Genomic DNA, 57,671 nt, shown 5'->3' on the forward strand with positions numbered 1-57,671 from the left:
GAAGATTTGCGATCCGCGGTAGGATTGAATGGTGGAAATCCCCATTTTGGAGAGCACCTTTACGACGCCCTTGGTCGCTGCCTTGATGAAATTCTTCACAGCTTTATCATGCGTAACGCCGCGCAGCATGCCTTGGCGGATCATATCGTCAAGCGTCTCGAAAGCCAGATACGGATTGACCGCACTGACGCCGTAGCCGAGCAGCAGGGCAAAATGATGCACCTCGCGCGGTTCGCCGGATTCGAGCAGGATGCAGACCTTGGTCCGCGATCCTTCGCGGATCAGATGATGATGCAGCGCCGATACCGCAAGCAGAGCCGGAATGGCTGCATTCTCGCGGTCTACTCCGCGGTCGGACAAGATCAGGATATTATGCCCTTTGCTGATTACGCGGTCAGCCGCTTCGCACATTTGGGTCAAAGCGCTGCGCAGACCCTCTTCGCCATTAGCCGCCTGGTACAGAATAGGCAGTGTAATCGACTTGAATCCGGGACGGCGCACATGGCGCAGCTTGGCAAACTCTTCGTTGGACAGAACAGGCGAAGCCAGTCTGATATGACGGCAGCTTTCAGGTTCCGGTTGAAGCAGGTTGCGCTCAGGTCCGAGAGTCGTTCCTGTCGCTGTAATAATCTCCTCACGAATGGCATCAATCGGCGGATTCGTGACTTGAGCGAACAATTGCTTGAAATAATTGTAAAGACGCTGCGGACGCTCCGACAGCACGGCCAGAGGAGCATCGTAGCCCATGGATGCAATCGGTTCCACGCCGCTGCCAGCCATCGGCTCCAGCACTTTGCGCAGATCTTCGAATGTGTAGCCAAAAGCCTGCTGGCGCTGCTGCACGGTTGCATGATCCGGTTCAGGCAGCTCCGGCGCATCGGGCAGATCATCCAGACCGACGAGATGCTCGTCGAGCCATTCACGGTAAGGATGCTCCTTCACGATTTGCGCTTTGACTTCTTCATCGGTAATGATGCGGCCTTCCTTGGTATCCACCAGCAGCATCCGTCCCGGGCGAAGACGATCCTTGTACAATATATTGTCCGGCTCAACCGGTACGGTGCCCGCTTCCGAACCCAGAATGATAACGTCATCCTTCGTCACGTAGTAACGCGCAGGACGAAGCCCATTGCGGTCGAGCAGAGCGACGATCTGGGTACCGTCTGTGAACCCCATTGCCGCAGGCCCGTCCCATGGCTCCATAAGCGTGCTGTGATATTCGTAGAATGCCTTCTTGTCGTCATCCATGCCCTCATGGTTCGACCACGGCTCGGGAACCATCATCATTGCGACATGCGGAAGAGACCGGCCGGACAGATACATGAATTCCAGCGTGTTATCGAACATCGCGGTATCGGAACCGTCCGGATCGATAACCGGCTTGATTTTATCCATATCGGAACCGAACAGCTCGGTTTCGAACAGGGTCTGGCGCGCATGCATCCAGTTGACATTGCCGCGCAGCGTATTGATCTCGCCGTTATGAATCATATAACGGTAAGGATGCGCCCGCTCCCAGCTCGGGAACGTGTTCGTGGAGAAACGGGAGTGTACCAGCGCGATTGCCGTTTCCACCGCTTCATCGTTCAATTCCAGATAGAATGAACGAACCTGCTCGGTTGTAAGCATTCCTTTATAAACGATTTTCTTGCTCGACATGCTCGGGATATAGTACGTGTCCGCACCTTCGGCACCGGAGTAGCGGATAGCATGCTCCGAACGCTTGCGGATGACATAAATTTTGCGTTCAAAGGCAAGCTCATCCTGGATATCGGCGCTGCGGCCGATAAACACCTGGCGGACAAACGGCTTTACGCTCTTGGCGGATTCGCCAAGCTTCCCATCATTCGTCGGAACCGTGCGCCAGCCGATCAGAGTCTGGCCTTCTTCGCGAATAATGGATTCAAGCTCACGCTCGTGCGTGCTGCGCAGCGCTTCATCCTGCGACAAGAACAGCATGCCTACCGCATACTCTCCGTTTGCCGGCAGCTCAATGCCTTGCCCTTTCAATTCCCGAGCGAAAAAAGCATGCGGAATCTGCAGCATGATGCCCGCTCCGTCTCCCGTGTTGGGCTCGCTCCCTTGGCCGCCGCGGTGTTCCATATTCTCAAGCACCGTCAGCGCTTGCTGAATAATGGTATGTGATTTTTTCCCTTTGATGTTAGCCACAAAGCCCATACCGCAAGCGTCTTTCTCTAATTGCGGATCGTACAGGCCTTGCTTCGGCGGCAACCCATAACGATTCTCTTTCATGTCGTGCAACCTCTCTATGAGAAAATTTGTGGATAAACGGTGGTTACAAAAGATCCGTCTTCATTTTCGCCCTGCTTTGGTTTAGAATGAAGGAATGCGTAAGCATACAGCATACCAAACCAGCGAAAAATGAACAAGTTAAAAGACGCTGTTGTACGCTCGCAAGCAAGCTGTAATCATCAGCATCTTCCGATAAATCTGCGTCAAAACGTTATTATTTTATTTTAACATCACCCCATAATGATATCAATTTAATATTTTTTATGGTTCTGATAAGAGATCTTTTACGGTGCGCAGGTTTTAACAGTCAAGAAGAAACAGCTCCACCCTCCTTTGGCGGCTCACAACAAGTTTCTTCATCTTAGAAATACAAGCAATTCGAACCGAATACTTTTACATTTTATCAAAAGGACGTGGAGAGATTGAATAGCAACTTCAGGAAAATGAATTTCGCCGCCTGCATACTCGCAGCCTCGCTGCTGGCAGGACCTGCCGCCTATGCGGCGGAAACATCATCGCTTATGCCGGCTGCAGGCACTTCTTCAATCGGAACGACCGGCTATCAGGGAATGCAGCCGAACGCTGCCGTCCTGCAGCAGACTTATGCGGCGCTGGCCGCAGCCGCGGAAACAAACGCTCCGCTGCGTATTGCCGCAGTGGGCGACTCCCTCACAGCGGGCTATGAGAATGGAATGACGGAAAGCACCGTTCCGTATGGCTATGCAGACCGCGTTTATGAGCAGGCTCTGTATCATGGAGCGGCGGAGCTCCAGAACTTCGGCGTGCTCGGCCTGAAATCCGACGGGCTCCGCCAATGGCTGGAGGCCGCGCAGAACGGAACAAGCGTGACCGCCGACGGCATTCAGCCCGGTCTTTCGAAGTACCGTCTCGCGCCTGAGACCATTGCCAAGTCCGCTGAGCTTCGCACGGTACTGGAGCAGGCCAATCTGATCGTCATGACGATTGGCGGCAATGACTTCCTGCCCTTATTCGATGAAATGAAGCAGCATGTGATGAGTCCAAGCGATATCCAGACCTGGATCGACACGATGCTGGCAAGCTATCAGACTTCCCTCGAAGCGTCGCTAACCGCCGCGCTCGCCATCAATCCCAAGGCTGAAATTGTATTTGCCGACCAGTATCTTCCTGTACCAAAGCCCTCCCCAATCAACAAGGCGGTAACCGAGGAGCAGTATGCCGTCCTGCAGGGCGCCGTGAAGCAGCTTCGCGAGCTTGACGAATCCGTAGCGTCACGTTTCCTCGAACAAGGCTATCGGGTGAAAACCGTGGACGTATCCGAGCCGTTCATAGGCAAAGAGCTGGCCTATACCAGTATTCTTCAAGGGGACATCCATCCCAAGCAGGCCGGTTACGAGCAAATGGCCATGGCGTTCGCCAAAGGCATCTGGGGCGAATACCGCAAGCCCGCTCCGCTTCCGGCGGGGGTGCCGCTGGATATCGTCATCAATGGCAGCGTGCTTGGCGGCAAAAACAAACCGATTCTCAAAAACGACACGACCTTCCTTCCGATGCGCGACATCGCGGATGCCTTAAACGCTCAGCTGACGTGGGACGGCAAAACCAAAACAGCCACAATCAGCGCAAACAATAAGGTCGTCTCCTTCACGATTGGAGCCAAAACGATGAAGGTCGACGGAACGGCGGTTCCCTTGGAGACGCCGGCTTATCTGCAGCAGGCAAACGGAGGTTCGTTCACCTACCTGCCGCTGGCGGCCCTTTCCAGAGGGCTCGGCTACCAGGTCGTTTACCGCAAGTCCCTTCAAACCGCATTCATTAATTCTTAAGCTTCTTGGTTCTTTTCCTATTGACTGAGAAGAACCAACTGTTAAATGAAAAAAGCCGTATTCCCCGCAGATATTAATGAGGGAATACGGCTTTATTTTTGGCTGCACACCGGTTAACTGCTTAGATAACTGCCGGCTTATACACTCAGCATTCTGCTTTCCGGCACATCCGCTCTGCGGCGGTTTTTGCGGAATAGAAACAGGAAGAAAGCCAGAGTCAATCCCGCGAAGACAATACCGAACAAGGCGATATGGAGGGATTGGTTCCCTGTTTGGCCAAGCGATTCTCCCGTAATGATGGACCTGAAGGCCGAGATCGAATACGTCATCGGCAGCCAGTCGCCGATGCTCCTCAGCCAGGCCGGAACCAGTTCGCGCGGATAGGTGCCGGCACTGCCGGTCAGCTGCAGGATAAGCAGAATGACCGCGACGAATCGTCCGGGCTGATCCATTGTCGTAACGAGGAACTGGATAATCATCATAAAGGTAATGCTTGTCAGCACCGAGAGGCCGACGAAGGGCCACAGATGATTCACATGCACGCCGATCCCGTAGACAAGGATGGCATCGGCAATCAGCGCCTGAATCATACCGACGCTCAGGAACAAGAGCGCCTTGCTGGCGAACCAGCTCCAGCCGGAGCGGGGAAGCTCGCCGGTCTCCCGCATGGGCATGACCATCGATGACAGCAATGCTCCTACAAACAGGCCAAGCGAAAGGAAATAGGGCGTGAAGCCCGTGCCGTAGTTCGGCACCTCGCTGAGCTTGCGCTCCTCGACATGGACCGGCTTCGCGAACATGTCATACAGGGCGTCGGTTCCCTGGACGCCGCTTGTTTGGGCTGCGGCTGCGCCGAGCTTGCCGGCCAGCTCTGCCGTGCCTCCGGCGAGCCGCTGCGCGCCGCTGGCAAGCGCGGCGGAGCCGCTCTGAAGCTTGCCGGTGCCAGCGGCAAGCTCGGCCGCTCCGCGGCCTACTGCGGCTGCGCCGTCCGCGACCTGCGCGGCGCCGCCGGCCGTTTCCCTGGCGCCCGCGGCCAGCCGGGCGCCGCTCTTCATCGCGTCTGCGAGCTTCGCGTGCAGCGCGTCCATGCCCTGCAGCAGGGCGCTCTGCCCCTGCTGCAGCTGCGCCGCCCCGGCAGCCAGCTTCGCGCTGCTGCCGGCAAGCCCGCCCGCGCCCGCCGCCAGCTTGCGGGCGGCGGCGAGCAGCTCCTGCAGCGCGGGGTCCTGCGCTGCATCGCCTCTGGCGGCGGCGTACGCTTCAAGCGCCGCCGACAGCTTCGCCGAGCTGTCCGCGAGCTGCCCGCTGCCCGTCTTCGCCGCCACAAGCCCGCCAGCAAGCTGCTTGCCCGCCTGCAGGGCATCTCCGGCACCCCCGCTGAGCTGTCCGGCGGCAGCCTCAAGCTTGCCGAGCCCGTCTGACAAGGCCGCCGCGCCGGAGCTCAGAGCAGCCGTGCCTTCCGCTACGCTGCCCGCTCCCTTGCCAAGCTTATCGGCGCCGCTTTTCAGTTCCAGCGTTCCGCTGGCCAGCTTGCCCGCGTTCTCGAGCAGCAGCGAAGCGCCGTTCGCCGCGTCCGCAGCCCCGTCCCTCAGCTTGGCGGCTCCCGCGCTGGCATCCGCAATGCCGTTGGCAGCATCGCCGATTTGATGGAACCCCGCTTGGGCATAGGCTTTGGTAACCTCCTGCGACAGCTCCGCCTGAAGCTGATCCATCGCCGTATGGCCGATTTTCGCAGCCAGATAATTATCGCTGTCATTGGAGATATAATTCAGCGAAGCGGGCTGCGGATTCTCGTCCAGCAGCGTGGTTGCCTGCTTGGAGAAGACGGACGGGATTTCAATGGCATAGTAATAATCCCCGGACTCAAGGCCCTTCTCCGCAGCTTCCCGATCGACAAAGGCCCAGCGGAATTGCTTGTTTTCCTTCAGGCTCGCGACCAGATCCGAGCCTACCGTCAGCGTTTCACCCTCAAATGACGCTCCCTGGTCCTCATTAACGACAGCTACCGGCAGCTCGCCAAGCTTCCCGTAAGGATCCAAGAAGGCGCCGACCAGCATGCCGCTGTACATAATCGGAATGAACAGAACACCGATGATCGGGATCAACAGCTTGGGACTGCGGACAATACGTGCAAGCTCTCTGCCAAACAAGGTAAAACCCATCATAACCGCCTCCGAATGAATAATGAACATATGACCGATTTGGTTATTTGGTCACTTTGATTCAAAAAAATAAGCAGCGTGTGCCGCTTCTCAAACCGTCAACAACAGCTTCGTTATATTAGTGCAGCCTTCAAGCCCCCACTCCGCTTTTGAGCAGGGAAGCAAAATACCCGGCGATTTCCTCGCGCGCAAGAGGTTCATGCTCTTTGCTCCAGTCTACGGCAAGCGATATGTACAGTCTGAGCATGATGAAAGCCGTCAGCTCCGGATCGACGCTGCGCACCTCGCCTTTCTCGACTGCCAGTGCAACTTCATTTTGTATACATGTGACGATAGCCCGCTCCAGCTTGGCAATCCCCTCCTTGGCCATGGGAGTGCCCAAATCGCGGACTTCCTGGGACAGCTTGACGATCAGCTCATGCTTCTCGCGAAAGCGGAGCAGTTCATACAACACAATCGTCAGATTTTCGAAGAAGGGCGTTTCGCGATTAATCGTGCGATCGGCAAGCGAGCGCAGCTCGCCGGTCAGCTGTCCGATTATTTCATCGAACAATTCTTCCTTGGTGGCGAAGAAGGTGTAGATGGTGCCCTTGCCGACTGCTGCGATTTTGGCCACAAGCTCCATTGTCGTTGCTTTATAGCCGAACATGGCGAACGATTGGGCAGCCGCTTCGACAACCTGCAGCCGGCGGTCAACCGGAAGCTTTCTGATATCCATTTGCCGAAGCCTCCTTCTCGCGGATTTGCCACTTAAAATCTGTTATTGACCAAAATCCCAAATCGGTCATCTGGTCGATAAGCAAATAATACCACCTTTTGCCGCACCAGGCAACCCTTATTGTTCAAATCCCTTTAACCCATTCGCTGCACGGCCTCCGCCCTCCGGACTACTGCCGCTGTCCCAGCTCATTCAGTTCTTCCATTGTAAAAAGCGCATGCAGCCGCAGGTTTATTTCCTCCAGCCTTTTGCGTCCTTGCGGACTCCTCAGGATGACGCAGATGACGTTATCCACGATAGCTCCCGCTTCACGCAGCGCATTGACACTCATGACAACCTGCCCTCCCGAGGTTATAACATCCTCGACGACACATACCTTTTTGCCCGCCACATCGATTCCTTCGGCAATTTTGCAGGTTCCATGATCCTTCGCTTTCTTCCTGACAAATGCGGAAGGGATGCCCGTCTCCAGCGAAAGTGCCGTTGTCAGCGGAATCGCTCCCATCTCGATGCCAGCCAGAGCCTGGGTTCCAATCGGAATATAGGCTGACATTTCCGAGGCGATGACCCCCAGCAGTCTGGGGTCGGATTCGAACAAGTATTTATCAAAATATTCATTGGAAATTTGACCTGAACGCAGTACAAATTCTCCGGTTAAATGGGATACCGCATAAATCTCCTTGGCCAGCCATTCCTTCCCCATCTTGAGCGCGCCTCCTTAAATTTTATATTCCCGCTGCAGCTGCGCAAGCTGCTCCAGGCCGCGCTCAGCCCACCGCTTCAACCGGTCGAGCGCTGCCAGCTCATTCTCCAGGGCTTCTTTGAGCGAATCCGGATAAGACGGGACCTCACCCTTGTAGGGCACGAGATCGCCATAGGGAATATTGGCCTTCTCCGTATAGCTGAGCGCTCTGCGCTCATGAAACATCGGCACGTCCGGATTTTGCGGATTATGGAGATCGCCCTGCTCCGGATGCTTGAGCACAGCCAGTACTTTTACCAGTGCGCGCGGACTGCCGCCCGCAGCTTCCATCACTTCACCAATATACTCTCCTGTCTTGTAGCGGACCGCTACCAAAGAACCGATTTCCGGAATAAATTTATGTTGCTGCTGCATCTTTTTTATCCTCCTGCTCGTCTATAAATTCAAGCTGATTATTTAAGAATAAGGCGCCTGTCCTTCGTTTACCTAATTTTTAGGATAAATTACTGAGGATTCCTCCGCAAGTCTCAATTCCTAACTTGTTTTGAACGGACTTGCAAAGTAATATAGGGTAGAGGGGATTTTTTGAAAAATAAGAAAGTATTAATCTTCATCATACTTTGCTTATATTTCTCCGGAATGAAACGCACCCCGCCTCCAAAGGACGGCGATAGCCGTTTCACCTTGCGTGTTGTTATCGCCGATAGGAAAGACATCCTGGGGACATTTTTTCCTATGTGGTCAGAAAAGTAGGTGAGAAGTTGCGTAAAAAAAGAGTGCTGCTGCTCTCTGAAGGATTCGGTTCAGGTCATACTCAAGCCGCCTATGCGCTGGCTGTCGGGCTGCGTGCGCTCAATCCGGGTATTTCCACCCGCGTCATTGAGCTTGGCAAATTTTTAAATCCCGTGCTTGGTCCGTTAATTGTTTCCGCCTATCGCAAAACAGTCAGCAAACAGCCGAAGCTAGTCGGCATCGTATATCGAAGACAATACAAGAAATCTTTAAACAGGTTCACCCAGCTTGCGCTTCACCGGATATTTTATACGCATACCTCTCAAGTTATTTCCCAGCTGAAGCCGGATTTGATCGTATGCACCCACCCTGTTCCCAACGCGGTGGTCTCCCGCTTGAAGCGTCTTGGTCTCAATGTTCCATTATACACGCTTATTACCGATTATGACGCTCATGGCACGTGGACCAGCTCCGAGGTCAACAAGTATTTGGTCTCCACCGAGCTTGTGAAGAAGAAGCTTACCGACCGGGGCATCCCTGCAAGCAGAATTGAAGTGACGGGCATTCCGGTTCATCCGAACTTCTGGGAAACGCACGATAAAGCGGAGCTCCAGGCTCAATTCGATTTGAAGCCCATGCCCACTGTCCTTATTATGGGAGGCGGCTGGGGGATTATGTACAGCGACAATCTTCTGGAGTATATGACACGCTGGCGGGACCGCATTCAGATTATCTACTGTGTGGGGAATAACGACAAGGCCAGAGAAAAAATGCTGGCTGATCCGCATTTCCAGCATCCCAACATCAAGGTGCTGGGCTTTACCAAAGAGATCAGCAAGCTGATGGACGTATCCGATCTGCTGATTACCAAACCCGGCGGCATGACCTGTACCGAGGGTCTCAGCAAGAGCATTCCGATGCTGTTCTATGAGCCGATTCCCGGACAGGAAGAGGTCAACTGCGAATATTTTGTTGAGAGCGGCTTCGGCGAAATGCTTATAGACACAGAGACGATAGATAAATGGTTTGAAATGATTCAGGAGCCTTACAGCGCTGTCCAGCATCGGCGTGATCTGATGACCAAACGCAATCAGCATTATAACCCGATGCAATGCTCCCGTGCCGTCCTGCAGCTGATGCAGTGACGGCTTCTTTTTTCAGAGCGTTTTTATCTTGAGTCCCGTCCTGAAGGATTAGTGTAGAGTTTGCGCCGCTTTTGCATATCCTGCCTCTTTTGAGGGTAAATAAACGAAAGTACATGTGTTCATTCACAATCAGGGAGGCTATTAAGAATGAGGAATGTGCCGCTGGATGGGAAAACCGTTATTTTACGGATTGAGCTGGATACGCAAAAGGTCTTTTTTGGCGCCGCTGCCACGGCGATTGAGCGGGCAGGCGGCGATATTATCGCCATTGACGTCATACAGACCGGACGCGACCGCACGGTGCGCGATCTGACCGTCAAGGTGAGTGAAGCGGCGACCAATGAACGAATTGCCAAGGCGCTCGAAGAACTGCCCGGCATCCGCCTGATCAATATTTCGGACCGGACCTTCCTGCTGCATCTTGGCGGCAAAATCTCCGTTCAGCCAAAAACGCCAATTCAAAACCGCGATGATCTGTCGCGCGTCTACACGCCCGAGGTTGCCCGCGTCTGCAATGCAATCTTCGAGGATCCCTCCAAAGCCTATACCCTGACGATCAAACGGAATACAGTCGCAGTTGTTTCCGATGGAACGGCCGTGCTCGGTCTTGGGGATATCGGTCCCTACGCGGCTATGCCTGTAATGGAAGGAAAAGCGATGCTGTTCAAGCAGTTCGCCGATGTAGACGCTTTTCCTATCTGCCTGGATACCCATGATACCGAAGGCATCATTGCCGCGGTCAAGGCCATTGCTCCCGGCTTCGGAGGCATCAATCTGGAGGATATTTCCTCGCCGCGCTGCTTTGAAATTGAACAGCGGCTGCGGGATGAGCTTGATATTCCCGTCTTTCATGATGACCAGCACGGGACTGCCGTCGTATTGTATGCCGGACTGCTGAATGCCCTGAAGCTGACCGGAAGGAATATTGCCGATGCGCGGATTGTCGTTTGCGGCATTGGCGCGGCAGGAACGGCATGCACGAAAATGCTGCTTGCCGGCGGAGCGCAGCATGTTGTCGGCGTCGACCGCGAAGGCATCATATGCCGCGACCATCATTATCCGAACGGCATGTGGCAGTGGTATGCCGAGCACACCAATGATGAGCGGATGAACGGCGGCCTGGCTGAAGCGCTCAAGGACGCCGATGTGTTCATCGGCTTATCTGCCGGAGGCATTCTGAAGCGGGAGCTGGTCATGAGCATGGCCCCGGATCCGATCGTATTCGCGATGGCCAACCCCGAGCCGGAAATCCGCCCGGAAACGGCAGAGGATATCGTCGCTGTCATCGCAACGGGACGATCCGATTATCCGAACCAGATCAATAATGTACTGTGCTTCCCCGGCATTTTCCGCGGTGCCCTGGACTGCCGAGCGAGCTGCATCAACGAGCCGATGAAGCTGGCTGCCGCCGAGGCGATCGCCTCGGTCATCAGTCCTGACGAGTTGAGTCCGCTGTATATCATACCAAGCGTATTCAACCAGCGCGTGGTAGAAGAAGTGCGAAGACGGGTCGTGCAAGCCGCCATCGACAGCGGTGTCGCCAGACGCACGCCGCGGGAGTAAATGACGTTTTATGCGTTTTATGCAGGCTGCTTATTCATACAGCAGCCTGCGCTGCCCGGTAATGGTCTCCTTCAGCCTTTCTGTTGCATAGGCTCCGGGCGAGAGCACAGCGGGTTTGATATAATAAGCCACCCGGAATGAGGAGCCGTCCTTAAGCAGTACGCGCAGATGATAGCTTCCTCCGCTTAAGCTTTTGGTTTCTTTATTCAGTTTCGTCCGGTCAACCAGCTCGAGCTTGATGTACTCCTCCTTGAACACCTTTGCTGCCTCCGCTGTAAAGGCCTTCATCGGGGAGCCGTCAATGCCGCTTTCGAAACGGACTCCCGCTATTTCCCCCTCGATATCATAAAGCTCGCCAACGGTCCTGGCAGAAGGATTCTCCGCGACTTCATACAACTGGTCTCCGGCAAGAAGACGATAGCCTGTCTTATAACCCTACACCGCTTATAGCGGAGTCCCTGCCTGCAGCAGGGTTGCATCGCCGTCCTTCATCTGATAGCCCAGACAGGCGTCGTCAGCCATCCTGTAGCCGATCTCTCCGACCTTCTTCCCGGGCTTCAGTCCGGAAGAGTCGCTATCCCGGTTCTCGATATACATACGGCCGTCGAATTTGATTGCCGCAAAATAATCTATGGTGGCATTTCCGCAATTTTTCGGAGCTTCCTTCATGTTTTGAGCCTTCGTATTTTTAACAGTCTCCGCTTGCACGGCTGCTGGCCTGGATAATGAAACAGTTGAACAGCCTGCCAGCGTAGTTGCTGCTGCTATCATAATCCACGCCCAAATCTTTATCTTATTTCCGTATATGGAAGTCACCCCCACTATGCATATCCTTCATGACGCTACACGGGGCAGCAAGGTTGCAACCAGGCACCCAAATAGAAATCCGGGGCGGTTCTCCCCGGATTTCGCTGATGATTATGGCTGATTTAATGCACCTGGTAACCTGCTGCCGTTGCTCATTCTTTTGCGCCGCTCCGCTATTAACACAATTCCCGCAGCGGCGAAAATAATCAGCAGGCTCACAAGAGGATAACCGTAGCGTCCAAAGGTTATAAAAGGCAGATGGATAAACCAATAATAGAGGAAGGGGAGCAGAACCGGGAGCATCTGCTTCATTCTCTTGAGGGCCAGAAGCAGTACAAGGCCGACGAAGCCCGCTAATACATAGAGCCAATGAAGCACATTAATCGCAGGTCTTGGAAGACCCGGCACCGGCCTTGAATAGAAAGGAGCCGAGAACAAATAATAGGTTTTGCCCGCCGTAAACCAGTAGGTATAAGCAATCGGCGTATGCTTGAAGCTATACGCGATGATACGCTGTGCCGCGATCTTCTGCGCCGTATCGTTGGGCCCAAACAGCTTATTGTCCTTGTATTCGGGATACTGCTCGAAGAAGCCCTTGGGCGGCATGCCCCGTTTGACCAGTGCGCCGAGCAGCATGGGGTTTCCGGTTGATTTGGTGAACGGAATAAATTCATGAAACTGCACATAGTTGCGGATCCACCAGGGCGAGAGCAGCGCCATGCTGCAAACGCCGACGATAGCCGTATATTTGACAATATCCTTCCAGCTGTAACGGTGGACAAGCCAAAGTATAAGCAGGCATATGGGAAACAAGGCGCTTTGCGGCTTTACATAACAGGCTAAACCCAGCATGATGCCAACCCATACATAAGCGGCGGCCGTTTTTCTGCGAATGGCAAATATTGTGCTGCAAAGCAGCAACAAAAGCAGCACTTTAAACGTCGATTCAGTTAGAATCGCTCCCGAAGCGAACAGATCCGGAATATAGCAGGCAGCCAATATAATAGCCGCAAGGCCGACACGGCTGTTGAACACCGATCTGGCCAGAATGAAAAGCAGATAGATAGAGAACGATTGCATCAGACATTGCAGCAGCCGAAAAGCCATAACTCCAGCATCCCGGTCCAATATGGCGATAAACCCGCTTAGCATGACCGGTATGGTGGGCATAATGAAATTAGTAGGCAGGTCGCCGCTGTTATAGACAAGCGTATGGTCCTGCAGCAGAACCTGTGCGGCATAAACATATTTGACATCGTCATTATCGCGCTTCTCATAAGATCCCAGGAGGAAATGATCGCCAAGCACAAGCACGGACGTCGCATGCACAAGCAGGACAAGCGCCATCACGGTATAAACCCATCTTCTTATCACAGGCGTCTCAGATTTCAAAGAAAACAATCCTACATCTCCTTCTTTTACAAATATTTGGTATCGCTTGTCCAACGTTTTCCATTATACTATACAGGCCCTGTATAAAAGCAAATGATTTGAAATGAGAAGGATGGATCGGAAATGGAGCACAAACGAGCCAGTGATATACTAGTGATCATTCCCGCCTATAATGAGGAAGCGACGCTCGCACGGACCGTGCATGAGCTCAAACGCCATACCATTTATGATTTTGTCGTCATTGACGACGGCTCCAGGGACCGAACGGCGGAAATCATCCGCAAAGAGGGATTCCCCTCCTTACGCCATGCGGTTAATCTCGGAATTGGCGGCTCCATGCAGAGCGGTTACCGGTACGCCGACAGCAATGGCTATCTCTACGCCATTCAGCTGGATGCGGACGGACAGCACCGCCCCGAAGATATCGCCAAGCTCGTGGAGCATATTCAGTCCAGCGGCTGCGATATGGTCATCGGTTCCCGTTTTGTCCGTCACAGCGGCTACAAAGGCAGTCTTCTGCGGCGATTCGGGATCTTCTATTTTCACTTTCTGGTGAGAGTGCTCACCGGCGTTTCCATCTATGACCCTACTTCCGGCTTCCGCATTGTGAACCGCTCGACCATCGAGCAGTTTTCACGAGCCTATCCAACGGATTATCCGGAGGTCGAGGTGCTTGTCAGTCTGTGCAAGCAGGGCCGTAAAATAACAGAAATCAGCGTCGAGATGAGAAACCGCCAAGGCGGGGTCTCTTCGATTAACCTGTCCAAATCGGTTTACTATATGATGAAGGTCACCATGATCTCACTCATCCGCAAAAGCTTCTCCTAGAAGCCTTGTAAAGCCTGTGCTTCTTAGTAAAGCCTGCAGCGATTCCTGAAAAGCATGCGCCCTGGAAAGGATCATTTATCATGAATCAAATCGTTTCTCTCATTATTACGCTGCTGTTTCTTGTTATCATTGTTTGTCTGACGGTGACGCACCGGCTGAGGGACCGCTATGCGTTTCTGTGGCTTATAACAGCCATCGCCGGCGTCGTCGCGGCGCTGTGCATCCCGCTGCTCAACCGGTTCGCCTTGTGGATCGGCATCTATTACATGCCGACTTTTGTCTTTATGATGACGATCCTGTTCATCCTCGGACTGCTGGTTAGACAGACAATGAGCTTGTCCAATCAGTCGGACCGCATGAAGACCTTGACGCAGGAGCTTGCCGTGATGGAGAAGAAAATGCTGGAGCTGCAGCAGGCAGTCGAAGGACGTGAAAAGCATTGAATCTGGTTCAATTTGTACTCATTCTGGTCAACACGCTCATGCTCGTAACCGGTCAATTTATATGGAAGTATGGCCTCATGCAGAAATCCAGGCCGTTCGAAAGCTTCCGCACCATTCTGGAATTAGTGTTCTCCCCTTATATTCTGGGCGGATTGTTCATCTACGGCTGCGCTACGATACTTTGGCTGTATATCGTCTCCAAGGTGGATCTAAGTCTTGCGTACCCTATCCAAAGCCTGGCCTATGTCATATCGATCATAGGCGCTTACTACATATTTGACGAATCGCTCTCCGCTTTGAAAATCGCCGGCTGCCTGCTCATTCTCGCCGGTGTCGCCTGCATCGGTCTCTCTGCCAAATATGCATAGACGGATACAAAAAAAAGCCTTCCGCATGAGGATCACTCCTCAGTGGAAGGCTTGGCTTGTTCTAGCGCAGAATATCCTCAATCTGTGAAAGCTCTTCTTTGGAGAAGTCCAGATTGCTGAGCGCGGCTACATTATCCTCGATCTGACTGACCCTGCTTGCCCCGATCAGCGCCGATGTTACGCGTCCGCCGCGCAGCACCCAGGCCAGCGCAAGCTGTGCCAGAGACTGGCCGCGTTCGGCTGCAATTGCATTAAGCTTCTGCAGTCTGGCCACACGCTCAGGCGTTACCGCGCTTTCCTGCAGAGCGCCGGTCCGGCTGGCAGCACGCGAATCTTCAGGAATACCGCCGAGATATTTGTTCGTGAGCAGCCCCTGGGCGAGCGGGCAGAAGGCGATGCTGCCTACGCCGTTCTCCTCCAGCACATCCTGCAGGCCATTCTCGATCCAGCGGTCAAACATATTGTAGCTGGGCTGATGAATAACAAGCGGTGTGCCAAGACGCTTCATGATGGCAATCGCCTCTGCGGATTGTTCCGCGCTATAGCTGCTGATACCGACATACAACGCTTTGCCCGAGCGGACGATATGGTCAAGCGCACCCATCGTTTCTTCAAGCGGCGTTTCCGGATCCGGACGGTGGGAGTAGAAAATATCGACGTAATCGACGCCCATCCGCTTCAGGCTTTGATCAAGTGAAGCGATTAAATATTTGCGTGAGCCCCACTCCCCGTAAGGGCCTGGCCACATATAGTATCCTGCTTTGGAAGAAATAATCAGTTCGTCCCGGTACGGCTTGAAATCGTTCGCCATAATACGCCCGAACATTTCTTCTGCCGAGCCCGCCGGAGGGCCGTAGTTATTGGCCAGGTCAAAATGCGTTATTCCCAGGTCAAATGCCCGGTGAAGCATGGCGCGGCCATTCTCAAATGTATCAACGCCGCCAAAATTATGCCAAAGACCAAGTGAAATGGCTGGAAGCTTAAGGCCTGTCCGTCCAACACGGTTATACGTCATGGACGAATACCGCTCTTTATTTGCCGAATATACCACGTTATCGCTCCTTCTTCATTCGATTTAATCGAAAGAATAACTTGCCTCCCCTATCTTACACTACTGCACTACCGTACTCAAGTCTCTTGAAACAGCCTGCGCCATGATAGATTACACATTTGATATAAATGCAAGAACAAACAGCAGTCACCGTACTTTGGCGGCACAGGAAGCTTCTTCCCTAAAAAAAGACTATCCCACGCTCACGCTGTGGAATAGTCCAAGCTTGCTGTATGCCGGAGTGAGGATGGCATTCTCCCCACAGTCCGTTCTACATCGTTCCCGTACGCTGCTTGGCTGAAACCAGCCTTTGGATGAATGGCTTCGCCGCCGCACCATCCTCCTTGCCGCCGCCGCTGTAGATCACAATAAGCAGCGATTGTGCTTCCAGGGACAATATGCCTTCTGACAGATAGAGCTCCAGATCGAACGGCAGCAGTTCGATAACAGCGTGCTTATGCAGCTCCTTCTCCCCGAGGCCCAGCGTAGCGAATGCCTCCGAGACGTCCTGCGGTTCTTTCGCCAGCTGCTGCATCCAGCCGTTCCAGGCGGATTTGTCCATCGTGAAATCCCACCACACCTTGCGCGGCTTATACTTGTGATTCAGATAATAATCCAGCTTCATGAGCCCAAGCGCAACCTCGGGCTGCCAGTGCTTGCCCGCTTCTGCCGTGCGGAGAATATGCACCTCGGACAGGAACGTCCACAGCCGGGAGAAAAGGTCCTCCAGCTGATGGCCGATTTTCTGCCAGCCGCGTCCCTCCCAATAATCGCCGAACTGCTGGAAGAAATCGAAGGCCGAATCAAATGCCTGCCTGATTAGATAGTACAGCGCATGGTCCATCCGGTGCGCATTCCAATATTTCTCCAGCACATCCTCCACCCGCTTGATCCGCACGATATCCGAGAACGGCATAATATCGTTGCCAAGAATCTCGTAAGGCGCCCGGTCCATATAGATGTATCCGTGCTTGTCCGCATCGCGGCGCATGCCGGTGCCCCGCAGCATCTTGAGGAAGCCAAGCTGCAGCTCCTCCGGCCCCAGCGCGAAGACATCGTTGAAGGTTTTGCGGAACGTATCGTAATTCTCCAGCGGCAGACCGGCGATCAAATCAAGATGCTGATCGATCTTACCGCTCTCCTTCACCTTGGTAACGGTGCGGCTCAGCTTCGCAAAATTCTGCCTGCGCTGCACCTCCGCGTTCGTTGGATCATTGGTTGACTGCACACCGATCTCGAAGCGGAAAATCCCCGGCGGCGCATGCTCGGCTAAATAATCAAGCACCTCGGGACGCATGATATCCGCAGTGATTTCAAACTGGAACACGCAGCCTCCATGATTTTCAATGAGGAAATGAAAAATCTCCAGCGCATAGTCGCGTTTGATATTAAAGGTGCGGTCCACAAACTTGATCAGCTTCGCGCCGGACTGGATCAAATAAAGCAGATCCGCTTTGGTCCGTTCCATATCAAAATAGCGGACCCCTACCTCAATGCTCGACAAGCAGAACTGGCAGCTGAACGGGCAGCCGCGGCTGGTCTCGAAATAAGTGACACGGCTTTGCAGACCGGCGATATCCTCCGGAAAACGGTACGGTGACGGAAGCTTGGCCAATTCCAGCTTCGGACGCGGCGGATTGACGATGATTTCTATCGTACCGTCCTTGCGCTCTTTGCGGTAAGCGACGCCAAACACCATATGCAGCTTCTGCGTATCCCGCAGCTCCGTGAGCAGATGATGAAAGGTTTCTTCGCCTTCGCCAACCACAATATAATCGACCTGCGTCAGACGCTCCATCCAGAAGGCCGTGTCATAGCTGACCTCGGGGCCGCCCAGTACTATACGCAGCTCAGGCATGATTTTGCGCAGCATATCGATGACCGTAATCGTCTCTTCGATATTCCAGATATAGCAGGAGAAGCCGATTACACTCGGTTTCTTCGCGTAGATGTCGGCGACAATGTTCATCACCGGATCTTTGATCGTATATTCCGCAATTTCGATGTCGAACTCATGCTCGCTGAAGGCTTTCAGGCAGCGCAGCGCGAGTGAGGTATGAATAAATTTGGCATTCAAGGTTGCCAGTACGACTTTCATATTGTTTAATTCCCTCTTTATCGTTATGGCTTACAAGCAACTCTATTGTACCGAATATGGCACAAAAAAAGAAGGGCAGCCCCCGCTCCAGCAGCATAATGCCGCAAGAGAGAAAAACCGCCCCGCTTCTATTAACGTTCAAAGAGGTCAGGTGCGGACCTGAACGATCATCTTCTCTTTGCCTTGCAATTGAACAACGGGATAACGGACAAGCCATTTGCCATCTGCAGCCGCCGTCACTTCTGCCGCGTTCAAATTCCGGGGCTCGAAGCTGAACTCCTGCTCATAATAGACGGCAAGCTGAATGGTGTCGTCCGGCAGCAGCTTATGCAGCTTGGTGCCCGCATCGAGCGCCCAGAAGCGCAGATCATCATTAGCCATATTCCCGTACAGCATATAAAATGCAGGATCAATTACGGCCGAAACAACCAGCCAGCCCTTGTCATCGCGCTTGACCTCAATGCGCTGCAGCTTCGTTCCGCCCTGCGAGGTACTGATTTCCCCGAACTCCTTGTCGACCAGATCGCGGATATCATCGTCAGTTGCACCCACAAGGGTATCCGGCAACGTTGAGGGCAGGAAATCAATCTTCTCGTTGGCTTTGTTGTCTTCAATATTATAGAGAAGGATACTGACATTGAGCACGGATACCGCAAAATTCAAATCCGCTTGCGTGGACTCGATTCCCGATGACGTGATCCCTATAAGCTCGCCGTAATCGTCGAACAGCCCGCCGCCCGAGCTGCCGTGATCAATCGGGGCGCTGATCTGATAGGTCTGAACGCCATCCGCCTGCTGCAAATTGCTGATAATGCCATCGGAGACTGTGTTCTGGAGTCCCAGCGGACTGCCTATGGCAATGACATGCGCGCCTTTGCCCACGCCGTATCCGATCGTGGCAGGCTCTACTCCCAGGGGCTTTGTCGTCTGAATGACCGCCAAATCCGATTTCTCATCATAGCCGACAATGCCTTCCACCTCGAAGGTATCGCCGCTGCGCAGCAGAACAGTTGCCTTCCCGGCTTCCTGCATCACATGAAGGTTGGTAACAATCCGGTTCGGTCCAATAATTACCCCGCTGCCCTGCGCCGAATCCGTCGTAATCATGACGACCTTATCGTCGTTCATCTCCACAACTTCTTCGGTCGAAAACGTATCATACTCCCCATAGCCGGAATCAGGATCATCGGCTTCCGCCTCATCCTCATAGGCTTGCGCTTGCAGCGCCTCAAAGGAAGTGATGCGGATCACGCGGGCGGCTGAATCGAGCTTAACCTCGGCGCCAAGCGCTTCCGCTACAAAACGAAGCGGCACCATTGTCGCTCCTTTAATCATCTGCGGCGGTACTGCCAGGGTCACGTTCTTCCCGTTCTTGACGGCCTTGCTTGACCCAAGCTGCAGCGTAATGGTCGTACGGTCCTTGACAACAATAATAGTCTTGGTCGCGGGCTCCCAGGTTACGCTGGCCTTCAATGCATTGAAAATAGTGCGCATCGGCACGATGGTCGTTCCTTTAATCGTAACGGGCGATGGTGTTAAAGCCAGCTTCGTTCCATCCACAAATACCGGTATAACATCAGCTTGTGCAGCGGTCTTTGAGGCCGCAGCAGCAGCGCTGTGATCCGCCAAACCCGGGAGCGGTACGAATACCAATCCGGCCGCAAGGACAGATAACAATACACTTCGTTTCCAGACAAGCTTCAATTTCACTTTTGAATTTCCTCCAGTTATCTGCCAATTTCCCACGTGGCTATCGTATCACCCCGTCCTCTCTTTTGTCTATGAAATTGAAATGAAAGATTTATAGATTTCAAGCCATCAGCCAGCTATTAAATTTCATGCTCCTGCTGCTTGAATTCCGTTGGGGTCAGCCCTGTTTCATCCTTGAAATTCCGCGAAAAATAATGGATGCTGGCATACCCCAGACGCTCTGCAATCCGTTCCATCTTCTCTCCCTGGAGCAGATGGTATTTGGCCTTGCGGATCCGCTCGGAAATCAGGTACTGCTTGGGCGTCACGCCTGTGCATTTCTTGAACAGCGAAGAGAAATAAATCGCATGATAGCCGCATAAGCCGGCCAGCTCCGTTACGGACCAGTTCGCCTCGGGATGCTGGCCGATCGCGGCAAGCGCCGGTTCGATTTTGATCCGCTCCGCCGATGGAGGCTGACGGTTCAGCAGATGCCGGACTAGAGCCGTAACCAGCTCTGTCATTAAGGCGCGCAAATAAACCGCATACCCGGGCTGTTCATTGCTGTATTCCTGTACGATGCGCAGCAGGTACGGCTCCAGGGCCGGCATCGTAATGAAGGCTGGCAGGCCGAGTCTGTCATGGCCTGGAACTTCAATCGTAAAGCCGCTGTCTGCAGAGTGGAGCATCTCCTCTTCCGAGCAGTTCTGCAGGGCATAAGCCGGGTGGACCGGCTCGGGTGAGTCATGCCGCAAGTGAAAATGGAGGCTAATATATTCAGTCCTGTTCAAGGTCCTCAGCCGGTGAGGATGCAAAGAACCATAGATGACGCAATCTCCGCCTGCAAGCAAATACCGCTGCCCCCCGATCAGGGCCTCCGCTTCTCCCGACAAGATATAGAACAGCTGAAAGTCGGGATTTTTGCGTGGGCCCCAAACCGTATTCGCATGCGCCTCCGCGCGGGCGGCAAAGTTCACGGTTGGCGCAAGCTCATGAATCGATCCCAGATCAGTTGATTTCAAAAACGCCCCTCCCTCCCCTTCGCGAGCCATTATGATTCGTATTGGAAAAGTGCAAATCCCTCTTCAGTATTTGTAAAGACAGCGTTACCATTCTCCACTATGCTTAGCTTATCAACGAAATACAGCCAACACATCCGGGAGGAATATACTATGTTAAGTCAAGCACAAATTGAGGAATTTGAAAACAACGGTTTTTTGAAAGGCGGCATTGTCTTGAGCGATGCCGAGGTTGAGGCGCTTCGCGATGAGCTGGATCTGGTCATGAACGGGCAATCCGTGAAAAAACCGGTGCTCTCGCACAATATGCTGGCGAAGGGTTATGACGATATGAAAATGACGGTCAGCGAGTCCGTCGTGCAGATCGTCAACATCTGGATGGCCAGCGATGTTTATTTCCAGCATACGGCTAACAAGACGATCTGCGAGGAAATCGCCCAGCTGACGCGGACCGATGAAGTCCGTATCTGGCATGATCAAATTCAATATAAACCTCCTGTTACCGGCGGACCGACCAAATGGCATCAGGATCACCCGCTGTGGCCGATCATTACCCCTTCCGATCTCGTCAGCGCCTGGGTTGCCCTGGATGATGCCACAATCGAGAACGGCTGTATGTGGATGGTGCCGGGCAGCCACAAATGGGGGAATCATCAGCAGTATCTGGAAAGCAATGCGGAATTTAAACCGGTCCACAAGCAGCCTGAGCTGCTTCCGGAGGGAGCGGATACTGCGCCGGTGCCGTTTGAAATTAAAAAGGGCCAGGTCGGCTACCACCACTGCCTGACCTGGCATGGCAGCCCGAACAACCGCTCGCAACACAAGCGCCGCGCAATCGCCGTTCACTATATGCCTGGCCACACACGTTATGCGCCAACGGCCGGGCACCCCATGCTGCCTTTTGTCTCGGTTGAACCGGGCGAGCTGCTGACCGGAGATCATTTCCCGCTCGTCTATCAACGATAAGAATAAAAGCCAACCAAAGTCCTGTTTGACGGCTAAAAAAAACCAGTTTTGCACGAAAACGTGCAAAACTGGTTTTTTTCACAATACAATCTCTTCATTATAACCTCACACCCTAAAAAAACTAACGGGATATGGCTACCCGTTGAGCCGATTGACAATCTTGAGAACGGCATCTCTTGTTAATTTGCTGCCGCCGGCAGCGAGAATGTTCACCGTAGCCTGAGCGAGCGCAAGCGGAATTTTGCAGAACTTCCGGGCCGGTCCCGGCTTTAATTCGGCAATATACTCATCAGCCAGCTTCAGATTGCGCTGTGTATATATGAGCATTTCCTTGAAGTCCCATCCATTCGGATAAAAGTCCACGCCCCGTTTGAGATCTTCTTTGCGGTTTCGCAGGATATTGACCGCCTGCAGCCCTCTGCCGAAAGCAACAGCCTTCTCTCTATCAGATTGGGTATCATCATGCCATAACCACAACTCAGAGAGCATTTCTCCGACCATACCCGCTACGCTGTAGGTATAACCGTCCAGATCCTCTTCGGTTTGAATATTCCATTTCGCCTGGGCCCACTCTCCCATTTGCTTGGCCATCTTTGCATTATAGTGAATAACCGTGTCCGCAATGGAAGGTGGACAAAGAAGCATCCAATCGCGCAGTCTCATGGTTACTTCCGGCAGGACGTCGCGATAAGGCATCAGGACTTCATTAGTTGCATGAATGATATCGGAGCTTTGGGATGCTTCATAAACTCCTCGCAGCAGATCAATCTTCAGTTGACCCGGGATCTCCTCATGATCTTCGATTTCATCGATTGCCCGCATACATAAATAGCCAGAGGTTACGGCTTCCTTCAAGCCCATATCCAGGCCGTTGATCGGAATGTAAAAGGTACGGCTCGTCTTCTGAAGCATGATCAAGGCGTCATTCAAAATAGCGTTCGTAATGGGGAGTCCCTCCAAAGTAGCTTTACTAATCGTACTGTGTTCAAACTTATTATACTTTTCTATCATAATACCATACCTCTCCCTTGGAGCACCAATCCACGGACTATTCGTTACCGTCTGACGGCCATTTTCTCAATTTCATTTATTTTCCCCATAAAAGTGTAGCGAAAAATGTATTGGCGCCGTCTATAGGGTACGGAGGTGGTTACATGCCAAGGCCGGCCGGCCCCAATGACAAATCAAGCTTCCCTGAAAATCCCTCCTCAGCGCTTGAAGGCTTAATGGCGGAATATGGCTCTGCCGTGCTTCGCACTGCTTATTTCTATCTGGCCGACAGACATTTGGCTGAGGACGTCAGTCAGGAAGTGTTTATCCGCGCTTACCGGAACTGGTCCACTTTCCGCGGGGAGAGCAGTGTGAAAACCTGGCTGAGCAGAATAACGATTAATTTGTGCAAAGACCGTTTGGGAAGAAAAGCTGCCCAGGAACAGCCGACGGATCCCGTTCTGCTGACCAAAGCGGAACGATACAGCGCCGAAGAAGAAGCGATGGCCAGATGGAACCGGACAGAAATACTGAGGCATGTTGTCAAGCTGCCCTCCCACTATCATGAGGTGATCTATTTGTTTTATTATCTCGATTTATCTACGCGTGAAATAGCGGAAGCGACCGGTTCCCCCGAAGGTACCGTCCGCGGCAGGCTTCATCGTGCAAGAGAGATGCTCAGCGGCTATTTGGAGAAGGAGGGACTGGCCCGATGAAGACGCCGGATACAGAACTCCGTCAAACATTTAAGCAGGAAGCCGATGAGCTGCTGTTCGAAGATCTGCATTTCGATAACCGCCTGAAAGAATCTGTACGGCAGCGGCTATTGGAAATCCAGGAGCTCCCTTCTCACAAAAGACGGCTGCCGACCAAAGGCTGGATTTGGGGATCGGCAGCTGCAGCCGCCATTATATTGATTTTGCTGGCTGCGGCTCCATTTCTCTTGTCGCCGGCAGCTCCCGGCAGCGTTGCAGGTACTCAAGGAGGCAATAACGGCCAATCGGAACCGATGGTCGGCGGGCAGCAGCCCGGCGATACGCTGAACACGCCTATGCTTGGGCAGAACAATCCAGGGGATGACCTTCCTTCGCCTGCACCGGGCTCCTCCAGTCAGGAAATATGGGTGCTTCCATCCATTAAGGAAGCCAAGGTCTGGTTCGGTGATGCGCTGCTGGTGCCTTCTTACGTGACAGCAGGATTCGCGCTTCGTGAAATTAATGCCAGCGGTCCCCGTGAAGGAGAAGCGGCAGAAATTGTCTTCAGTTACGTTTCTGCCAATCAATCCTTCGGGATATTTCAGCAGAAGCGGGTTAAAACGGTTTTTCCCGCAAATGGCAAAGCCGTCGACATCAATGGGGCTGCCGGCTCCATCACAATAGGCGATCCGGGCGAGGATGCAGGGGATACGGATCTGAACATTCAGCTCCATTGGCAGGCCAACGATATCGACTACATGCTCTCCGGGATTTTGCCCGAGGCAGAGGCGCTGCAAATCGCACGTTCCATGAAATCTCTACAGGAGGAATAAACCATGACAACCCTATTAAACGTAAAAGCACGTTTGGCTAAGGTGCTGCTGATCGGCGGTTGTCTGATGCTCTTGTCAGCCAACGCGGCATTCGCTGCACCTGAGAACTCGCCGGGCAATACCGCCCAAAGCAACCAGGCCGTAAGCCAGGAGGATCTGCTGCAGAAGCAGCAGGAAATCGACAGCTATGTCGCGGGTGAAGGGCAGGATGAACTTGCAGAACAGGGCTTCCAGGTTACCACCACAGCCCCCGGTCAGGACGCGGTCGAGATCGGCATCACACCTTATAGTAAAGCCCATGCGGAGTTTCTGTACGAGAAATTCGGCCGTGACCAGGTGAAGGTTGTGGAAGGAGAGCAGGCTGTACTGTTCGGCGAGATGATGCCGGCTGCAGCAGAACAACCTTCCGCGGATCTGCTGCAGAAGCAGCAGGAAATCGACAGCTATGTCGCGGGCGAAGGACAGGATGAACTTGCAGAACAGGGCTTCCAGGTTACCACCACAGCCCCCGGGCAGGACGCGGTCGAGATCGGCATCACACCTTATAGTGAAGCCCATGCGGAGTTTCTATACGAGAAATTCGGCCGTGACCAGGTGAAGGTTGTGGAAATGGAGCAGGCACAGCTGCTGGACGCAGCACCTGCCGCCGCCCAGAATACAGCTGCGGCTGATTCCGTTTCCCCCGGCGGCCCGAACGCATCCGCTGGAATGTCCGGGACCAGCCCTCTGATGGTCATCATCATTATTGCCGTTCTTGCCTTGGGTGCTGCAGCGGCAATCAGACGCAAGCAGTTATTTTCCAGAAAGCATTGACCACCCGAGGCCCTCGGGCTTGATTAACAGTTTATGATCCCGGGTATCCAACCGGCAATGCCGACCAGGCAGTGCAGGCGGCGCGCTGACATACGGAAAGAGACCGATAATAGCAATATCGGTCTCTTTCATGCTATATTGGGGATAACTTTTATAGGACGGTGTGAGCCTTACCATGGACAAACGAAAAGCAGCCCCAAAACACAATGCTGCCGCTAAACGCGGCAGTTTACCGCCGCGCGGATCATCCTCGCGCGGGAGCGGCGTCCGCGCCGCAGCGGCAGGGACAGCTGCCTCCAGCCGAAGACCGTCTGCCGGAGTCAGCGAGAGAAGCGCAGCCCGCGCCGACAGCAAGCCTTTTATCGTGAAGGAGCCGCAGGAACTGCTGGCCTTCCTGCTGCAGGCCATCAAGCATCAGGGCCGCAACGCGATTAAGTCCCTTCTGGGCCGCGGTCAGATATCAGTGAATGGACGCGTAGTCACCTTATATAACCACGCACTTAAGCCCGGGGATTCGGTCTCGGTAAGCAGAGAGAAGATCGTCGAGAAGCCTCCGCTGATGGGACTGTCCATTCTGTACGAGGATGAACATATCATTGTCATCAACAAGGAAGCCGGCCTGCTGTCGATCGCATCGGCGCAGGAAACCGATTTGACAGCCTACCGGCAGTTAACGGCATATGTCAGATTGGAGAATCCGGAGAACCGCATATTCGTGGTACACCGTTTGGACCGCGACACCTCAGGCGTTATGATGTTTGCCAGGAGCGAGGAGGCACAGCAGCTTCTGCAGAATTCATGGCAGGACGCTGTGAAGGAGCGGACCTATGTAGCCCTTGTGGAAGGCAAAGTCCGTAAGACGGAAGGGACTATCAAATCCTGGCTGAAAGAAAGCAAAACGCTGCGCATGTATTCCAGCCCTTACCCCAATGACGGCCAGCTGGCTGTCACCCATTACAGAATCATGCAGACTAGCAGCGAATTTTCCCTGCTTGAGGTGGAGCTGGAGACTGGGCGCAAGAATCAGATCCGCGTTCATATGCAGGATATCGGGCATCCCGTCGTCAGCGATAAAAAATACGGTTCAAAGTCGAAGGCGATGGGACGGCTCGGCCTTCATGCCCGCGTTCTTTCCTTTGACCATCCCATAACCGGAATACGAATGCGCTTCGAAACGGAAATCCCCAAGCAGTTCCTTAATGCGCTTCGCGATGTCCGGCAGTCGACTTGATCAGTTGAGCAGAGAATAATACAGTGCTCTCATCGTCCTGACGGGACAGATAATCGCCCGCAGGAGTTACCTTGAGCTTTTAACTGCCTGCGGTCTGCCGGGTCCTGCTCCCGGCTCGCCAATTCCAGTTTCACCTTCTGCCGTTACGCTCATGGTGCTCTTAGACGACATGAGCTTCTCGCTGAGCTGGTCCAGATTCATCTCCGGATGATTCCTCATCAAATTAAGCGCGGACAACTGCTGAAGGCTCAGTCCGTATCATGCCGCATCCTCCTGCATGATCTTTGTGGTCATTTTGTTGACTGAATGAGAATATTATTCACTTTCTTATAACTGGACAAATGAACTTGACTGTCCCTTGTTGCCCTGATAGGCCGAAAGATAAGCATCCATCTGTTCAGCCGGCTGCAGGACTGAAGATCCGTGGCATACTTCCAGACGTATAGGCTTCAGCTTAGATACAATCCTGCTGCTTCTGACTGCTTCATTCATGTCGAAGGTGAACATCTTCATTGGCAGCCGGAGTTGACCTTTCTTGGAGGTAAACAAGTCTCCTGCCAGCATCACCTGGTCCCGTTCATGATGATATACGACATGGCCAGGTGAATGTCCGGGAGCCAGATAGGGTCTCAAGCTGCCAAATGCCGCAAGCTCCCCATCCGCATCTGCCTGAAGCGGCTTGGCAAGCCCTGCCTCCACGCTTGCTGCCGCTTTCTTGCGCCCCGGATAAGGAAGCTTTCCTTCCATATACGGGATTTCGATTGAATGGGCGTACACAGGGACGGAGGAGTGCTGCCGGATTTTCTTAATGGCCCCAACATGATCGGAATGACCGTGAGTGAGCACGATTGCTTTCAATGGACCTGCCCCAAGCTTCTCGATAAAGGACAAAATGCCCTTCGTCATGCTCCCCAGACCCGCGTCCACCAAAATAACGCCGTCCTCTTCTACCACCACCCATACATGGATCGGAATGATCATCCATGTTTTCAAACTCCAGATATGCTCAGACAGTTGTTGTACTTTCATTTGCCATCATCTCCGCTCTTTTTTATAACCAATGGTTACTAACCGTTGGTTATAATATATTTGATTATTCATTCCCTGTCAATAGGCGGCTGAAGAAAAAGGATTTTATACGCCAATCTCCCGCTGGGGCGTCTTCCCGGATTCGATTGGCATGCGCTTCCTCGTTTAATGGAAATGGGATTAGGTGAATATATAACAGATTGCAGAGAATTAAATTATCAGGAGGCTTGCCCCATGTACAACCGAAATCCATACCGTTTGTGGAATATAGTTGGACTGATCGCTGTACTGATTGTGAACGCACTCGCTCAATATCTTCCCCTCAATGGCAAAACAACCGCCGAGCTGTCGGCTCAATATCCGGTATTGATTACACCGTCCGATTATGCATTTTCAATCTGGATGCTGATTTATGTCTTATTGATCGGCTTCGTTTTTTACCAGCTGGGCTCCCGTACTGGAGATCAGCCTTCCGTTCGAAGCACCGGTCCATGGTTCTTCATCAGCTGCTTGTTTAATATCGCGTGGGTCTTCGCCTGGCATTATGAACATGTGAGAATTAGCGTGTTTATTATGATCGCTCTGCTGCTGACTTTAATCATTTTGTACCAACGGATCCGAACCGCCACCTCCAGGCCTGCTGCGGGAGAATTTATCTGGGTCAGACTGCCCTTCAGTCTGTATTTCGGGTGGATCACGGTCGCCACGATTGTGAACATTGCAGTTGGCCTGTACCAGGCGGGCTGGAACGGATTTGGCTGGTCGGATGCGTTATGGGCCATCGTTTTGCTTGCTGCCGCCTGGGTGCTCGCTCTGATAATCGGAGGTGTTTTCCGTGATCCCTTCTATGTGCTTGTATTCGTCTGGGCCTTTATAGCCATTGCCCTCAAGCAGCAGGATTATGAGAATATTTACACCGTTGCCATGGTGGGGGCGATTCTGCTTCTTGTATTCGCTATCTATCTCATTTTCCGCAGGCGAAATGTATCGAAATGGTAAAGACAAGGGAGCATAGGGGAGTAAATGGGAATAAATACCGCCCTTTTCTATAAATTTAGATTATTCTGAATATTTACAAAACTTACATACAGCTTGTACAATAAGGACATATCATTCAGAACATGAATGGTACACAGTCCACCGAGAGGGGATAGTCCATTGGAGAAGGTTAGCGAAGCGTGTCCCTGTATCAACAAAAAGGTTAGATTTCTATGGATATGAAAATTCATGGAGAGGAGTAAGCAAGAAGCACCGTATAGAATTGAATGTATGACCAACATATATTCGTTCTACACGTTCAAGGAAAGCCGCTTGCTTGTGGGACATTGCGGGAAATCAACGATTGGATGATGTGAAGAGGAATTGGCATTGCCGCTAAAGACAGCGTCGGGCCATTCTTCAAAGCCGGGCTTGAACGATTGGGTTTAATAATTTGCAACGGAAGTTGTCTGAATGGAGTGCAGGTAACAATTGAATACGATTGAAAACATCGGATAGGGCTCCTGGTTGTCACAGACAAGCAGGAGCCCTATTTATGTGCAAATTTCAAAGTCATCAATAACCCCGCCACCCCCCCCTTCCAAACGGATTCTCCCATGAGGATGCTTTACTCCCTCCTGTACGCTCCATTCGTGATCCATTCCTTTAATTGTTGACATCCTGTATCTAGTTAGAATATTATCTAATTAGATATTAATCTAATAAGGTGGTTGTGAGATGCTCCAGCTGGATAAAATCGTTAATTATCACAAAGCATTGGCCGACCTGACGCGCGTCCGGATGATCATTCTGCTGGCCGCAGGCGAGATGACCGGTCAGGAGCTGGCCGAAAAGCTGTTTCTTTCAACGGCGACCATTACCCATCATGCCGCCAAGCTGCGCGCCGTCAGTCTGCTCCATGAACGGCGGGAGAAGAATGCGATTTATTTTTCGCTGGATCGTTATTTTCTCAAGCAGTATGCCGGCGCCATGGACAATCTGCTTCAGGAACAACACAACAAAATAGAGGAGACATCAACGATGGATGAGAAGAATGAACGTCTTAAACAGTCCGTTCTGCGCAATTTTTTTAGCGGAGACGGGAAGCTGAAGCATATTCCGGCACAGCTCAAAAAGAAACGGATCGTGCTGGAGAGTCTGGCTGAACGCCTGGTGGAGGGACGGTCTTATTCCGAGCAGGAGATCAACGGCTTCATCAAACAATTCCATGATGACTTCGCCACCATCCGCCGCGAGTTTATCATGCATGCTTATCTGTACCGCGATAACGAGGTATATGAACGCAACCCCCGCTCGATGTGGGAGAAATGGGAGACCCTTTCTTAAACGGACTGCCGGGGAAGAGCGCAGCCGGACTTACTTCAAAGTCTGCGCCTTACCCGATGCCTGTATCGTGTTACCCTTAACCTCCATGCCGTACGATAAGGCCTCCAGATAATCCAGCTGATTATGGATGTACGCCTTCTCCCTCGGAATGATCTGATTATTCTTGATGTAGAAAGGATCGAACTGCATGGTGACCTTGCCGTTTTGGAGTGTCAGATTCAATAGACCGGTGTCTGCTGTACGCCCCTTCACATAATCCGGAAACAGAAAGTTTCCAATGGAATAGGCAATCGGCTTGCTTTTATAGGACTCGAAGCCCTGAAGCACATGAGGGTGGCTGCCGATAATGGCGTCTGCGCCGGTATCGATCATTTCTTTGGCAAACTTCCGCTGCCATGCTTCCGGACGGTTGTTTCGCTCAATCCCCCAATGCATATATACGATCAGGTAGTCCGCTCCTTCCCGTTCGCGCGCAATGGCAGCCAGCACCTTCTTCTGGTCATAGGCTCCGGCCACACCGGGTCTCTCTCCTTCAGCTACCCAATTAAGCTCCGGCAGGAAGCGGGAAAAGGCCAGGTATTTCACTGTCACGCCCTTCACCTTGACTGTTCTGGCCGAAAAGGCTTCACTCTCATTGCGGCCGGCTCCCACCGGTATGAGGTCGTATGCCTCCAGGTGGTCCAGCGTATCAAGCAGACCCTTCCGCTGGAAATCCAGGACATGATTGTTTGCGACCGAAATAACGTCAAAGCCGGCATTTTTGATCCCTTTGAGCGAAATCGCATCCGATTTGAAATTGAAGATTTGACTTGTATCCTTATTCTTCTCATCCGTAACGGCTGTCTCCAGATTGACAAAGGCAATATCCGCTGCCGTTACCTTCTTCTTTACATGCACAAACGGATAATCGGGTCCTTTTTGCGCAATAGCCTTCTTCACCGACGCATCCATCATTGCATCTCCGGCAAAAACAAGATGAATGGGCTCCTTATTGACTGCAATTGGCTCTTCTATGTATTCAGGGGGTGTCTGCATGTCTAAAGGAGGTATTGGAATATCTTCAGGCTCCCCGGTATTTGCCTCCGCTGCTTCCGGATTGCTCCCTGTTCCCTGTACGGCTTGTTCATGGGGACCGGTTGGATCAGCTCCTTCACCAGGCGCTTCACCTGTTGCAGGAAGAAGCATGAGCAGCACTGCCAACACAATCAGCACAGACACAGATATAGAAAAAAACCATTTTTTGCTCATATAATCACCTTTCGTCACGGTTTCCTCTATGTAAGCTATTGCTTCGGGCATCGCTTCATTCATCAAATATAACGCAGACTTTTTTCCGCATCGTTTCAACTTGTATCGGTGATGTAAACCATCTACAGTAACTTTATACCTTATCATACAGAAAAAGGCAAACGGATGTGACCGATTCAATCGATCTTTTCCGTTTGCCTCATCATGCTTGCTTATCTTCTTAACTGGCCGGCCCCGTCCGGAGAACATCCAGGGCTTTGGCCATCTGCGGGTCTTCCTGCTTATATTTCTCCATTAAACGGGTCGTCATCCGGTAGGCTGTCTTGTCGTTCACAACCCCGTTATCCGGCAGCGCCTCATCCCGCTGGAACTTCTTCACCGCCGTTGAAGTTGCATCATCATAGATGCCGGTTCCGGCGCCGACGTCATAACCAAGGGTCTTGAGCATGCTTTGAACCGTCTGCACCTTGTCCCCATAATCCCCCGATTTGATCTGCAATCCCGCCGGAAGCCTTGGCAGAAGCGTGTATGAAGGCGCTTCGACGGCGATATTCGGCTCGATTCCCTTCTTGTGAATCCACTGCCCGTCCGGAGAACGCCACTGGGCTTCCGTAAGCTTAAGCACAGAACCGTCCTTTAATTGTCTGAAGTTCTGGACGATCCCTTTGCCGAATGTTTTTTGGCCGACCACTGTTGCGTTTGCTGTTGTTTTGAGTGCTGCGGTCAGCACCTCCGCCGAGCTTGCCGTGTTGTCGTCGACCAATATCGCGATCGGGAGCGTCCATGGTGTTTTTTGCTCTGATTTATGCGTAATAACCTGCTTCTCGCCTTTATAGACCACCTGGAGAATCGTCTGTCCTTTGGGTACGAACAGATTGGCAATTTCAACGGTTGGGGTCAGCAGCCCACCCGGATTGCCCCGTAAATCAATGAGCAGCGATTTCATGCCAAGCTCCTGCAGCTTCGTGACCGCTTCCTTGAACTCGTCGCCCGTCTTCTCTGCAAAGCGGGTAACGGTAATTTCACCGATCTTGTCCGCCTTCATCTCATACGTGACCGTATGCACGGGCACGGCCCCCCGGGTAACGGGAACATCAAGCGGCTCATTCATCCCCTGGCGGCGGATCGTCAGCTTCGCAATCGATCCTTCCTTGCCCTGAACCAGCTGCTTGAGCTCCTCAAGCGTGATGCCTTTGACCTCTTTGCTGTCCACCGACAGAAACACATCGCCGGACTGCAAGCCTGCTTTTTCCGCTGGAGCCCCTTTTATCGTATTCTCAATGATGAATTCCCCGTCCTGCTCCCTTATCTCAACCCCGATCCCGACAAAGGTATCCTCGTAGGACTGTACATACTGCTCGCCCTTATCCCCGCTTAAATAAACGGAATACGGATCATTCAGCGAGGCAACCATACCTTCCGCGGCTCCTTCGACAAGCGCCTTGGATTTGGCTCCGTCCAAAAAATTATCCATAATTTCGTTATAAGCATAGGACAAATTGTGGAAAGTCGATTCCTTCAATATGGGATACTGCACCGTCATTGATATACGTCCACCGATAAAACCGATAACACAAGCCACCACAATAAGCAGAACCATATTCACATTCCGCCGCTGCTTTGCTTCCTGCTGACCATACAAGCTCATCTTCAATCACTCCGTTCCGACACAAGGAATCTGCTACTCACTTTATCGCATTCCCCGGTCAGCCGCAAGCTGGGCGTACAGTCCAAAGAGCCCTTCCTCATCCAATGTCATCAATGCGACAATTATCCGCATGATCCTTGGTTAAAGAAGGGCTTGAGGCTTGAGAAAAATGCAAATCCGGCATGTCTTATTGCTATTCAGCAGCCAGAGCTTCCTTCGCCAGGCTCAGCCAGGCCAGTTCGTCCGCAGTCAAAGCAACGGGAAGCGCCTTGATGCTGTCATAAAGCTCCGAGGTTTGATGCGGACCTATGATCGCCGCAACCGGGAATGGCTGGTTCAGCACATACGCCAGGGCGATATGGTTCGCGCTGACGCCATATTTGACGCCCAGCACGGCCGCACGGCGCTTGCGCTCCCAGTTCTCGGCGCTGTAGTATACGCGGACCATATCGGCATCCTGTGTGATCTCAGGCGCATAACGATCCGTAAAGAAGCCCCCGGATTGGGAGGACCATGAAATAATCGGCAGCTGCGACTGCTCATGCCACGCCTCATCCTCGGCATAGGTCGAGACGCATCCCGCCCAGCGCGGCTCGATCGGCTTGGCCAGGCCAAGGTTGGGGCTGCTGCTGGCAAAGCCTTTCATGCCGTTCTTTTCCGCATATGCATTCGCCTCACGGATACGGCTTACCGTCCAGTTGGAAGCTCCGAGGGACAGGCAGCGGCCCGCGGCAATCTGATCGTTCAAGCCCTCAAGAATATATCCCACATGGACATTGGGATCGTCGCGGTGGAGCATGTAAATATCGACGTAATTGGTTTTGAGCCGTTCCAGCGATTCGACCAGGTCGCTCTGAATACAGGTCTTGGTCATCCGGGACTGCTCATACGGATGGGCTCCTTTGCCGATCAGAACGACTTCGCTGCGGTTTCCCCGCTCCTCCATCCACTGCCCGACAGCCTGGGCCGTTTTTGCGCCATAGATATGTCCCGTATCGATTGCATTCCCTCCTGCTGATACATAGGCATCAAGCAATTCGCTGGAGTAATCCATCTTATCGATACTGAGCATCATGGATCCCTGCACCAGCTGAGAAATGCCCAGCTCAACACCTTCCACCCTGATTTGCTTCATCATCCGAAATCCACTCCCTATTGTCATATATTGATTATTATAAAGCAGGATTAACGGCAGTAAAATCGAAATATATTGCAATGACTAATACAATATTGATAAAGACATCGCTTTCAAAATAAAGGAGGCTTCCCGGGCGCAAATGGAACATCTTACACTGCCCATGGTTCGGCGGGACCGTTACTACTGCTTCCCCGAATCCGCCGGTTTCTATAAGGAAATCCGGAACCACAAAGTAGATCGATCCGCCGGCAGCCTGCTGGAATTCAATCTCCATCTGGTTACAGCCGGCCAGGGCTTTGTGGAGGAAGAGAGCGGCCTCCAGGAGCTCAAGGCCGGCGACGCTTTTCTATATTTCCCGGGTGATAAACAGATTTATTACAGCGATCCCGCGCATGCCTGGAGTGTAAAATGGATCCACTTCTACGGCAGCGGAGCATTCGCCGATCTCACGGAGCGCGGCTTTCACCGGTCGGTTGTATGGCGAATCCGCTCACCCAAAATGCTTGAAAGCCGGATGGAAGACCTGCTGCAGCAAATCCAGCAGCATAAATCACTGTATCCCACCAGCCTGTCGATGCTGATGTATGGAATTATAGCCGAATTAATCGAACAAGCAGAGCCGCTGTCGGCTCATACACCCGGCGAGGAGGCCAGTGAGCGCATCCTGCTGCTGCTCCCTGAGCTGCAGGCCGCTGCTTCCGCCTCCTTCGACCTGAATACATGGGCCGCGAAGGCCGGCACGAATCGTTACGCCTTCTGCCGATGGTTCCGGAGAGCCACAGGTCAAACACCGCTTGAATTCGTCACCATGTGCCGGATCGGCAAAGCCAAGCAGCTGTTAATCGAGAAGCACAGCCTGGCAATAAATGATGTAGCGCAGCTCTGCGGGTATGAAAGCCCGAGCTACTTCAACAAACGATTCCTGCAAAGCGAAGGAATGACGCCGACAGCGTACCGCAATCTGTTTCTAACAGGCCGCCGTTCTTAAAGGTTTCGTAAAAAACGCTTGTCCGCCGTATCATTATCCGATACAATCAATGAAAACCTTAAAGAGAGAACAGGAGCAGGAATAACCATATGTATAAACTTATTGCCATTGATGTGGACGACACCTTGCTGACCGACGATCTGATCGTCACGCCCGGGACCAAAGCCGCACTGACGGAAGCTATTGAACGGGGGGTATTTATTACACTCGCCACCGGCCGCATGTTTCCCTCAGCCAAAAAAATCGCTATGCAAATCGGCTTTGATGTGCCGATCATCACCTACCAGGGCTCGCTTATCAAGACACTTATGGATGAGCAGGTCTTATATGAGCGAAGCGTACCCAAGGACGCCGCCCAGCAGCTGTTTGAGTTCTGCAGGGAACGCAAGCTGCACCTTCAGCTGTATATCAACGATGTACTTTATGTGCAGGAGGATACTGAGCTTGGCCGCGGGTACTCTGCGCTCTCCAAGATCCCGTTTGTCGTCGAGCCCGACTTCAATAAATTGATCGATCGGCCTTCAACCAAGATGCTGATTATCGATGACCCGGCTTACCTGGACGAAATTGCGCTGGAGCTGGCGCCGCTGATTGGAGATCGTGTGCATATCACCAAATCCAAGCCCCATTATCTGGAATTCATGCACAAGGAAGGGACCAAAGGTCATGCGATCGCCTTTATGGCCGAACATATCGGCTGCAAGCTCGAAGAGGTGATCGCCATCGGCGATTCATGGAATGACCATGAAATGATCGAAGTTGCCGGACTCGGCGTGGCGATGGGCAATGCGCTTCCCAAACTCAAGGAAATTGCTCAATATGTAACCCGGTCCAACAATGAAGAAGGCGTACGTCATGTCATCGAGAAATTTGTACTTGATCCATCCTGATTCCGTTATCCGGTTCGAATGAAAGCCGCATTACAAGCAGAATTCTTGCTTGTGATGCGGCTTTTTTTGTCAACAGGTTCATTTATATAAAGGTAAAGAAACATACTGCCCCTTCGCGCTCCAAGGACAGGGTAAGCCATTTCCTTCTGCTTTTAATAAATCCTTCACCCCTTGGTGATAATAGGAAAACGCAAGAGAGCTGATACATAATAACGATATCCCCCTTCGAAGGAGGAGAGAAATGAAAGGCAGCAGCAGCAGCGCTAAGCCGTTACATGAGAATCTTAAAGAGAATATAACTCATATTTATCATGTCATGGGCGCGAGCCCTGATTTGATCATTAAGGAGATTTCTTTATCCGGGACCGTCTCGACAGCCCTGATCTATATCGATGGTCTTGTAGACGTCAAAGAGCTGCACAACTGTGTCATTAATAATCTGATGTCCTCCAAAAGCATCCCGAGCATTCAGGAAATGGATTCCAGAAGCAGCAGCGTTCTGGCCTATATCAGGAACGACATTCTAATGGCGGGAGACGTAAGCATTGTGGCAGACCTGGATACCATGATGACTTATCTCTTGTCCGGCGATGCGATCCTCTTGGTGAACGGCTTTCGGGAATGCCTGCGCATCGGGGTAGCCGGATGGGAGTGCCGAAATGTCTCCGAACCGATCACACAAGCAGTGGTACGCGGCCCGATGGAAGCCTTCAATGAGAATCTGCGAACGAATACCGCCCTGGTCAGACGCAAAATACGTGACCCGCAATTATGGATGGAAGAGCGCCATATCGGCAAGGTTACGCAAACAAGCGTGGCCATTATGTATTTGAAAAATATTGCGAATGACAAAATTGTGGAGGAAGTGCGAACAAGGCTGGACCGGATCGATATCGACGGTATATTAGAGAGCGGCTATATCGAGGAATTGATTCAGGATAAGACGCTTTCGCCATTCGCCACGATCTACAACAGCGAAAGGCCGGACACCATTGCTGCAGGTATTTTGGAAGGCCGGGTGGCCATTCTCATTGACGGAACTCCCTTCGTGCTGCTTGTTCCAGCCCTTTTCGCTCAATTCTTTCAATCAGCTGAGGATTATGCGCAGCGCGCCGATGTCAGCACATTGCTGCGGCTTATCCGTTATTTAGCCTTTTTCATCTCCTTGCTGGCTCCTGCAATGTACATCGCTATTACGACCTTTCATCAGGAGATGCTTCCCACTGATTTGCTTATTAATCTCGCCGCCCAGCGCGATGGCGTTCCATTTCCCGCATTCATAGAAGCGCTTCTCATGGAGATCACATATGAAATCCTGCGTGAGGCTGGCGTGCGGATGCCCAGGACAGTCGGTCAAGCGGTATCTATCGTGGGAACGCTCGTTATTGGACAGGCGGCAGTGGAAGCCGGGATTGTGTCTTCGGTTATGGTTATCATCGTATCCATAACGGCAATCTCGAGCTATGTCATTCCGGCAACAAGCATGTCCATTTCCGTTCGGATGCTCCGTTTTATACTGATGGGCCTGGGCGCCTCCTTCGGTCTCTTCGGCATTCTGGCCGGAATCATTGTGCTTATTCTCCATCTATGCTCGCTGCGCTCCTTCGGGATCCCGTATATGAGTCCGTTCGCTCCTTTTAATCTGGCGGATCAGAAGGATACCCTATTCCGGGTTCCATGGTCTTCCATGTTAAAACGACCTCGGCTTATCAGTCAAAAAAATATTGTTCGGCAGCAAGCCGGAAATAAATCAGACAAATAAAGGAGTCCAATATGAAACGCATATGCAGATGGATATTGGCTGTTTGTTTGATTGTCATGTGCTTAACCGGCTGCTGGGACCGGCGCGAACTCAGTGATCTTGGAATCCAACTGGGGACGGGATTTGATAAAATCGGCGATAATTATCAGGTTTCCGTCCAAGTCGTTAACCCCTCAGCCGTTTCAACGAAAAACGGCAATGGCAGCAGGTCCCCTGTTGTTATGTATAAAGCCTCAGCTCCAACATTATTCGAAGCCTTCCGTAAACTTACGTTAACAAGTCCACGAAAAATTTATGGGGCTCACATTCGCGTTCTGGTCATTGGTGAAGCATTGGCCCGGGAAGGAATCTCCAAAATCCTGGACTTCCAGACCCGGGTTTCGGAACCGCGGCCAGACCTCTTCGTGATGATTGCAAAGAACGGCACTGCTGAAAATGTTCTGAAAATCATGACGCCTCTGGAGGAAATTCCGGCAGTCAATATGTACAGCTCGCTTGAGGCATCCTCCAAGGTCTGGGCTACAACCGCGGATGTGACACTGGATAAGCTTGTAAGCCAGTTGATTACCGATGGTATCAATCCCGTACTGACGGGAATCAACGTAATCGGCAATCAACGCACCGGAGAGAAGGAACAGAATGTCAAGGAAATCGATAGCACCGCACGCTTGAAGTATTCCAATCTTGGCGTCTTCAAGGGGGACCGTCTGATCGGCTGGTTAGATCCGGAAGAAACCAAAGGCTTCAATTACATCATGAATAATATAAACACCACTGTAAATAGAGTGGCCTGTCCGGATGGAGGAAATCTCACGATAGAAGTCTACAACTCCAAGACCTCTACTAAAAGCCAGATCAAACAAGGCAAGACTCTTATGAACATTAATGTGAATATTACGGCAGACATTGGGGAGGTTGAATGCGATATCGATTTGACAAGCCCGCCCGTGATCAATCAACTGCAAAAACAAGCGGAGAAAGAAATCAAGCAGCAGATGGAACAAACCATGGCTCATGTGCAGGGAAAATATAAGAGCGATATTTTCGGATTCGGCCAAGTGATCTATCATTCTCATCCGAAAAAATGGAATCAGCTGAAAAAAGATTGGGATGAGGAATTCCCGAGGATCAAGGTGAATTACCAAGTAAAGGTGATCGTTCGGAAGCTGGGAGCCATAGGCAACCCGATTACGAAGGAATTGAAGGAGTGATGCTTTGTGATGATGCTAATTGCTGTCCTGATATTCGCCCTGGCAGCGGCTGCACTTGAACTGCCGGTCCTGATCAGGAAACGGTGGATCAAAGAAACCGTTATTTTCTCCGTTCTGTTCGTCGCCGGGATCGCTCTGAGCATAGCGTCCGTTAAATCGGTTCCATTACCAAGTCCACTAATCGTACTCAAGATGGTCTATTCCCCGATTAGCAGCTGGATTTTCAACTAAGTTAGGAAAGGGTGGATATATTTGCGTGAACATGGAAAAATCAGCATCCAACAAATAACAATCCTCGTCATCTTCACTACAATCGGGGATTCCATCCTCTTCCTGCCTTCCATGATGACAACAGCGGCCAAACAGGATTCATGGCTATCCGTACTGCTGGGCATTCCTATCGGTCTGTTCATCTTGTGGCTGATGCTGCGGCTAAGCCGGATGGAGGCCAGATCGACACTATTTCAAATGAACCAGAAGCTCCTGGGTCAATTTTTCGGCGGGATTCTATCGGTTCTATTTCTGATGTTCTTTCTCGTGCTTACTTCGGGGATGCTGCGTGAAATCAGCGACTTCATTACGACCATCATTCTGCCGCAAACCCCGCTTTATGTGATTCACTTTATGATGATTATTGTGATGCTGTTCGGGATTAAATTGGGGCTGGAGCCCCTCGCAAGGGCAAGCGAGATTTTCTTCCCCTGGTTTCTGCTGTTCTTTTTCTCCCTGGTTCTGCTTCTGCTGCCCCAGATACAACTGACGAATATGCTCCCGATACTGGGCAGCGGAATTGGCCCAGTGCTGCATGGAATGCTCTACTCGGTTGCCTTCCCGTTCTCGGAGCTTCTCGTGTTTCTGGTAATTATTCCCTATGTCAATGAGGGTACGCATCTGCAGAGGGATCTGCTGCTTGGCTCCTTGTTCGGGGGAATGATTATTTTCATTCTGGTCCTGCTATCCACATTGGTACTGGGACCGACTATGACCTCTTTTCATATCTACCCCTCTTACTCATTGGCCAAAAAAATCAGCATCGGTCATTTTCTGGAGCGGCTTGAGGCCATGCTGGCCATTATCTGGATTTTCTCGATCTTTTTCAAAACCGTCCTGTATTATTACGCCACCGTTCTGGGAACAGCCCAGCTATTCCGATTGAAGGACTATCGTATGCTTGCTGCTCCCATTGGGTTCATCTTATTCGGACTCGCCTTTTACTTCTCCCCCAATTACTCTTACCTGACGGAAATAACGGCAAAATATTGGCCTTTCTGGGATTACACTTATATTGCCGCCATCGTATTGCTGCTGCTGGTCAGTTACCTGGTCAAAAAAAATAAACAAAAAGCCCCTTCGGCTCCTGAGAGCTGAATCGGGCAATTGTTATTCATTTGAGTTCATTCGGGTTAAAAAGAGTTATGCGTTTTAACCATTTTGTTACTTTATAAGGCGCCCGTATCACTTATAATTATGTTATATCATGCATCATGGAGGAATCTAGATGACCCAACACCGTTTGACGAGCAATTGCCTGAAAATACTGGTCCTTGGAGCAATTAGCAGCCTGATGTTCCATGCCGGCACCCCGCTTTCTTTTGCCAGTGGGAACGGGATTGCTGACACAATCGATGTCGGCAGCCCCTTAGCCAACCAAAAAACATCCGCCATCAAGGTCTCCGCAAAGACAATTAAAACAATTTCAAAAACGTATACCGCCAACGTCCAGTATCCGGTTATCGCTGGCCTGCGGAGCACCCAGTATCAGGGAGAACTTAATTACCGCATCTCCGAGCTTGCCCGGCAGGATCTGGAGGCTGTCAAGAAGCAGGCTGCCAGCGGCGCCGCAGAGGCGATCGATGCAGGTATTGATTTTATTCCCTATGATATCACGGTCAAGTATGAGGTTATGTCCGATGGAAGTCCCGGGAACAGCAACTATTTATCCATAAAAGTGCTTACCTATCTATTCACGGGAGGCGCTCATGGCATCACCCGCATGGATACCTATAATATCCGGAATTCCGACAAGCCTTCTCTTATCACGCTCAAGGACCTGTTTGGTGCCGATTACAAAGCAGTTATCAATAAAAAAGTGAAAGAAGAAATAGCGTCAAACCCCGATCATTATTTTCAGGATGCCTTCACAGGCATTACCGATGACCAGACCTTCTATGTGAAAGGCGGCGACGCCTACATTGTATTTCAAAATTATGAAATTGCCCCGTATGCCGCAGGCTTGCCCGAAATCAAGGTTCCTTATGCCGGCGACAGCTCCTCCGGGGGCGGCCAATTGATTTCGCTGCCTGTGTTTATCAATGGAGTCAAGCTGGATCTCGGACAAGCGCCGCTGTTTACAAATGAGAGCGGTATCGTCATGGCTCCCCTGCGTCCCATCTCCGCCGCGCTTGGCTACAAGCTCAATTGGAAGGAAGCTTCGCAGCAGGCTAAGCTGTTCAAAGGCTCGCAGCTTATTACGGCAACCGTGGGTAAGGATTCCTACATTTCCGAAAAAAACGCCCTTCTCTCCCTGGAGACCGCCCCTGTCATTAAGAATGGAACGTTATATGTTCCGCTTGCTTTCTATTCCGAGCTGCTTCAGGCAAAGGTCGCTTATACAGCGACTGCAGTTATGATCACGGCCTGATTTTGCTCTTGACCAACGTACAAGACAGCGTCAACGAAAGGGAGACAACCCCGGAATGATTAAAATTGTACTGATACGCCACGGCCAAAGCCAGTGGAATCTCGAAAACCGTTTTACCGGCTGGACAGACATCGATTTGTCCCCCACAGGCTTTGAGGAGGCCCGAATAGCCGGGGGAATATTGCTGCGGAACGGCTATGTCTTCGATATCGCCTATACATCTTACTTGAAGAGAGCGATTCGCACGCTGTGGATTATTTTGGATCAAATGGACTTGATGTGGATTCCCGTCTTTAAAACCTGGATGCTCAATGAACGCCACTACGGAGCCCTTCAGGGGTTGAACAAGGCTGAAACCGCTTTGAAATACGGGGATGAACAGGTCCATGAGTGGCGGAGATCCGTCCATATCCGGCCGCCTGCCCTGCAATTGACCGATACGCGCTGTGAGAGGTCTGACCGCAGGTATGCGGGCATTGAACAATGTGTCCCGCTAACGGAGAATCTGGATGATACCAAAGCGAGGGCATTGGTCTATTGGAACGAAACCATTCAGCCCGCCCTGAAGTCGGGCAGTCGGGTCCTGATCGCTGCTCACGGCAACACCTTACGGGCGCTTGTCCAATACCTGGATCAGATTCCCGAGGACGGGATTGCCGATCTCAATATTCCCACAGGCACCCCGCTGGTATATGAGCTGGATGACAATCTGAAGCCGCTGCGGCATTATTTTCTGGGCGAATCCGGCGAGGTAGAGGGAAGGTCCGTAACGGATCCTTTGACTTGAAGAATGGGTAGCGCAATCATACTTTCTTATAGTGGATTACAAATGAGTTCACAGAGGAAAGCACCCTGCCGAAATACCGAAGCAGAGTGCTTTTTTGCATGCTTTATTTCAAAGGATCATAGCCCCGCAAGCACTTGATACCATACGCCTTTGGGGGAATAGAGCGTATCACGTACCTGGTCCCATCCGCCAAGATAGCTGATGTCGAATAGATCCGCCGGCTGCTGATATTGGTCCTTCACCTCTGCCAGCACCTTATCGTCAACAGGTCGAAAGCCATAGTCGGCGAAGATATGCTGCGCCTCCGGGGTCTCCAGATAGTTCAGGAACGCTTCAGCCACCTTGCGCGTTCCGTGCTTATCCACATTGACATCAACCACCGCAGCCGGATTCTCGATCAGAATCGTGGAGCTGGGCACAACGATCTCATATTTCACCCCTTGGTTGATTCGGGCAATCAGCTCATTCTCATATGTCACGATCACATCGCCTACACCGTATTCGAAAGCTGCCATCGAGGCGCGCCCGCTCTTATCGAGCGACTCCACATTGTGATGGATCTGTTCCAGAAAAGCCTTGGCATAGGAAGGATCCTTCTTGCCGGTATCCTCCTCCGATTTTTTGAGTCCGGCCCCGTACATCGCGTTAATGTCCCATTGGGCGCCCCCGGAGGTTTTCGGATTGGGGTAAAGCACCTTGATCCCTTTACGGGTCAGATCCGCCCAGTCATGGATGCCCTTGGGATTGCCCTCCCGGGTACCGAGAACGGCTATGGATCGTGTAATCATGCCATCATGCGCAATGGCCTGCTTCCAGTCATGCGTGATAAAGCCCGCCTTCTGGATTTTGTCGATATCGCCTTCCATCGCAAGCACGGCGATATCCGCCTCGAAGCCGCCGGCTATGGCTCTCGCCTGTGTTCCGGACGCTTCATAAGACTCCTGAAAATCAACCGTCTGTCCGGTTTCCGCTTTCCACTTCGCCTTAAACTTCGGAAGCAGCTCGGCAAAGGCATCCTTGGCCACGGAATAAGCGCCAATAACCAGCGTCACATCGCCCTTGGTCGCAGTCGGAACGGAGCCATCCTGTCCCGGATCATTTCCCCCGCAGGCGGTGGCGATCATCAGGATTAGAATCGTACATAGAATACCGCTAAGACGCCATCCTTTTGTCAGGGTAGGGTTCATACATTACACAACACTTTCTGTTAGAGACTGCTCTGCCCGAGAATCCGCAAAGCACCTCCTTGTTAGATATGAATCGGCATGGGGTCTTCCTTCAGTTTATTCTCCATGATCCATGTGTCATTATCATTAAACAGATAGGCCCGGTGTATCAGCACACTGACCTCGTCTCCAGGCTGCAGGACTTCCTTCTCCAGCGAGCGGTACGTGATCAGCTTGATATCGCCAACCTCTACTTCAACCATCCACTCGCTTCCCCGGAAATGAACTTGCTTGACCTTGCCCCGCGCAGTCGCGGATGCAATGCGGAATTCATTATGCCTGCCAATCTCGATATATTCCGGACGGATAAGCGCCTGGGTTCCCGGCCACTTGGATGCATCCTCGAAGCCTTTGAGATTCTCCACCTGCGATACGATCGTGGACTCTCCGATGAAGCTCGCCACAAACTGCGTTTGCGGATTTTTGTATATATCCCATGGCGACCCTTTTTGCTCCAGCCGCCCTTTATTGATAATCATAATCTCGTCTGCGACCTCGATGGCCTCATCCTGGTCATGCGTGACGAATATGGAGGTAATGCCCACACGTTCAATCATTTCCTTCAGCCATGTGCGAAGCTCGGAGCGGATCTTAGCGTCGATCGCTGCGAACGGCTCATCCAGCAGCAGCAATTGAGGCTCAGGAGCCAATGCTCTGGCAAACGCGACGCGCTGGCGTTGGCCGCCGGACAATTGATGCGGCAGACGATGCTCGAAGCCTTTGAGCCCCGTCAGCTCAACCAGGGTCATAACGCGGTCGCGAATGGCTCCCTTGGACTGCTTCTTCACCTTGAGGCCGAAAGCTATATTGTCGTAAACGGTCATGTGTTTGAACAAGGCGTAGTTCTGGAAAACAAACCCGATCCCGCGCTCCTGCGGCGGCAGATCATTGACCCGTTTGCCGTGAAATACGATATCCCCGGAAGAGGGCTGTTCCAGTCCGGCCAGCATGCGGAGAATAGAGGTTTTCCCCCCCGCCGCTCGGTCCCAGGAGGCCAATCAGCCTTCCCTTCTCTATGTCAAAGCTGACATCGCGCACCGCATGAAAATCACCGAATTGCTTATTTAATCCGCGCACCTCGATATGCATCGTCTAATGCACTTCCTTTCGCTTTTTGGCCCATTCCATGAGCAGCAGAAGTCCGACAGAGAAAGCCGCCAGCACAAGCGCCACACCGTTTGCAGCCGTCACATTGAAATTCTCAACATCCTGATAGACGAGCGTTGTCGCTGTCTGTGTCTTGTTCATTATATTGCCCGAGACGACCAGCACGGCGCCAAATTCCCCCAATGACCGGGCGACAGTCAGAACGACGCCATAGATTACACCCCATCGGATTGAAGGCCAGGTCACATGCCAGAAGGTATACCAGGAATAGGCGCCAAGCGTCGATGCGGCTTCTTCCTGCTGGGCTCCAATTTCCTGCAGCACCGGCATTACCTCCCGCACCATGAGCGGGAACGTAACGAACAGGGTCGCCAGAATCATCCCCGGCAGCGCATACACCACTTTAAAGCCGATATCCTCGAAGAATGTACCGATGATGGAGCTTGGTCCCAGCAGCAGCACAATCATCAGGCCGCCAATGACCGGCGAAACCGCGAACGGCAGATCGACGATGCTGTTGAGCAATTGCTTGATCCTTCGTCCCAGCCAGGTCGCCCGGACCAGATAAAGGGCCAGCATCACACCAAACAAGGTATTGATGGCCGTAACGACAAGGACAATAATGCCTGTCATCATCAGCGCGTTTAACGCCTCCCTGCGGGTCAGCGCTTCAGCAAAGCCGCTCCAGCCATCCGCCCAGGCACCGGTGAATATCTTCACGATCGGCGCAATCAGCAGTATAAGAAATACGAGATACGTAAGCGGAATCCACAGCCTCTTCATTTGTCCGCCCTCCTCGTCTGAACGAGGTTGACGGCCCATAGAATAAGAAAGGATAGCGTGAGCAGCAGCACGGAGGTGGCGGCTGCACCCTGCGTATTGTCGCTTTCAATCTCACCAAAAATATAAACCGCTGCAATCAAGGTCTTGCCCGGAATATTGCCCGCCACAAGCACAACCGCCCCGAATTCGGCGAGCGCCCTGGAGAAGGCCAGCATCGATCCGCTCAGTATGCCTGGCAGCATCGACGGAAATATCACCTGAAAGAAGGTTCGGGCCTTGGAAGCGCCCAGCGTGTAAGAGGCCTCCTCCTCCGATTTGTCCATCTCTTCCAGCAGCGGCTGAATCGCCCGGATGACAAACGGGAAGGTGACGAATACCATCGCCACAATTATAGCGGGTTCGTGAAAAACAATCTGAAAACCGAGATTATCGGCCAATCCCCCAACAAAGCTGTTAGGTCCCAGCAATAGCAATATCATTAAGCCGCCGACAGCCGTCGGCAGCGCAAATGGCAAATCAACCAGACTGTTCAGCAGCCGCCGGCCCGGAAACCGGTAACGGATCAATACCCATCCGATCATGGTGCCCAGCAGCATATTAATAACAGTCGCAATAACCGAAAGCTTGATTGTGAGCAGAACCGCCTTCCACGCAAGTGGATCGGTGATGCTTTCCCAGAATGGCCCCCAGCCCAGAGTAAATGCTTGCGTGTAAATTCCAATAATCGGCAAAATGATTAAAACAATAAAATAAAGCATAATGGTGCTGCGAAAACCGAAACTCCACCAGCGGCTGCGCATCATAAAATTCAAGCTGTCTTACCCCCCGGCGCTTTCCTTGTGGAATCGCGCTAATTCCCATTAAATTACTCGGTATTGATAATGTAGCAGATAGCTGCCTGTCCAGTCAATGCTTATATAAGAAATAATGATCGGATTTATGAGAAAAAATAAACTCCCCGGCCACATCTCCGGGGAGTTCAAATGAAGGGCTATTCCCCTTCGATATCATATTTGGTATTGCCATTCGTAATGATCGCCTGCCCCTGGGTCACATCCGTCATCCAGGCTGTAAAACGCTCGGCCTCCGGTTCCTCCGGCAGGCAGGTCATTACCACACGGTCGGTAAACGCGGTGTCGCCGACCTTCCAGCCTTTGGCATGCAGCTCATTCTCCAGCTTGCCGTACCAGGTGTAATCCACATCCACGATCACCTCGCGGCGGAGGATCTTCACAATCGGCTGAGCCGCATCAATTGCCGCGACAGCGCCATCGGCATAGGCGCGAATCAACCCGCCTGCGCCGAGCATAATGCCGCCGAAGTACCGGGTGACGACGATAACGGCGTTTTTGAGCTCCTGGTGCTTCATCACTTCCAGAATCGGTTTGCCGGCTGTGCCGCTTGGTTCACCGTCATCCGACTGCTTCTGGCATTCGTCACGCTCCCCGATCAGATACGCCGAACAATTATGCGACGCATCTCGATGCTGCCTCTTGATTTCATCGATGAAAGCGACAGCTTCGGCTTCCGATTCTACCGGCTTGCCATGCCCGATGAAACGCGACTTTCTGATGACGATCTCGCCGCTTGCCTGCTGACGGAGCGTCTTGTATCGGTTCAGCATATCAGTTGCAAACTCCTTGCCGGCAGAGGATTATAGGCGTGCTTCCAACTCGGCTTTTTTCTTTCTCGAAACCAGGCTTGCCAAGCAGGGCGAACATATTCTTCTTGTAAGCTTCAACGCCCGGCTGATCAAAAGGATTCACGCCAAGCAGATATCCGCTGATCCCGCATGCTTTCTCGAAAAAGTAAACGAGATAGCCGAATGTGTAAGGCGTAAGATCGGCAATATTGACGATAAAGTTCGGTACCTGACCGTCCGTATGCGCAAGCAGCGTGCCCTGGAATGCTTTCTTATTGACAAAATCCATCGTTTTTCCAGTCAGGAAGTTAAGCCCGTCCAGATTGTTCTCGTCATGACCGATCGTGATCTGCTCCTGGACATTCTCCACCTGGATCACCGTTTCAAAAATATTCCGGTTGCCCTCCTGGATAAACTGCCCCATGGAATGCAGATCCGTCGAGAAATCGACTGCCGCCGGGAAAATCCCCTTGTAGTCCTTGCCTTCGCTTTCTCCGAAAAGCTGCTTCCACCACTCTGAGACGAAATGAAGCGACGGCTCGTAATTGACGAGGATTTCAGTCGCTTTTCCTTTGCGGTACAAGGCATTGCGGGCTGCGGCGTATTGATAGGCCTCATTCTCGGCAAGCTCCGGGCTGGCATAAGCCATCGAGGCGTCCGACGCGCCTTTCATCATGGCATCAATGTCAATGCCGGCAGCAGCGATTGGCAGAAGCCCGACAGCGGTCAATACAGAATAACGTCCGCCAACATCATCCGGGATAATGAATGACTCGTAGCCTTCTTCATTAGCCAGCTTCTTCAATGCGCCCTGAGCACGGTCGGTTGTGGCGTAGATCCGTTTGCGCGCTTCTTCCTTGCCGTATTTGTTCTCCAGCGCTTCGCGGAAAATCCGGAAGGCAATGGCCGGTTCTGTCGTTGTGCCGGATTTGGAGATCACGTTGACCGACCAGTCGCGGCCTTCGAGCAGCTGCTGCAGATGGGTCAGATATGTAGAGCTGATATTGTTGCCGGCGAACAGGATTTGCGGCGTTTTGCGCTGTCCTTGCGGCAGTAAGTTATAAAAGGAATGCGACAGCATCTCGATAGCCGCGCGAGCGCCCAGGTATGATCCGCCTATGCCGATGACAATCAGCACTTCGGAATCGGACTGGATTTTCGCTGCCGCCTTCTGAATGCGTGCAAACTCTTCTTTATCATAATTGTTCGGAAGATCAATCCATCCCAGGTAATCGGAGCCCGCGCCCGTTCCGTTATGCAGCTGGTCATGCGCCGCCCGTACCTGTTGGGTTAAATTGTCGATCTCGTGCTGACCAATAAAAGCAAGCGCCTTGCTGTAATCAAATTTCACTGCTTTACTCATGGGTGAAACCTCCTAAGTTTTTGGCGATACATTCATGGATATCTTCCTGCCTGCCAGGGAGAAAAAGCACCTCGTAAGCATGTCCTACGATAGCATTAGAATAATGGATTTCCCAGGCAAAAACAAGGTAAGCGGAGACAGCTCCGGCCGTCCTCCAGCAGCTCCCGTGTTCCGGGCAGGCAGGACACAGGCGGCAATTGAACGCGAAAACCACATATACGGCAGTTGTTCCCGAAGGTTGTCCAATTCTTCTCCAGGCCTGTTTATGATAAAATGAGAAGATCATGATTCACCTGACAAGGAGATGAAAGTGGATGAATAAAATCGGTTTTGTTGGCCTTGGTGTCATGGGTGCACCGATGGCGGCAAACTTGCTTCGCAAAGGTTATCACGTTACACTTTACAACCGTACGCCGGGCAAAGTGGACAAGCTCCTCGAGCTTGGCGGCGAAGAAGCCGCTACACCGGCTGCCCTCGCCCGCAGCTCAGAGCTGGTCATTACGATGATCAGCAACGACGATGCCATTCGTGAAGTTTACTATGGTGAGAACGGCCTGCTCAGCAGCGTTATGCCCGGCACGATTATTGTCGACAGCAGCACGATTTCGCCTGCATTGGCAAGGCAGCTGGCTGCCGATTCAGCGCAGCGGTACGCCGACTTCCTGGATGCGCCCGTCACAGGGAGCAAACCGTCCGCCGAGGATGGCTCGCTTGTATTTATGGTCGGCGGCGACATTGAAGTGACTCACCGCATCAACGACGTGCTGCTGGCCATGGGACGCAAAGTCATTCCCATGGGACCAAGCGGCAGCGGAGCAACTGCCAAGCTTGCCCATAACACGGTAGTCGGCATTAATATTGCCGGACTGGTCGAAGGCATGGCCATTGCGGCAAGCGGCGGCATTGATGCTGCCTCCTTCATTGAACTCGTGCAGTCCGGCGGCGCGGCAAGCCGGATGGCCGAAATGAAAGGGCCGCGGCTGCTTGACCGCGATTTCAGCGTTCAATTCTCCCTTTCCCTGATGCTGAAGGATCTTCGTCTTTCTTCCGCTCTCTCTGATGGTTTGAAGACGCCAACCCCCCGTTCTGGAGACGGTCAAGAGCCTCTTCCAGATGGGCGAGTCCATGGGGCTTGGCGATCTCGATCTGTCGGCCCTGGCCAACTGTTATGAGCAGTGGATTGACAAGCGCCTTACCAACCACTCCGGCAATCAGCAGCTGCGGAATGAGCTTGCAGCTACCTCAGAAGCTGCAGGCAGGAGCGGAGCGGATACTGGTGACAGACGAAAAAGCGAGCGGGTGGAGCTGCAAATTCCATTGAAGCTCTCTGTCTATCAATGGGAGCAGGAAGGCGCCTTCTCCGGCCAGCTGATTGAAGGCATGCTTTGGGATCTCTCCGACAGCGGCCTTCAAATATCATCTTCTTCCCCGCTTGAACTGGATATGTTTATTGTTATCCATTTCCCCAAGGATTCGGAGCTTCCTCCGGTTACCGGGCGCATCATCCGGATCGAAACGAGCGGCAGCCAGTTCCGTTACGGCTGCATGCTGGCAGGCCTCGCTCCTTATCAGCGGCTGCAGCTGGAAGCTTACATTGGCAAGCAGATCATCATTGCCGATTGAGCCTGCGGCCCGTTGTGGCACGTTTTTTCCCTGACATTTCAAGAAGAAACAGCTGCACGCTGTCCTTTGGAGGTTAAGGCAAGTTTTTTCCTTCGGAAATATAAGCGATGTATGATGAAGTTTTATACGTTCATACGTTTACAAAAAAGGCTGCTCTGCTTATCCGAATGGATGAGCATCGAGCAGCTTTTTTCACGGTTATTCTTGAATATAAGAGCAGCAGTAGTCCGTAACGCCTGTCACCTTAAGCTTGAATTTGGACTGCGCAGGAACCGTGAACTCGCCTTCTCCGGAGATCGTAATCCACTGCTCGTCTCCGGGCAGAAGGATTTGCAGTTCACCGGCGAGGATTTCCATAATTTCCTTGTCATCTGTGCCAAACTCATATTCCCCCGGCAGCATGATGCCAAGCGTTTTTTTTTGTGCCATCGGCAAACAGCACGGTACGGCTGGTCACTTTGCCTTCAAAATAGGTATTGGCTTTCTTGACAATGGTTACATTTTCGAACTGGGACATGTGGGTATAAGCTCCTTTTATTATAGGTGGGATGTTTTAGAACGAACTTCGGTAGAAACGAATAATGTCATTTCTTTAGAAAGAAGGCGGGGACTGAAGGCCGCATTGCGACCGCCCCCGCCTCATTCAAGCTGCTGCCGGCGCTTTTAGCCTACAGCAATTCTTTCACTTTGCTGACTACGTTCGCAACGGTAAAGCCATATTCTGCAATGACACGGTCGCCCTTGGCGGATGCGCCGAATGTATCAATTCCGAGAATGGCGCCCTTGTCGCCTACGTAACGCTCCCAACCGAACGGGGAAGCCATTTCAACAGCCAGACGCGCTTTAACATCCGGGAGCAATACGGAATCCTTGTAAGCCTGCGGCTGCTGTTCGAACAGATCCCAGCTCGGCATGCTGATAACACGAACCTGGATGCCTTCTTCTGCCAGAGCTTTCTGGGAAGCGACAGCTAGCTGCACTTCTGAACCGGTCGCAATAATTTGCGCTTGCGGCTTACCTCCGGCAGCATCGGATACGATATAAGCGCCTTTGGCGATTCCTTCGCGGGCATTGGCGATTGTACCCTCAAGGATCGGCAGATTCTGGCGAGTCAGCACGAGCGCAACCGGCTTGCTGCCGTTCTCAAGCGCATAAGCCCAGGCTGCGGAGGTTTCATTGGCATCGGCAGGACGGATCACCGTCAGGCCCGGAATAATACGGATCGATGCGAGCTGCTCGATCGGCTCATGAGTGGGTCCGTCTTCCCCGACAGCGATACTGTCATGCGTCAAAACATACACTACCGGCTGCTTCATGATGGATGCCAGACGAATTGCCGGACGCAGGTAATCGGTAAAGACGAAGAATGTGCCTCCGTAAATTTTCAATCCGCCATGAAGGCTGATCCCGTTCATGGCTGCAGCCATCGCAAACTCACGAACACCGAAGTAAATATTCCGGCCATCGTACGCACCCGCCTTGAAAACCGGCAAGCCTTTGAGATGCGTCATGGTCGAGCTCTCCAGATCTGCAGACCCGCCGACAAGGTTCGGCACGCCTTTGGCCAATCCATTGAGCGCATTGCCTGAAGCAACTCGCGTGGATATCGCTTTGTCCTCTGTCGTATAGACAGGAAGCTCCTTGTCCCAGCCCGCAGGAAGCTTGCCGCTGATCGCAATTTCAAATTGCTTGGCCAGCTCGGCATGTGCGGCTTTATAGTCAGCGAACAGCTTGTCCCATTCCGCATTGGCTTTCTCGCCGTTTGCCTTCACCTCGGCAAAGTGAGCGCGAACTTCATCAGGCACGAAGAACGGCTCATTGTTCCAGCCGTAAAACTCCTTCGTCAGCTTGGTCTCGTCGGTGCCGAGAGGTGAACCGTGCGGTCCGGCATGTCCGCCCTTGCCGCCTTTGTTCGGGCTGCCGTAGCCGATTACAGTTTTCACTTCGATCAGAGTCGGTTTGCCGCTCTCCGCTTGCGCTGCCGCAACAGCTTTGGCAAGAGCATCCAGATCATTGCCGTCTTCAACGCGCAGCACCTGCCAGCCATAAGCTTCGAAGCGTCCATGAACATTTTCCGAGAAGGACATGTTCAGTTCGCCGTCAAGCGAGATATCATTAGAGTCGTAAAGCATAACGAGTTTGCCGAGCTTCAGATGGGCTGCAAGGGAAGCCGCTTCGCTCGAAACACCCTCCATTAAATCTCCGTCGCCACAGATCGCATATGTGAAATGATCAACTACTTTAAAGCCTTCCTTGTTGTAAGTGGCGCTCAGCTGTGCCTCGGCGATTGCCATACCTACTGCCATGGCTACCCCCTGGCCCAGCGGCCCGGTTGTTGCGTCAACACCGGCCGTATGGCCGAACTCCGGATGACCCGGCGTTTTGGAGCCCCATTGACGGAAGTTTTTCAACTCCTCCAGAGGAAGGTCGTAACCGGATAAATGCAGCAGGCTGTAAAGAAGCATGGAGCCGTGACCTGCCGATAATACGAAACGGTCGCGGTTAATCCATGTCGGATTGGAAGGGTTGTGATGCATGCTTTTGGCGAAGAGCTGGTATCCCATCGGTGCAGCACCCATAGGCATACCCGGGTGGCCGGAATTGGCTTTCTCAACCGCATCGATGGAAAGGGTGCGGATCGTATCGACAGAAAGCTGGTCGATGGATTTCTGTGTGACTGTCATAACTTTTAACTCCTCCTGTTCTCATGTCCATTCCTAGTCTCTCTTCATTTATAAGAAAGTATAAATAAACCTTCAAAACTTTACTTATAAACGCAGGATGACCCTTGTTTTTTCTGGTGTTGCGCTGTCTATTTTTGCGCGCACTGGCTTTGAAATATTGTACCATTACCTTTTCCCCATTTCCATCCTTTATCAAACCGCAGGGCAAACATTCGGTCGAATCTTCCAAGACTGCTGAGCGAATAAGCCGAACCGGGCGAGGCTGTACTGCATTATTTTTTGTAATTATGCTTTTGCATGCAAATCCTCCAGTTTGCTGAATTATGCTTCCTGTGGACAATAAAAAAAACGTATCCCATCCGCCGCTGCGGATCAGATACGTTTCACATGCCAGGTCATGCTCTTCATGTTCATGAAGTTTATGTTAATTAAAAACAACCGTTTTGTTCTGATGCACCAGGAGGCGGTCTTCGATATGCCACTTCACGGCACGGGCGAGCACAACGCGCTCAATCGTCCTGCCGATCCGCTTCAGATTGTCGACATCATCGCGGTGGCTGACCCGCTGCACGTCCTGCTCGATAATCGGTCCGCCATCAAGCTCCTCTGTCACATAATGCGCCGTAGCCCCGATAATTTTCACTCCGCGCTGATATGCTTGAGCATAAGGCTTCCCTCCGACAAACGCCGGCAGGAAGGAATGATGAATGTTAATAATCCGGTTCGGGAACTGCTCGATAAACTTCGGAGTAATAATTTGCATATAGCGTGCCAATACGATCAGATCAGCTTTGCCGACGACCGCTTCAAGCTGCTGTTTCTCAGCTTCCGCCTTCGTGTCTGCTTTTACAGGAATGTAATGATAGGGAATACCGAAGGACTTAACCAGCTCTCCCATGTCGGGGTGATTGCTGATAACCATCGCGATATCGGCTTCCAAATCGCCCGCCTGCCACTGCCAAAGCAGCTCCAGCAGACAATGGTCTTCCTTGGATACAAATACGGCAAGACGTTTCTTGCGGCTGGCGCGAAAAATCGACCATTTCATATCGAAGCGATCGGATACCCGGGCAAAATCCTCCTGCAGGACAGGAAGCTCACGCTCCAGGTCATGAAGGTCAAACTCAAAACGGATAAAAAACATTCCGCCGCCCGGATCCATGGAATACTGATCCGATTGAACGATATTTGCTCCGTGCTCGTATAAAAACTGGGAGACAGCAGCGACAATCCCCGACCGGTCCGGACATGAAATCAGCATTCTTGCCCGGTTCCGTTTGTCGGGACGGTCCGAGAACTGCTGGGGTTGATACGTGTTTGCCATAAAGTTGCAGACTTCCTTCCATCGCCTTTGATATTTAATGCCGCAAGATCTACTGCCTATGCCCTAAGCGTTCACAAGCAGCTCTTTGCCTGCAAACCATCCCGTAATGCGCTGGTTGATCGCTTCCTCCGACAGCTCGGGAAGAATACGGTTCTCCGCTACAAGCTGATACAACCGGTCCATCGGCTCCCGCGGATCAGCCTTCTTCGCTTTCGCATCATTTTTCAGCACATCCCAGGTTTGGAGCACAAAATCCCGGTGATCGATTTCCTGCTTGCCGAAGAAGTGGTGCAGACGCTCAACGTCGCCGAGAAACTCCTCCCCGAAACGTTCCTTGGTGTCTCCCCGCAGCAAAGCGATTTCCGCTTCGTACATAGGACGCTGCGTCTTGTCTTCCTGGCCGATCCACGGCGTCTCCAGAATGAAAGGCCGACCTTGCAGCTCCGAATGATGCACGATTCTGTTGATCGCTTCATAGCCGAGGAACCCCGCACCGACAGGAGCATGACGGTCCTTGCCCGCCCCGCGCCCGTTTTTGCTATCATTGACGTGAACAACGGCAACCCGGTCCAGCCCAACGATCCGGTCAAATTCGGAAAATACCGCGTCCGGATCGCCAATGAGATCATATCCGGCATCATGCATATGACAAGTATCCATGCAGACTGTCAGCCGATCATTCTCATGTACTTTTTCTATGATGCGTGCGAGCTCTTCAAAGCTGCGGCCGATTTCCGTTCCTTTGCCGGCCATAGTCTCAAGAGCGATATTGACGTTCGTTTCCTTGGTGCCGTCAAGCACCTCATTAAGTCCTTCGGCTATTCGGGCAATGCCGTAATCCGCATCCTTATCGGTGTATGCGCCGGGATGCAGCACGATGTTGCGGACGCCAATCTTGTCGGTGCGGCGGATCTCCTCCTGCAGAAAACGGACAGCCAGCTCGAACGTATCTTCTTTATAAGAACCCAGGTTAATAATATAAGGGGCATGAACGACAATCTCGTTAATGCCGGCTTCGTTCATCAAAGCCCTGCCTTCTTCAATATATAGATCTTCTATTGGCTTGCGTCTGGTGTTCTGCGGTGCTCCGGTATAGATCATGAAGGAGCTCGAACCGTATGAGATTGCCTCTCGCGCTGCGGTCAGCAGCCCTTTGTCAGAAAACGAAACATGGGACCCGATTTTCAACATAATTTATTCACTCGCTCCCTTCATCTATAACAGCCTCTATTACTAGCAGCCCGTCTATCAACTATGTTTGTCCCTCTCATTTTACAGGGAATAGAAAAATAAATCTAGGAGTCTGTCCACTCAGCCTTATTTTGCATATAAGCAGATTATTTCGTGCAGATCATTCCTTCCTATCCTATTGTTGCAGCCTGGGCGCGACGTGGATTATAATTAATTCAACTGCAGCCAAGGAACAATGAGGCCTTCTGCTTACAATGGCAGCTGCGCATCGGGTATAATAGCATGAAGAGGTGATCGGATATGGGCAACACGCCGAATTGGTTTATGTATTTTATCGTTTTCTGGGCGTTTGTCATGCTCGGATTTATGTCAATAGGCGGTTACTTTATGTTCCGTAAATTTTTGAAGGTTTTGCCCAAGCGTGACGGCAAATCCAAGCTTGATTGGCAGAACTATTGGGTCGACCGCAGCAGGGAAATGTGGCCGGAGGATTCAAAGACCTTTCTTGAGCGACTGGTTTCGCCTGTCCCCAAAGCCTTCCGCGACATCGCCAAACATTCCATTGCCGCAAAAATCGCACAGGTTGCCGTAGAAAGCGGAGCGTCTGAGGTCACACAGGGCCATTGCATCGAAGGCTATATCCGCGCCACGCCCAAACGTGATTACCGCAGCCTTGTCAGCTTTTTGGAGAAACAGGGGATCGATTATACACCTTACAAGCACTTGCTTAACAAATAAACAGGAGCCCCTCGCTTCCTGCCTATAAGCCAGTAAAACCGCAGCTTAAAGCCACCCACAGGTGGCTTTACCTGTATCCGCAGCAAGGCCTGTGTCAGATTGAAAGGAAACCTAATCGGGTATACATACGTTAAAGATAGCAGGAGGTGTTCTTCAATGAACCATACACAAATAAAACGAAGCAAAAACAAGAGAACGCTTTGGCTGATCGGTTGTGCAATTGCTCTTGCCGTTATGGCTGGCTGCAACAGCGGGGGAAACAATAATACGCAGGACAATGGCAACACTTCACTGCCGGCCAATACAGATGTGAACAACAATGGAAGTACAAACAGCAATAGCGGCATGGACAACAGTGGAAGCACGAATAACAATGGAAGCGTGACAGATCCCGGTACGGCTGTACCTGATTCAGGTTCAAATAATCCGGCACCGGACAATGCGAATTCCGGTTCTTCCGAATCCCCTGATAACGGAACGGAAGGGAGCGCAAATACAGACCCTGCCCAGGATACCGTGTTGAAGGGGGAGGGAGAGTATGTTGGTGAAGTGGACACCCATTCCGTGGAAATCAAGATGAATGATACGGCGACTGTCTTTCAAGTGGATGATGAGGTGTCCAAGCAGCTTACCAGCCTAAGCGATAATTCCAATGTTACTTATGAATACATCGAGAAGGATACAGATGTGGATGGAGAAATGGTCAAGCAATATTGGCTGAAAAGCATCAAGCAAAAATAACTGCACCCTTCAGGGGATAACAGAACAGGACGATAAATCAAACCATACTCATCATAAATTGTGCAAATGAAAATGGGGGCGCATGGGATGAAGGTTGCGGTGACCGGCGGGACCGGTTTTGTTGGAGGCAGGCTTGTCGATGCATTGCTTAACCGCGGGGATGAAGTAACCATCATCTCCCGAACAAGCTCCTTACGGCATGAACGAACGGGATTGAAGCAGATAACGTGGGAGGATCTCGCTAAATCCCCAGAGATTCTTGAGGGTATTGACGCGATTGTGAATTTGGCAGGCGAATCCATAAATCAGAAATGGACCGAATCAGCCAAGGTCCGAATTCTTCAATCCCGTCTCGATGCTGCTGAGCAAATCGAGAAGCTGGTTGCTTCTTTGCAGCAAAAGCCCGATGTTGTCGTCAATGCATCCGGTATATCGATATATGGCACTTCAACAGATAAAATATTCGATGAAGAGAGTCCAATCAACGTAAACGACTTTCTCTCGGCCGTTTCGCAGAAGTGGGAAGCCGCAGCAGACCGCATCAATATCTCCCGTCTGGTCAAAGTAAGAGTAGGCGTAGTGCTCGCCAGCGACGATGGTGCTTTCCCTAAAATGCTGATGCCTTACCGCCTGTTTGCCGGAGGTAAAATCGGTACCGGAAAGCAGTGGCTGTCCTGGATACATATTGAGGATATGGTTCGACTCCTTCTATTCTGCATCGATAACAGCCAAATCAAAGGTCCCATTAACGCGAGCGCTCCCGAGCCTGTAACCAATGACCGGTTCGGCCGTGCACTGGGGGCTGCTTTCCACAAGCCGCATTGGTTCCCGGTCCCCGGCTTCATGATGAAATTAATGTTCGGCGAGCTGTCGACGCTGCTTCTGGAGGGGCAGCGGGCTGTCCCGGGCAAAGCGTTGAATAATGGTTTTGAATTTCATTATCCCACCATAAAAAGCGCAATGGAAAATATCGCTGTGCATAATGGATAAGTAGCTTAAAGTAGAAACCTTGTTATAGAATAGCATAACGGATTATTCGGCCCGAAATTTATATTTCGGGCCTTTGTCGCCTGCAAGCTGTAAAATGTCGCCATGTTGGAGCTGGTAAATTTTATATGGAATCATGCTGTCTCCGTTCAGCGTGCTTCCATTCCTCGATCCGACGTCCTGGACTGTCCATGCTTCTCCTGCTGCCATCAGCTCCACATGCGAGCGGGAAATTCCTGATGAGGCATCCACATAATGCGCCGCTTCGGCTGATCGGCCAATGACAAAACGCTC

Annotated in this window: 50 protein-coding genes and 4 pseudogenes (2 of these 54 running past the window's edge); 26 read left to right on the top strand and 28 right to left on the bottom strand. The window is 52.0% G+C overall.

Features of this window, described 5'->3' with window-relative positions; genetic code table 11:
- A protein-coding gene (gene gltB, locus ACFOLF_RS10735) for a glutamate synthase large subunit (RefSeq protein WP_210038245.1) crosses the window boundary here: on the bottom strand, positions 1-2,253 show its 5' end (the start). The gene continues 2,352 nt to the left of window position 1, outside the view; the window shows 2,253 of its 4,605 coding nt (coding positions 1-2,253); its start codon is at positions 2,251-2,253; its stop codon lies off the left edge, out of view.
- Positions 2,254-2,675: 422 nt separating this feature from the next.
- On the opposite strand from gltB, the gene ACFOLF_RS10740 reads away from it, so the two are divergent.
- The gene (locus ACFOLF_RS10740; protein WP_210038244.1) at positions 2,676-4,058 is read left to right on the top strand and encodes a stalk domain-containing protein; all 1,383 of its coding nucleotides are present in this window, start codon (positions 2,676-2,678) and stop codon (positions 4,056-4,058) included.
- A gap of 137 nt (positions 4,059-4,195) precedes the next feature.
- Here the strand turns inward: ACFOLF_RS10740 and ACFOLF_RS10745 are convergent, their stop codons facing one another.
- The 4 genes from ACFOLF_RS10745 to kapB form a co-directional block, all read right to left on the bottom strand.
- A complete protein-coding gene (locus tag ACFOLF_RS10745) occupies positions 4,196-6,220 on the bottom strand; it encodes a YhgE/Pip domain-containing protein (protein WP_210038243.1) in 2,025 nt (674 codons plus the stop codon).
- 127 nt (positions 6,221-6,347) lie between these two features.
- Entirely contained in the window at positions 6,348-6,935 is a 588-nt protein-coding gene (locus ACFOLF_RS10750) for a TetR/AcrR family transcriptional regulator (protein ID WP_210038242.1), read from the bottom strand.
- Between the two features lie 169 nt (positions 6,936-7,104).
- Positions 7,105-7,638 (bottom strand): orotate phosphoribosyltransferase, encoded by a 534-nt coding sequence (gene pyrE / locus ACFOLF_RS10755; RefSeq protein ID WP_210038241.1) that lies wholly within the window; start codon positions 7,636-7,638, stop codon positions 7,105-7,107.
- Positions 7,639-7,653: 15 nt separating this feature from the next.
- Positions 7,654-8,052: a sporulation phosphorelay system protein KapB gene (gene kapB, locus ACFOLF_RS10760; protein WP_210038240.1), complete on the bottom strand. Its 399-nt coding sequence runs from the start codon at positions 8,050-8,052 to the stop codon at positions 7,654-7,656.
- Between the two features lie 347 nt (positions 8,053-8,399).
- Here kapB and ACFOLF_RS10765 point away from each other — a divergent pair, with 347 nt between their 5' ends.
- Together ACFOLF_RS10765 and ACFOLF_RS10770 are read left to right on the top strand one after the other, a co-directional pair.
- Positions 8,400-9,515, top strand: coding sequence for an MGDG synthase family glycosyltransferase (locus tag ACFOLF_RS10765; RefSeq protein WP_210038239.1), 1,116 nt, complete (start codon positions 8,400-8,402; stop codon positions 9,513-9,515).
- A gap of 147 nt (positions 9,516-9,662) precedes the next feature.
- On the top strand, positions 9,663-11,078 hold the full coding sequence (locus ACFOLF_RS10770; protein WP_379113930.1) for an NAD-dependent malic enzyme: 1,416 nt from the start codon (positions 9,663-9,665) through the stop codon (positions 11,076-11,078).
- A 30-nt stretch (positions 11,079-11,108) separates the two neighbouring features.
- Here ACFOLF_RS10770 and ACFOLF_RS10775 read toward each other — a convergent pair whose 3' ends face one another.
- The 3 genes from ACFOLF_RS10775 to ACFOLF_RS10785 all read right to left on the bottom strand — a co-directional run bounded on the left by ACFOLF_RS10775 (position 11,109) and on the right by ACFOLF_RS10785 (position 13,286).
- Complete coding sequence (locus tag ACFOLF_RS10775; protein WP_210038238.1) at positions 11,109-11,474, bottom strand: hypothetical protein; 366 nt, start codon at positions 11,472-11,474, stop codon at positions 11,109-11,111.
- A gap of 48 nt (positions 11,475-11,522) precedes the next feature.
- Positions 11,523-11,747, bottom strand: coding sequence for a hypothetical protein (locus tag ACFOLF_RS10780; protein ID WP_210038237.1), 225 nt, complete (start codon positions 11,745-11,747; stop codon positions 11,523-11,525).
- A 249-nt stretch (positions 11,748-11,996) separates the two neighbouring features.
- Positions 11,997-13,286, bottom strand: a complete 1,290-nt coding sequence (locus ACFOLF_RS10785) for a glycosyltransferase family 39 protein (protein WP_210038236.1) — start codon at positions 13,284-13,286, stop codon at positions 11,997-11,999.
- Between the two features lie 114 nt (positions 13,287-13,400).
- Here ACFOLF_RS10785 and ACFOLF_RS10790 point away from each other — a divergent pair, with 114 nt between their 5' ends.
- The 3 genes from ACFOLF_RS10790 to ACFOLF_RS10800 all read left to right on the top strand — a co-directional run bounded on the left by ACFOLF_RS10790 (position 13,401) and on the right by ACFOLF_RS10800 (position 14,916).
- Positions 13,401-14,105 carry a glycosyltransferase family 2 protein gene (locus ACFOLF_RS10790; RefSeq protein WP_210038235.1) on the top strand — a complete coding sequence of 235 codons (705 nt, stop codon included), beginning with the start codon at positions 13,401-13,403 and terminating at the stop codon, positions 14,103-14,105.
- Positions 14,106-14,185: 80 nt separating this feature from the next.
- Complete coding sequence (locus tag ACFOLF_RS10795; RefSeq protein ID WP_210038234.1) at positions 14,186-14,548, top strand: DUF2304 domain-containing protein; 363 nt, start codon at positions 14,186-14,188, stop codon at positions 14,546-14,548.
- The gene (locus tag ACFOLF_RS10800) at positions 14,545-14,916 is read left to right on the top strand and encodes an EamA family transporter (RefSeq protein ID WP_210038233.1); all 372 of its coding nucleotides are present in this window, start codon (positions 14,545-14,547) and stop codon (positions 14,914-14,916) included. Before ACFOLF_RS10795 ends, ACFOLF_RS10800 begins: the two co-directional genes overlap by 4 nt.
- Before the next feature lie 61 nt (positions 14,917-14,977).
- On the opposite strand, the gene mgrA is transcribed toward ACFOLF_RS10800, so the two are convergent.
- From mgrA to ACFOLF_RS10820, 4 genes are all read right to left on the bottom strand, one after another.
- Positions 14,978-15,967 (bottom strand): L-glyceraldehyde 3-phosphate reductase, encoded by a 990-nt coding sequence (gene mgrA / locus ACFOLF_RS10805; RefSeq protein WP_210038232.1) that lies wholly within the window; start codon positions 15,965-15,967, stop codon positions 14,978-14,980.
- A gap of 271 nt (positions 15,968-16,238) precedes the next feature.
- Positions 16,239-18,065, bottom strand: a complete 1,827-nt coding sequence (locus ACFOLF_RS10810; RefSeq protein WP_210038231.1) for a B12-binding domain-containing radical SAM protein — start codon at positions 18,063-18,065, stop codon at positions 16,239-16,241.
- 147 nt (positions 18,066-18,212) lie between these two features.
- Positions 18,213-19,775: a stalk domain-containing protein gene (locus ACFOLF_RS10815; protein ID WP_210038230.1), complete on the bottom strand. Its 1,563-nt coding sequence runs from the start codon at positions 19,773-19,775 to the stop codon at positions 18,213-18,215.
- A 119-nt stretch (positions 19,776-19,894) separates the two neighbouring features.
- Positions 19,895-20,776 (bottom strand): helix-turn-helix transcriptional regulator, encoded by an 882-nt coding sequence (locus ACFOLF_RS10820; RefSeq protein ID WP_210038229.1) that lies wholly within the window; start codon positions 20,774-20,776, stop codon positions 19,895-19,897.
- 150 nt (positions 20,777-20,926) lie between these two features.
- Between ACFOLF_RS10820 and ACFOLF_RS10825 the strand changes: the two genes are divergently transcribed.
- Positions 20,927-21,739, top strand: a complete 813-nt coding sequence (locus ACFOLF_RS10825) for a phytanoyl-CoA dioxygenase family protein (protein ID WP_210038228.1) — start codon at positions 20,927-20,929, stop codon at positions 21,737-21,739.
- 135 nt (positions 21,740-21,874) lie between these two features.
- Here ACFOLF_RS10825 and ACFOLF_RS10830 read toward each other — a convergent pair whose 3' ends face one another.
- Positions 21,875-22,699, bottom strand: coding sequence for a squalene/phytoene synthase family protein (locus tag ACFOLF_RS10830; protein ID WP_379114085.1), 825 nt, complete (start codon positions 22,697-22,699; stop codon positions 21,875-21,877).
- Positions 22,700-22,893: 194 nt separating this feature from the next.
- Here ACFOLF_RS10830 and ACFOLF_RS10835 point away from each other — a divergent pair, with 194 nt between their 5' ends.
- From ACFOLF_RS10835 to ACFOLF_RS10850, 4 genes are all read left to right on the top strand, one after another.
- Entirely contained in the window at positions 22,894-23,445 is a 552-nt protein-coding gene (locus tag ACFOLF_RS10835) for a sigma-70 family RNA polymerase sigma factor (protein ID WP_210038227.1), read from the top strand.
- Positions 23,442-24,257 (top strand): DUF4367 domain-containing protein, encoded by an 816-nt coding sequence (locus tag ACFOLF_RS10840; RefSeq protein ID WP_210038226.1) that lies wholly within the window; start codon positions 23,442-23,444, stop codon positions 24,255-24,257. Before ACFOLF_RS10835 ends, ACFOLF_RS10840 begins: the two co-directional genes overlap by 4 nt.
- A gap of 3 nt (positions 24,258-24,260) precedes the next feature.
- On the top strand, positions 24,261-25,070 hold the full coding sequence (locus ACFOLF_RS10845; protein WP_210038225.1) for a hypothetical protein: 810 nt from the start codon (positions 24,261-24,263) through the stop codon (positions 25,068-25,070).
- A gap of 175 nt (positions 25,071-25,245) precedes the next feature.
- Positions 25,246-26,301, top strand: coding sequence for an RluA family pseudouridine synthase (locus ACFOLF_RS10850; RefSeq protein ID WP_210038224.1), 1,056 nt, complete (start codon positions 25,246-25,248; stop codon positions 26,299-26,301).
- 327 nt (positions 26,302-26,628) lie between these two features.
- Here ACFOLF_RS10850 and ACFOLF_RS10855 read toward each other — a convergent pair whose 3' ends face one another.
- Positions 26,629-27,330 (bottom strand): MBL fold metallo-hydrolase, encoded by a 702-nt coding sequence (locus ACFOLF_RS10855; RefSeq protein WP_210038223.1) that lies wholly within the window; start codon positions 27,328-27,330, stop codon positions 26,629-26,631.
- A 234-nt stretch (positions 27,331-27,564) separates the two neighbouring features.
- On the opposite strand from ACFOLF_RS10855, the gene ACFOLF_RS10860 reads away from it, so the two are divergent.
- Entirely contained in the window at positions 27,565-28,329 is a 765-nt protein-coding gene (locus ACFOLF_RS10860; RefSeq protein WP_210038222.1) for a tryptophan-rich sensory protein, read from the top strand.
- Between the two features lie 717 nt (positions 28,330-29,046).
- Complete coding sequence (locus ACFOLF_RS10865) at positions 29,047-29,655, top strand: DUF2087 domain-containing protein (RefSeq protein WP_210038221.1); 609 nt, start codon at positions 29,047-29,049, stop codon at positions 29,653-29,655.
- A 30-nt stretch (positions 29,656-29,685) separates the two neighbouring features.
- Here the strand turns inward: ACFOLF_RS10865 and ACFOLF_RS10870 are convergent, their stop codons facing one another.
- From ACFOLF_RS10870 to ACFOLF_RS10880, 3 genes are all read right to left on the bottom strand, one after another.
- Positions 29,686-30,903 (bottom strand): CapA family protein, encoded by a 1,218-nt coding sequence (locus tag ACFOLF_RS10870; protein ID WP_210038220.1) that lies wholly within the window; start codon positions 30,901-30,903, stop codon positions 29,686-29,688.
- Positions 30,904-31,123: 220 nt separating this feature from the next.
- Positions 31,124-32,551, bottom strand: a complete 1,428-nt coding sequence (locus tag ACFOLF_RS10875; RefSeq protein WP_210038219.1) for a S41 family peptidase — start codon at positions 32,549-32,551, stop codon at positions 31,124-31,126.
- Between the two features lie 193 nt (positions 32,552-32,744).
- Positions 32,745-33,689, bottom strand: coding sequence for an aldo/keto reductase (locus tag ACFOLF_RS10880; RefSeq protein WP_379113926.1), 945 nt, complete (start codon positions 33,687-33,689; stop codon positions 32,745-32,747).
- Positions 33,690-33,828: 139 nt separating this feature from the next.
- On the opposite strand from ACFOLF_RS10880, the gene ACFOLF_RS10885 reads away from it, so the two are divergent.
- The 8 genes from ACFOLF_RS10885 (at position 33,829) to gpmA (ending at position 41,968) form a co-directional block, all read left to right on the top strand.
- Complete coding sequence (locus tag ACFOLF_RS10885; RefSeq protein ID WP_210038218.1) at positions 33,829-34,677, top strand: helix-turn-helix transcriptional regulator; 849 nt, start codon at positions 33,829-33,831, stop codon at positions 34,675-34,677.
- An 89-nt stretch (positions 34,678-34,766) separates the two neighbouring features.
- Complete coding sequence (locus ACFOLF_RS10890; RefSeq protein WP_210038217.1) at positions 34,767-35,567, top strand: Cof-type HAD-IIB family hydrolase; 801 nt, start codon at positions 34,767-34,769, stop codon at positions 35,565-35,567.
- Between the two features lie 241 nt (positions 35,568-35,808).
- Positions 35,809-37,329, top strand: a complete 1,521-nt coding sequence (locus ACFOLF_RS10895) for a spore germination protein (RefSeq protein ID WP_210038216.1) — start codon at positions 35,809-35,811, stop codon at positions 37,327-37,329.
- An 11-nt stretch (positions 37,330-37,340) separates the two neighbouring features.
- Complete coding sequence (locus ACFOLF_RS10900; RefSeq protein WP_210038215.1) at positions 37,341-38,540, top strand: Ger(x)C family spore germination protein; 1,200 nt, start codon at positions 37,341-37,343, stop codon at positions 38,538-38,540.
- A 6-nt stretch (positions 38,541-38,546) separates the two neighbouring features.
- A complete protein-coding gene (locus tag ACFOLF_RS10905) occupies positions 38,547-38,771 on the top strand; it encodes a hypothetical protein (protein ID WP_210038214.1) in 225 nt (74 codons plus the stop codon).
- 21 nt (positions 38,772-38,792) lie between these two features.
- The gene (locus ACFOLF_RS10910) at positions 38,793-39,908 is read left to right on the top strand and encodes a GerAB/ArcD/ProY family transporter (protein ID WP_210038213.1); all 1,116 of its coding nucleotides are present in this window, start codon (positions 38,793-38,795) and stop codon (positions 39,906-39,908) included.
- 130 nt (positions 39,909-40,038) lie between these two features.
- The gene (locus ACFOLF_RS10915; RefSeq protein ID WP_210038212.1) at positions 40,039-41,181 is read left to right on the top strand and encodes a stalk domain-containing protein; all 1,143 of its coding nucleotides are present in this window, start codon (positions 40,039-40,041) and stop codon (positions 41,179-41,181) included.
- A 55-nt stretch (positions 41,182-41,236) separates the two neighbouring features.
- Positions 41,237-41,968 carry a 2,3-diphosphoglycerate-dependent phosphoglycerate mutase gene (gpmA, locus tag ACFOLF_RS10920; protein ID WP_210038211.1) on the top strand — a complete coding sequence of 244 codons (732 nt, stop codon included), beginning with the start codon at positions 41,237-41,239 and terminating at the stop codon, positions 41,966-41,968.
- A gap of 116 nt (positions 41,969-42,084) precedes the next feature.
- Here the strand turns inward: gpmA and ACFOLF_RS10925 are convergent, their stop codons facing one another.
- The 6 genes and pseudogenes from ACFOLF_RS10925 to ACFOLF_RS10950 all read right to left on the bottom strand — a co-directional run bounded on the left by ACFOLF_RS10925 (position 42,085) and on the right by ACFOLF_RS10950 (position 48,089).
- Positions 42,085-43,155: a sulfate ABC transporter substrate-binding protein gene (locus ACFOLF_RS10925; RefSeq protein WP_210038210.1), complete on the bottom strand. Its 1,071-nt coding sequence runs from the start codon at positions 43,153-43,155 to the stop codon at positions 42,085-42,087.
- A 62-nt stretch (positions 43,156-43,217) separates the two neighbouring features.
- A pseudogene (locus ACFOLF_RS10930) lies at positions 43,218-44,283 on the bottom strand (sulfate/molybdate ABC transporter ATP-binding protein).
- Positions 44,284-44,286: 3 nt separating this feature from the next.
- On the bottom strand, positions 44,287-45,084 hold the full coding sequence (locus ACFOLF_RS10935) for a sulfate ABC transporter permease subunit (RefSeq protein WP_210038208.1): 798 nt from the start codon (positions 45,082-45,084) through the stop codon (positions 44,287-44,289).
- Positions 45,081-45,887 (bottom strand): sulfate ABC transporter permease subunit CysT, encoded by an 807-nt coding sequence (gene cysT, locus ACFOLF_RS10940; protein ID WP_379114083.1) that lies wholly within the window; start codon positions 45,885-45,887, stop codon positions 45,081-45,083. Before cysT ends, ACFOLF_RS10935 begins: the two co-directional genes overlap by 4 nt.
- Positions 45,888-46,075: 188 nt before the next feature.
- Positions 46,076-46,708: a YigZ family protein gene (locus ACFOLF_RS10945; protein WP_210038206.1), complete on the bottom strand. Its 633-nt coding sequence runs from the start codon at positions 46,706-46,708 to the stop codon at positions 46,076-46,078.
- A 30-nt stretch (positions 46,709-46,738) separates the two neighbouring features.
- Positions 46,739-48,089 (bottom strand): annotated as a pseudogene (locus tag ACFOLF_RS10950) (glucose-6-phosphate isomerase).
- 314 nt (positions 48,090-48,403) lie between these two features.
- Here ACFOLF_RS10950 and ACFOLF_RS10955 point away from each other — a divergent pair.
- A pseudogene (locus tag ACFOLF_RS10955) lies at positions 48,404-49,283 on the top strand (NAD(P)-dependent oxidoreductase); the annotation flags it as partial.
- A gap of 105 nt (positions 49,284-49,388) precedes the next feature.
- Positions 49,389-49,712, top strand: coding sequence for a PilZ domain-containing protein (locus tag ACFOLF_RS10960; RefSeq protein ID WP_379219618.1), 324 nt, complete (start codon positions 49,389-49,391; stop codon positions 49,710-49,712).
- 198 nt (positions 49,713-49,910) lie between these two features.
- Here ACFOLF_RS10960 and ppnP read toward each other — a convergent pair.
- The 4 genes and pseudogenes from ppnP to ACFOLF_RS10980 all read right to left on the bottom strand — a co-directional run bounded on the left by ppnP (position 49,911) and on the right by ACFOLF_RS10980 (position 54,911).
- Positions 49,911-50,229: pseudogene (gene ppnP / locus ACFOLF_RS10965) on the bottom strand (pyrimidine/purine nucleoside phosphorylase).
- A gap of 151 nt (positions 50,230-50,380) precedes the next feature.
- Positions 50,381-52,396, bottom strand: a complete 2,016-nt coding sequence (gene tkt / locus ACFOLF_RS10970) for a transketolase (protein WP_210038202.1) — start codon at positions 52,394-52,396, stop codon at positions 50,381-50,383.
- A 424-nt stretch (positions 52,397-52,820) separates the two neighbouring features.
- Positions 52,821-53,720, bottom strand: a complete 900-nt coding sequence (purU, locus tag ACFOLF_RS10975; protein WP_210038201.1) for a formyltetrahydrofolate deformylase — start codon at positions 53,718-53,720, stop codon at positions 52,821-52,823.
- Between the two features lie 63 nt (positions 53,721-53,783).
- Positions 53,784-54,911, bottom strand: coding sequence for a deoxyribonuclease IV (locus tag ACFOLF_RS10980; RefSeq protein WP_210038200.1), 1,128 nt, complete (start codon positions 54,909-54,911; stop codon positions 53,784-53,786).
- Between the two features lie 300 nt (positions 54,912-55,211).
- Between ACFOLF_RS10980 and ACFOLF_RS10985 the strand changes: the two genes are divergently transcribed.
- The 3 genes from ACFOLF_RS10985 to ACFOLF_RS10995 all read left to right on the top strand — a co-directional run bounded on the left by ACFOLF_RS10985 (position 55,212) and on the right by ACFOLF_RS10995 (position 57,380).
- Positions 55,212-55,649, top strand: a complete 438-nt coding sequence (locus tag ACFOLF_RS10985) for a DUF2621 domain-containing protein (RefSeq protein ID WP_210038199.1) — start codon at positions 55,212-55,214, stop codon at positions 55,647-55,649.
- Between the two features lie 156 nt (positions 55,650-55,805).
- Positions 55,806-56,390 (top strand): hypothetical protein, encoded by a 585-nt coding sequence (locus ACFOLF_RS10990; protein ID WP_210038198.1) that lies wholly within the window; start codon positions 55,806-55,808, stop codon positions 56,388-56,390.
- Between the two features lie 87 nt (positions 56,391-56,477).
- Positions 56,478-57,380, top strand: a complete 903-nt coding sequence (locus tag ACFOLF_RS10995) for a TIGR01777 family oxidoreductase (RefSeq protein ID WP_210038197.1) — start codon at positions 56,478-56,480, stop codon at positions 57,378-57,380.
- Positions 57,381-57,422: 42 nt separating this feature from the next.
- Here the strand turns inward: ACFOLF_RS10995 and ACFOLF_RS11000 are convergent, their stop codons facing one another.
- Positions 57,423-57,671, bottom strand: partial view of a DUF6382 domain-containing protein gene (locus ACFOLF_RS11000; RefSeq protein ID WP_210038196.1) — the 3' end only. 1,566 nt of this gene lie beyond the right edge of the window; the window shows 249 of its 1,815 coding nt (coding positions 1,567-1,815); its start codon lies off the right edge, out of view; it ends in the stop codon at positions 57,423-57,425.

Source organism: Paenibacillus sepulcri (genome assembly GCF_042647105.1).
GTDB classification, from domain to species: Bacteria; Bacillota; Bacilli; order Paenibacillales; family Paenibacillaceae; genus Paenibacillus_Z; species Paenibacillus_Z sepulcri.

Excerpts from the sequence above, each read along its gene's own strand:
- ACFOLF_RS10745 (WP_210038243.1), bottom strand. The coding sequence starts at position 6,220 with ATGATGGGTTTTACCTTGTTTGGCAGAGAGCTTGCACGTATTGTCCGC.
- ACFOLF_RS10750 (WP_210038242.1), bottom strand. The coding sequence starts at position 6,935 with ATGGATATCAGAAAGCTTCCGGTTGACCGCCGGCTGCAGGTTGTCGAA.
- pyrE (WP_210038241.1), bottom strand. The coding sequence starts at position 7,638 with ATGGGGAAGGAATGGCTGGCCAAGGAGATTTATGCGGTATCCCATTTA.
- kapB (WP_210038240.1), bottom strand. The coding sequence starts at position 8,052 with ATGCAGCAGCAACATAAATTTATTCCGGAAATCGGTTCTTTGGTAGCG.
- ACFOLF_RS10770 (WP_379113930.1), top strand. The coding sequence starts at position 9,663 with ATGAGGAATGTGCCGCTGGATGGGAAAACCGTTATTTTACGGATTGAG.
- ACFOLF_RS10780 (WP_210038237.1), bottom strand. The coding sequence starts at position 11,747 with ATGAAGGAAGCTCCGAAAAATTGCGGAAATGCCACCATAGATTATTTT.
- ACFOLF_RS10790 (WP_210038235.1), top strand. The coding sequence starts at position 13,401 with ATGGAGCACAAACGAGCCAGTGATATACTAGTGATCATTCCCGCCTAT.
- ACFOLF_RS10795 (WP_210038234.1), top strand. The coding sequence starts at position 14,186 with ATGAATCAAATCGTTTCTCTCATTATTACGCTGCTGTTTCTTGTTATC.
- ACFOLF_RS10810 (WP_210038231.1), bottom strand. The coding sequence starts at position 18,065 with ATGAAAGTCGTACTGGCAACCTTGAATGCCAAATTTATTCATACCTCA.
- ACFOLF_RS10825 (WP_210038228.1), top strand. The coding sequence starts at position 20,927 with ATGTTAAGTCAAGCACAAATTGAGGAATTTGAAAACAACGGTTTTTTG.
- ACFOLF_RS10835 (WP_210038227.1), top strand. The coding sequence starts at position 22,894 with ATGCCAAGGCCGGCCGGCCCCAATGACAAATCAAGCTTCCCTGAAAAT.
- ACFOLF_RS10840 (WP_210038226.1), top strand. The coding sequence starts at position 23,442 with ATGAAGACGCCGGATACAGAACTCCGTCAAACATTTAAGCAGGAAGCC.
- ACFOLF_RS10845 (WP_210038225.1), top strand. The coding sequence starts at position 24,261 with ATGACAACCCTATTAAACGTAAAAGCACGTTTGGCTAAGGTGCTGCTG.
- ACFOLF_RS10850 (WP_210038224.1), top strand. The coding sequence starts at position 25,246 with ATGGACAAACGAAAAGCAGCCCCAAAACACAATGCTGCCGCTAAACGC.
- ACFOLF_RS10855 (WP_210038223.1), bottom strand. The coding sequence starts at position 27,330 with ATGAAAGTACAACAACTGTCTGAGCATATCTGGAGTTTGAAAACATGG.
- ACFOLF_RS10860 (WP_210038222.1), top strand. The coding sequence starts at position 27,565 with ATGTACAACCGAAATCCATACCGTTTGTGGAATATAGTTGGACTGATC.
- ACFOLF_RS10865 (WP_210038221.1), top strand. The coding sequence starts at position 29,047 with ATGCTCCAGCTGGATAAAATCGTTAATTATCACAAAGCATTGGCCGAC.
- ACFOLF_RS10870 (WP_210038220.1), bottom strand. The coding sequence starts at position 30,903 with ATGAGCAAAAAATGGTTTTTTTCTATATCTGTGTCTGTGCTGATTGTG.
- ACFOLF_RS10875 (WP_210038219.1), bottom strand. The coding sequence starts at position 32,551 with ATGAGCTTGTATGGTCAGCAGGAAGCAAAGCAGCGGCGGAATGTGAAT.
- ACFOLF_RS10880 (WP_379113926.1), bottom strand. The coding sequence starts at position 33,689 with ATGATGAAGCAAATCAGGGTGGAAGGTGTTGAGCTGGGCATTTCTCAG.
- ACFOLF_RS10885 (WP_210038218.1), top strand. The coding sequence starts at position 33,829 with ATGGAACATCTTACACTGCCCATGGTTCGGCGGGACCGTTACTACTGC.
- ACFOLF_RS10890 (WP_210038217.1), top strand. The coding sequence starts at position 34,767 with ATGTATAAACTTATTGCCATTGATGTGGACGACACCTTGCTGACCGAC.
- ACFOLF_RS10895 (WP_210038216.1), top strand. The coding sequence starts at position 35,809 with ATGAAAGGCAGCAGCAGCAGCGCTAAGCCGTTACATGAGAATCTTAAA.
- ACFOLF_RS10900 (WP_210038215.1), top strand. The coding sequence starts at position 37,341 with ATGAAACGCATATGCAGATGGATATTGGCTGTTTGTTTGATTGTCATG.
- ACFOLF_RS10915 (WP_210038212.1), top strand. The coding sequence starts at position 40,039 with ATGACCCAACACCGTTTGACGAGCAATTGCCTGAAAATACTGGTCCTT.
- gpmA (WP_210038211.1), top strand. The coding sequence starts at position 41,237 with ATGATTAAAATTGTACTGATACGCCACGGCCAAAGCCAGTGGAATCTC.
- ACFOLF_RS10925 (WP_210038210.1), bottom strand. The coding sequence starts at position 43,155 with ATGAACCCTACCCTGACAAAAGGATGGCGTCTTAGCGGTATTCTATGT.
- ACFOLF_RS10935 (WP_210038208.1), bottom strand. The coding sequence starts at position 45,084 with ATGAAGAGGCTGTGGATTCCGCTTACGTATCTCGTATTTCTTATACTG.
- cysT (WP_379114083.1), bottom strand. The coding sequence starts at position 45,887 with ATGATGCGCAGCCGCTGGTGGAGTTTCGGTTTTCGCAGCACCATTATG.
- ACFOLF_RS10945 (WP_210038206.1), bottom strand. The coding sequence starts at position 46,708 with ATGCTGAACCGATACAAGACGCTCCGTCAGCAGGCAAGCGGCGAGATC.
- tkt (WP_210038202.1), bottom strand. The coding sequence starts at position 52,396 with ATGACAGTCACACAGAAATCCATCGACCAGCTTTCTGTCGATACGATC.
- purU (WP_210038201.1), bottom strand. The coding sequence starts at position 53,720 with ATGGCAAACACGTATCAACCCCAGCAGTTCTCGGACCGTCCCGACAAA.
- ACFOLF_RS10980 (WP_210038200.1), bottom strand. The coding sequence starts at position 54,911 with ATGTTGAAAATCGGGTCCCATGTTTCGTTTTCTGACAAAGGGCTGCTG.
- ACFOLF_RS10985 (WP_210038199.1), top strand. The coding sequence starts at position 55,212 with ATGGGCAACACGCCGAATTGGTTTATGTATTTTATCGTTTTCTGGGCG.
- ACFOLF_RS10990 (WP_210038198.1), top strand. The coding sequence starts at position 55,806 with ATGAACCATACACAAATAAAACGAAGCAAAAACAAGAGAACGCTTTGG.
- ACFOLF_RS10995 (WP_210038197.1), top strand. The coding sequence starts at position 56,478 with ATGAAGGTTGCGGTGACCGGCGGGACCGGTTTTGTTGGAGGCAGGCTT.